At 68.3% G+C, this 43245-nt stretch carries 27 protein-coding genes and 4 pseudogenes; 12 read left to right on the top strand and 19 right to left on the bottom strand.

The window, feature by feature from the left end; translation table 11 throughout:
- A partial coding sequence (locus AC067M_RS42425; RefSeq protein ID WP_478702342.1) for a DNA-directed RNA polymerase subunit alpha C-terminal domain-containing protein occupies positions 1–486 on the top strand: 486 nt, incomplete at its 5' end.
- 129 nt (positions 487–615) lie between these two features.
- Here the strand turns inward: AC067M_RS42425 and AC067M_RS42420 are convergent.
- The 3 genes and pseudogenes from AC067M_RS42420 to AC067M_RS42410 form a co-directional block, all read right to left on the bottom strand.
- Positions 616–812, bottom strand: a pseudogene (locus AC067M_RS42420) (cation transporter); the annotation flags it as partial.
- Positions 757–984 (bottom strand): annotated as a pseudogene (locus AC067M_RS42415) (hypothetical protein); the annotation flags it as partial. The pseudogenes AC067M_RS42415 and AC067M_RS42420, both read right to left, overlap by 56 nt.
- Positions 985–1222: 238 nt before the next feature.
- Positions 1223–2449, bottom strand: a complete 1227-nt coding sequence (locus AC067M_RS42410) for a PucR family transcriptional regulator (protein ID WP_478702341.1) — start codon at positions 2447–2449, stop codon at positions 1223–1225.
- Between the two features lie 596 nt (positions 2450–3045).
- Between AC067M_RS42410 and AC067M_RS42405 the strand changes: the two genes are divergently transcribed.
- Positions 3046–3711, top strand: coding sequence for a haloacid dehalogenase type II (locus tag AC067M_RS42405; RefSeq protein WP_478702340.1), 666 nt, complete (start codon positions 3046–3048; stop codon positions 3709–3711).
- 40 nt (positions 3712–3751) lie between these two features.
- Positions 3752–5035 (top strand): NAD(P)/FAD-dependent oxidoreductase, encoded by a 1284-nt coding sequence (locus AC067M_RS42400; protein WP_478702339.1) that lies wholly within the window; start codon positions 3752–3754, stop codon positions 5033–5035.
- A 536-nt stretch (positions 5036–5571) separates the two neighbouring features.
- Here the strand turns inward: AC067M_RS42400 and AC067M_RS42395 are convergent.
- Positions 5572–6351, bottom strand: coding sequence for an NAD(P)H-dependent oxidoreductase (locus AC067M_RS42395; protein WP_478702338.1), 780 nt, complete (start codon positions 6349–6351; stop codon positions 5572–5574).
- A 139-nt stretch (positions 6352–6490) separates the two neighbouring features.
- Between AC067M_RS42395 and AC067M_RS42390 the strand changes: the two genes are divergently transcribed.
- Entirely contained in the window at positions 6491–7339 is an 849-nt protein-coding gene (locus tag AC067M_RS42390) for a helix-turn-helix transcriptional regulator (protein WP_478702337.1), read from the top strand.
- A gap of 955 nt (positions 7340–8294) precedes the next feature.
- Here the strand turns inward: AC067M_RS42390 and AC067M_RS42385 are convergent.
- The 3 genes from AC067M_RS42385 to AC067M_RS42375 form a co-directional block, all read right to left on the bottom strand.
- Entirely contained in the window at positions 8295–11288 is a 2994-nt protein-coding gene (locus AC067M_RS42385; protein WP_478702336.1) for an aminotransferase class III-fold pyridoxal phosphate-dependent enzyme, read from the bottom strand.
- 222 nt (positions 11289–11510) lie between these two features.
- On the bottom strand, positions 11511–12470 hold the full coding sequence (locus AC067M_RS42380) for an alcohol dehydrogenase catalytic domain-containing protein (protein ID WP_478702335.1): 960 nt from the start codon (positions 12468–12470) through the stop codon (positions 11511–11513).
- 100 nt (positions 12471–12570) lie between these two features.
- On the bottom strand, positions 12571–12855 hold the full coding sequence (locus AC067M_RS42375; RefSeq protein ID WP_478702334.1) for a hypothetical protein: 285 nt from the start codon (positions 12853–12855) through the stop codon (positions 12571–12573).
- On the opposite strand from AC067M_RS42375, the gene AC067M_RS42370 reads away from it, so the two are divergent.
- On the top strand, positions 12830–13087 hold the full coding sequence (locus AC067M_RS42370; RefSeq protein ID WP_478702333.1) for a hypothetical protein: 258 nt from the start codon (positions 12830–12832) through the stop codon (positions 13085–13087). The two genes, AC067M_RS42375 and AC067M_RS42370, sit on opposite strands and share 26 nt — an antisense overlap.
- A 182-nt stretch (positions 13088–13269) precedes the next feature.
- Here AC067M_RS42370 and AC067M_RS42365 read toward each other — a convergent pair whose 3' ends face one another.
- Positions 13270–13587 (bottom strand): hypothetical protein, encoded by a 318-nt coding sequence (locus AC067M_RS42365; RefSeq protein ID WP_478702332.1) that lies wholly within the window; start codon positions 13585–13587, stop codon positions 13270–13272.
- Between the two features lie 143 nt (positions 13588–13730).
- Here AC067M_RS42365 and AC067M_RS42360 point away from each other — a divergent pair, with 143 nt between their 5' ends.
- The 3 genes from AC067M_RS42360 to AC067M_RS42350 are packed head-to-tail and all read left to right on the top strand — an operon-like array spanning position 13731 to position 17286.
- Entirely contained in the window at positions 13731–14255 is a 525-nt protein-coding gene (locus tag AC067M_RS42360; RefSeq protein ID WP_478702331.1) for a PadR family transcriptional regulator, read from the top strand.
- Positions 14252–14944 carry an ABC transporter ATP-binding protein gene (locus AC067M_RS42355; RefSeq protein ID WP_478702330.1) on the top strand — a complete coding sequence of 231 codons (693 nt, stop codon included), beginning with the start codon at positions 14252–14254 and terminating at the stop codon, positions 14942–14944. The genes AC067M_RS42360 and AC067M_RS42355 overlap by 4 nt, the downstream gene beginning before the upstream one ends.
- The gene (locus tag AC067M_RS42350; RefSeq protein ID WP_478702329.1) at positions 14941–17286 is read left to right on the top strand and encodes an ABC transporter permease; all 2346 of its coding nucleotides are present in this window, start codon (positions 14941–14943) and stop codon (positions 17284–17286) included. The genes AC067M_RS42355 and AC067M_RS42350 overlap by 4 nt, the downstream gene beginning before the upstream one ends.
- Positions 17287–17414: 128 nt before the next feature.
- Here the strand turns inward: AC067M_RS42350 and AC067M_RS42345 are convergent, their stop codons facing one another.
- The 6 genes from AC067M_RS42345 to AC067M_RS42320 all read right to left on the bottom strand — a co-directional run bounded on the left by AC067M_RS42345 (position 17415) and on the right by AC067M_RS42320 (position 27275).
- Entirely contained in the window at positions 17415–20315 is a 2901-nt protein-coding gene (locus AC067M_RS42345; RefSeq protein WP_478702328.1) for a glycosyl hydrolase family 95 catalytic domain-containing protein, read from the bottom strand.
- A 654-nt stretch (positions 20316–20969) separates the two neighbouring features.
- Positions 20970–22472: an RICIN domain-containing protein gene (locus AC067M_RS42340; protein WP_478702327.1), complete on the bottom strand. Its 1503-nt coding sequence runs from the start codon at positions 22470–22472 to the stop codon at positions 20970–20972.
- Positions 22473–22543: 71 nt separating this feature from the next.
- Positions 22544–24079, bottom strand: coding sequence for an arabinosylfuranosidase ArfA (arfA, locus tag AC067M_RS42335; protein ID WP_478702326.1), 1536 nt, complete (start codon positions 24077–24079; stop codon positions 22544–22546).
- A gap of 65 nt (positions 24080–24144) precedes the next feature.
- On the bottom strand, positions 24145–25017 hold the full coding sequence (locus tag AC067M_RS42330) for a carbohydrate ABC transporter permease (RefSeq protein WP_478702325.1): 873 nt from the start codon (positions 25015–25017) through the stop codon (positions 24145–24147).
- Positions 25017–25985, bottom strand: coding sequence for a carbohydrate ABC transporter permease (locus AC067M_RS42325; RefSeq protein ID WP_478702324.1), 969 nt, complete (start codon positions 25983–25985; stop codon positions 25017–25019). Before AC067M_RS42325 ends, AC067M_RS42330 begins: the two co-directional genes overlap by 1 nt.
- A gap of 15 nt (positions 25986–26000) precedes the next feature.
- On the bottom strand, positions 26001–27275 hold the full coding sequence (locus AC067M_RS42320; protein WP_478702323.1) for an ABC transporter substrate-binding protein: 1275 nt from the start codon (positions 27273–27275) through the stop codon (positions 26001–26003).
- Between the two features lie 269 nt (positions 27276–27544).
- Here AC067M_RS42320 and AC067M_RS42315 point away from each other — a divergent pair, with 269 nt between their 5' ends.
- The 3 genes and pseudogenes from AC067M_RS42315 to AC067M_RS42305 all read left to right on the top strand — a co-directional run.
- The gene (locus tag AC067M_RS42315; RefSeq protein WP_478702322.1) at positions 27545–28777 is read left to right on the top strand and encodes an ROK family transcriptional regulator; all 1233 of its coding nucleotides are present in this window, start codon (positions 27545–27547) and stop codon (positions 28775–28777) included.
- A gap of 133 nt (positions 28778–28910) precedes the next feature.
- On the top strand, positions 28911–30881 hold the full coding sequence (locus tag AC067M_RS42310; protein ID WP_478702321.1) for a glycoside hydrolase family 97 protein: 1971 nt from the start codon (positions 28911–28913) through the stop codon (positions 30879–30881).
- Between the two features lie 221 nt (positions 30882–31102).
- Positions 31103–31651 (top strand): annotated as a pseudogene (locus tag AC067M_RS42305) (glycoside hydrolase family 30 protein); the annotation flags it as partial.
- A gap of 162 nt (positions 31652–31813) precedes the next feature.
- On the opposite strand, the gene AC067M_RS42300 reads toward AC067M_RS42305, so the two are convergent.
- From AC067M_RS42300 to AC067M_RS42280, 5 genes and pseudogenes are all read right to left on the bottom strand, one after another.
- Positions 31814–34135 (bottom strand): beta-L-arabinofuranosidase domain-containing protein, encoded by a 2322-nt coding sequence (locus tag AC067M_RS42300; protein ID WP_478702320.1) that lies wholly within the window; start codon positions 34133–34135, stop codon positions 31814–31816.
- A 498-nt stretch (positions 34136–34633) separates the two neighbouring features.
- Positions 34634–35144: pseudogene (locus AC067M_RS42295) on the bottom strand (glycoside hydrolase family protein); the annotation flags it as partial.
- 483 nt (positions 35145–35627) lie between these two features.
- Entirely contained in the window at positions 35628–37679 is a 2052-nt protein-coding gene (locus AC067M_RS42290) for a family 43 glycosylhydrolase (protein WP_478702319.1), read from the bottom strand.
- A 304-nt stretch (positions 37680–37983) separates the two neighbouring features.
- Positions 37984–40086: an RICIN domain-containing protein gene (locus AC067M_RS42285; RefSeq protein WP_478702318.1), complete on the bottom strand. Its 2103-nt coding sequence runs from the start codon at positions 40084–40086 to the stop codon at positions 37984–37986.
- A 449-nt stretch (positions 40087–40535) separates the two neighbouring features.
- A complete protein-coding gene (locus AC067M_RS42280) occupies positions 40536–41333 on the bottom strand; it encodes a FadR/GntR family transcriptional regulator (protein WP_478702317.1) in 798 nt (265 codons plus the stop codon).
- Between the two features lie 373 nt (positions 41334–41706).
- On the opposite strand from AC067M_RS42280, the gene AC067M_RS42275 reads away from it, so the two are divergent.
- Positions 41707–43068 (top strand): ABC transporter substrate-binding protein, encoded by a 1362-nt coding sequence (locus AC067M_RS42275; protein WP_478702316.1) that lies wholly within the window; start codon positions 41707–41709, stop codon positions 43066–43068.
- Positions 43069–43245: the final 177 nt, after the last annotated feature.

Genomic DNA, 43245 nt, shown 5'->3' with positions numbered 1-43245 from the left:
GTCGAGGCGACTCGTGTCGAGCAGCGCACCGACTTCGACAAGCTGATCGTCGACGTCGAGACCAAGCAGGCGATGCGTCCGCGTGACGCCATGGCCTCCGCCGGTAAGACGCTGGTCGAGCTGTTCGGTCTCGCTCGTGAGCTGAACATCGACGCCGAGGGCATCGACATGGGTCCGTCCCCCACGGACGCCGCCCTCGCCGCTGATCTGGCGCTGCCGATCGAGGAGCTCGAGCTCACCGTCCGTTCGTACAACTGCCTGAAGCGTGAGGGCGTCCACTCCGTGGGCGAGCTCCTGGCACGCTCCGAGGCGGACCTCCTGGACATCCGTAACTTCGGTGCGAAGTCGATCGACGAGGTCAAGGCGAAGCTGGCCGGCATGGGCCTGGGTCTGAAGGACAGCCCGCCCGGATTCGACCCCACCGCCGCCGCTTTCGGTGCGGACGACGACGCGGACGCGGGTTTCGTGGAGACCGAGCAGTACTGAACGCTGCGCTGCGCCGGCCATAGAGACAGCGTGGTGGGCGGGCCTCGGACCGGCTGACACTGCGCCACGCGATGCCCCGGTGCCGGCGGTCGGGCCGGCGCCAGGGGCGGGACCCCGCCCCTGGCCCAGTCATGCTCGCCGAAGCCCTGGGCAGGTGCAGCAGCAGTCACAGCCAGGTCGGGAGCCGCATGCGTCGCCCGCCCCGGCGCCGGCGTCGAAACCGTTGCGGCGGACGGGGCGCAGCATCCCTTGCCCTGCCAGGCGTCGCGGCCTTCTCTTACCGCGAAGGCCGCGATAACGAGGGAGGCGACGGGGTCGGCCCAGGAGTTCGAAGACTCCCTTCCGTACCGTTGTCTCGCTCACCCCTGCGGCACACGCGACGGCCCGGACCCCTCCGTACCCCAGCGGCCGGGGCTCGGCGGCCGGCCCCAGCCGCTGCTGCCGCTCATTCAGATCGTGGCTTCCCGCAGCAGTCGCGGTACTCAGAGTCCGGACGATCGTTGAAGGCTGACTGGCCAGGCATGGCTATCGTCAGGAGCTCCCCGGTACAACACCGATCGGCACCGGATCCCGGCTACTGCGGTGCCGGCGGAGCCGTCGCTCGGGCTCTCCGCTCTGATGAGTTGCACGGGGAGGCGGTACTCCGTCTCCGTCACCGTGACGTTCCCTATGCGGTGACGTTCCCTATGCGCGATCTCCGTTCAGAGACCCCTAAGGCCCGCAGCGGTTCGAGCTGTTATTCCTGTGTTGCGCGCTGGCGGAGGAAAGACTGCCCCGGGGCGGTCCTGATCCATTCCGTGGCCATGGCGAGCAGCGCCGCGTCGCGGGGGACGGACAGCTTCATGCCCGTGGCGTTCTCGACGGCCTGGAGGCGGTTGCGCACCGTGTTGCGGTGTCGGTACGTCCGTTCGGCGACTGCGGCGATGGAGCCGAGCGTGAGGTAGTGACTCAGTGTTTCGATCAGGCTGTCGTGATCGCGCATCTCCATCAGTGGCGCGAGTACGTCTCGGGCCATGACGCCGGTGAGCTCCTCGTTGCCTGACATGATCGCGCCGATCCAGTGGAACCGGATGGGCCGGAGCCCTGGGCCGGCGCTGCTCCGGATCGCCGCGCGAGCCAGCCTTACACCGCGGGGCGTTTCCGCCAGACTGTCGACGTCGACGGTGCCACACCTCCAGGCGCTCAGCGGTTCGAGGTGGTCGTGGACGGCTCCGCTCGACCGGCGGCCCCGGTTGACCACACCGAGGAGTTCGTCGCCGAAGTAGCCGAAGTGATAGGGGAGATTGGCTCGCCGCAGTGCCTCGCGGCAGTCGATGAGGGCGCGGTCGCTGGTGGGGACTCCCTCGGCCACGACGACGACGAGAGGCGCGTCGGCCGGGATGCCGAGCTTGGCCGAGGCGTCGGCCACGACGGCGGTGTCCCGCTCGCCTTCGAGTACCAGGCGCTCGAAGGCGCGGCTGCGGACCTGGTGACGGTGGCTGGTTAGTTCGCGTTCCGCGCGGTGATAGGAGGCGACGACCTCGACGCTGTTGGCATCGGTCGCCTCCCAGATCAGCAGCAGACCATCGAGGAATCCCGGGTCGTCGGCCAGACCCTGCCTTCGGCCTTCCGAGACGATCGCCTCCCACAGAATGCGGAAGTCCAGTTGGAAGGAGTGCACCAGCGCCGGGAGGGGGAAGCCCTGCTCGGCCCGGTCTCGGCCCACGTCGGCGGTTGCTCGCGCCACGCCCGGGGGGATGGGGCCGCCGGAGAGCCGAGTCAGCGCCAGTTCGAGGGTCCTGCGCATACCGGCGAGCTTCACGGCCGGGTCCACCGGCATGTCCGCGTACGCCTGCTCCTGTTGGTCCAGGCGGGCCTGGGCCCTCGTGGCCAGCTCGTCCAGGCGCTCGGCGAGGAGCGTCCTGGCGATCGAACGGACTGCCTCAGCGTGCCGCCCTGGGCCGTGTCCCTCTGAAGTCTGCATGCGTCCTCTGATCGGTGTCACATGGTTGATGGCGCCATGAGCTATCCCTGAACATGCGAGCCATGCGTCACGACAGGAAGCCTGTTCGTACGCAAATGGGCGACATATGTACGCATGCACATTCTAGTGCGGTCAAGGCGTGTCACCAGTCCATTGAGGGGCGCTGCCTGTCGGTGCTTGCTGCACTGTCAGCACTTCACCCCTGGAAAGCCAGGGTGTCCCGTAGCCGCGTCCATTCCGGCCCCACCGATGCCTTCCGGACCGGGGCTGGCCGATCAGCTTCGGTACCGCGGTCATCGGCGAACGGGATCGGACGGGATCAGACTCGAGAAGCACCCGGAACCGGCTCCGACCGTCCCCTCCCCGATGTGCACCGTGCACAAATCCGCCGTCGGAACCCCGGACTCGTGCCCATGGACTGTGCGCGCTGCCGAGCGTTGGATTCAAGACACTCCCCCACAGTTCACTTCCGGACCTCGTGCCGTCCAGCCGACCCATGAGAGTGAGAAGCCTGGCACGACTCCTGGAGGGCCACTACGGCATCACCGTGACAGAACGACCCACACAGCGAGACCCACGAATCGAGGCTGAACAGCATGCGAGAGATCGTCACCTTCGACGCTTACGGCACCCTGGTCGACTTCCAGCTCGGCCCCACCACTCTCAAGGTCCTGGCCGACCGGCTGGACCTGGACAACCTGGACGTCGACGAGTTCCTCGACGACTTCCGCGTCATGCGCTTCCAGGCCGTCCTGGAGGCGTACCGCCCCTTTCACGAGGTCCTGCGCTCCAGCCTTCGGATGGCCATGCGTCTGCACGGTCTGGAGTACCGCAGGTCGGACGGTGACGCGCTCGTCGAGGCCGTCCCCACTTTCGGCCCGCACCCGGAGGTTCCGGATGCCCTGCGCGCGCTGAAGAGCAAGTATGAGATTGCCATCATCTCCAACAGCGACGACAACCTGATCGCCCGGAACGTCGAGAACATGGGCGTGGAGTGGGATTACGTCATCACGGCCCAGCAGGCGGGTGCGTACAAGCCGGATCTGCAGGCGTTCGAGTACGCGTTCAAGATCATGGGCGTCGAGCCGTCCCAGGTCACCCACACCGCCCAGGGCTGGGAGTACGACCACATTCCGACCCGCGACCTCGGCCTGAAGCGCCGGGTGTGGATCAACCGCAGCGGCCGCCTCGGCAGCGCCGACTACCAGCCCTACGACGAGCTGCCCGACCTGTCGGGCCTGCCGCAGCTGCTCGGCTGCTGACAACACGGCGACACAGGACAGAACACAGAGGACGCACGTCATGAAGCAGATCCCCTACTGGCTCGACACCGCTCCCGCCCTGCCCGACCGGTCCGGAAAGGACCTGCCGGACGAGGCGGACGTGGTGGTCATCGGCGGCGGCCTCACCGGTCTGTCCACCGCCTACCACGCCGCCCGCAAGGGCGCCCGGGTCGTCCTCGTCGAGAAGGACAAGGTCGGCTCAGGCGCCTCCGGGCGCAACGGCAGCCACTGCAACCCCGGCATCACCATCAGCCCGGCCGAGGCCCGCAAGCGCTACGGGCAGGAGCGTGCCCGCGAGATCTACGACGCGTTCCGCGACGCTGTGGACCTCGTCGAGGAGCTTGCGGTCAGGGAGAAGATCGACTGCGACTTCCACCGTGCCGGGCGCCTCGGTGTCGCCTTCAAGCCCCAGCACTTCGACGCCATGCGGGCCAAACAGCGCGACCTGGCCGAGAACTTCGGCCACGACACCGTGTTGCTGAGCAAGAGCGAGCTGCGCGCCGAGCTCGGCTCGGACTACTACCACGGCGCCCTGCTGGACCCGCTCGGCGCAGCCCTGCACGTGGGCAAATTCGTGCACGGCATGGCGGAGGCCGCCGAACGGGCCGGCGCGGAGATCCACGAGCGGAACGCCGCCACCGGCCTCAGCCGTCTGCCCGGCGGCGGTTTCCAGGTCGAGACCCTCAATGGCAGCATCCGTGCCAAGCAGGTCATGGCGGCCACCGACGCCTACACGGACAAGGCGCTGCCGTGGTTCCGCAAGCGGCTGATCAACGTCGGCAGCTTCATCATCGTCACCGAGCCGCTGGGTGAGGCGCGCGCCAAGGAGCTCATCGCCAACGGCCGTCTGGTGGTCGACTCGAAGAACATCGGCCACTACATCCGCCTCACTCCCGACAACCGTCTGGCCTTCGGCGGCCGGGCCCGCTTCGCGCCCTCCGACCCGGCCTCCGACGTCAAGAGCGGAGACATCCTCAAGCGGGAGATGGCAGAGATCTTCCCGCAAGTGGCGGGCGTCCGCGTCGACTACGTGTGGGGCGGCATGGTCGGCTTCTCCTGGGACCGTCTGCCCCACGCGGGCGAGGCCAACGGCCTGTACTACTCCATGGGTTACTGCGGCCACGGCGTCCAGATGGCCACCTACATGGGCCGCGCCGTCGCGGAGATGATGGACGGCAAGCCGGAGGCCAACCCGCTGCGCGGCCTCGGCTTCCCCAAGGTCCCCGTCCCCTTCTACAACGGCACCGCCTGGTTCCTGCCGTTCGGCGGTGCCTACTACAAGGCCAAGGACCGCCTGCGCTGAGACCACGGTGACGTGGCACCGCCGGGGCCTTCTGCGGAGCGTTCGCAGAAGGCCCCGGGCCGTTCCAGGCCAAGGGGACGCCGTGTCGGCCTTCGCCCTACCGAGCGGTGAGGCGAACTGGTCGCCGCTCATCCGAATGCGCCGACCTGGCTTTGTCCACGAGAATGGACAGCAGATGTACACCGCTTCCGGAGGCACCTCGATCGGCGACTGTTCGATGTTCACGAGAATGAGCAGCACGCTGTCTGCACCCGACGGGCCCGCCCGTAAGCGCGCTTGTGTCCAGGGACGGGAGCCGTCACGCCGGTCTCCGAACTGAAGGCGCAGGGGTGCACCGTCCCGAAGGAGGGCGGCGCAGCCCGATTTGCGGTGACGGACGTGACTGCCTGTCGGGTGCGGCTCGAGGCCGGCTCCGGTTCAGCTGTGGAGCGGGGGTGGCCCGTGGCCGAGAGCAGGTAGCTGGCCGCCACTGCCACCACGGCCCTCGGACTGCTCTCGGGTCCGCGCCTCAGCTCGTCCTGTTCCATCGCTGGCGGTCAGCCGCGCACGTGCAGCCCGAAACCCGTGCGGCCCGCCGGTTCCAGTCCCTCCTTCAGGTGCAGCGAGGGGATCTCGTAGTCGCCGAAGTTCTGCCGCCGGAATGTGATCGGCTCGGTCGACTCCAGGGTGAGCAGGCGCTGTTCCCAGGCCTTGGCGACGTCCGAATAGTCCTCGCCGGTCATCCGGTCAGCGCCGTACACCACGAACGGCGGCAGCACCTCAATGCCCGGGTAGTAGAGGATGCCGTGCTGGATCGGGAACAGCAGATCGTCGATGGGGCCGTTGATCCCGCGAGCGGCGTAATGCGACTCCGGCCCGCCGGCGGTCACCGACAGCAGAGCCCTCCTGCCCGCGAGGGTGCCTTCGCCGAAGCGCTCGCCGTACTTGGTGTCGCTGTGCTCGCCGACGCCGTAAGCGAAGCGGTAGGTGAACACCCGGTCCACCCAGCCCTTGAGGATCGCGGGCATCGTGTACCACCACAGCGGGAACTGGAAGATGATCGTGTCGGCCCACAGCAGCTTCTCCTGCTCGGCGAGGACGTCCGCGGTGAGCGTCCCGGAGTCGAAGGCCCGGCCCGAGTCCAGGGCGACCTTCAGCGGACGTGAGGCCTCGGGGCCGTAGTCCGCGGCGTCCACGACCGCCTTCCAGTTCATCGCGTACAGATCGCTCACCCGTACCTCGTGCCCGGCGTTCAACAGCGTGGACACCGCGAGATCCTTCAGCGAGCCGTTGAGCGACTTCGGCTCCGGGTGGGCGTAGACGATCAGCGTCTTCATGGGAACTCCTTCGGATCGGATGCCTCCGATCCTGGGCGCCGCGCCGCCCGGTGTTCAGGGGCTCCTCATCCATCGGACGGGACTTCCTGGTAATGGCAGGACCACCCTCACGGGCCCCCGCCGAGGCCATACTGGGCACATGGACGATCTTGCGGGCTTCCTGCGGACCCGGCGTTCCCGGGTCGACCCGGCGGCCGCCGGCATCCCCACCGACAGCCGCCGCCGGGTCGAAGGGTTGCGCCGCGAAGAGGTCGCGCACCTGTCCGGAGTCAGCGTCGACTACTACGTACGCCTGGAGCAGGGCCGCGCGACCCAGCCCTCCGAGCAGGTCCTCGACGCCCTCGCCCGCGTCCTCGGCCTCGACGAGACCGAACGCGGGCACCTCTACCGGCTCGCCCGGCAGCGCCGCCACCGCGCGAAGGCACCGAGCGGGCGGGTCCGACCGGAGCTGCTGCGCGTCCTGGACCTGGTAGCCGACGCACCCGCGCTGATCATGAACCACCGGCTGGACGTACTCGCCGGGAACCGCCTCGCCGGACTCCTCTACGGCCGCCCGATGCCGGGCCTGAACACCGCCCGGCACATCTTCCTTGAGGAAGCCGAGCGCGGCCTGTACGCGGACTGGGAGAACTGCACCCTCGACGTGGTCGGGCACCTGCGCCTGGCCGCAGGCAAATACCCCGAGGATCCCCGCCTGGCCTCACTCATCGGCGAGCTGGCGATGGGCAGTGAACGCTTCCGCCGCCTCTGGGCCCGCGCGGACGTGCGCGCCCGCACACATGGACGCAAGGCGTACCGGCACCCCCTGGTCGGACTGCTGGAACTGCACCAGGAGAACTTCGCGCTGCCGGACGAATCAGGCATCGAGCTACTGGTGCTGTCCGCGGCCCCCGGCAGCCCAGCCGAGGACGGACTGCGCCTGCTCGTCGGCCTGGGCGCTGACAACGGCAATGCACATCCCCCAGTGAACGCCCAGATCCGCGAGTAATTCAACGACGCCCCCACCGCCGGGAACCCCCCAACACACAAGAAGCCGGGATGGTGCTGGCCGCTGTCGTGTCTGCTGGACAGTTCGATTTCTGTGTGCGGCGGGGTGCCTCCCAAAGTGCCGTACATCTGCTGCCCATTCTCGTGGACAAAGCCACCGACCGAAGCCGTCTGTCGGGACGATGCGGAGGAAGGGGCGCCTGGGTTGACTCAACAGCTGGGGGCGACCGCAGTGGCAGTTCCCGTCCAGTTCCTGCAGAACGTGGCCACGGGCTCAAGTGCCCTCAAGTCGGTCGTGCTCGCGGCGAGGCTGGCGCGCGGCTGGTGGGGGACCTGATGGGCCGTATACCGGTCACTTGGGCCGAAGATCTCACACCCCTTGGCCCTCGCCGGAGGTCAGCGTCCGGCACCTGACCCGCCTGTTCACCGCGCGCCTCGGCATGCTCCGGCACGGGCCGGAATGCACGGGCCCTGCGCCTGTTCGCGGCATCACAGGTGTAGGCGACACGACATGAGAGCCCGCGCCAGGGCAGCCATTCGGGGGCAGCGGACGGCCGATGGCTGGGAGGGACACAGGCGTGATCGGACTGGGAACAGGGTTCCGGCGCTGGCCGCTCTCGGGGAAGACGTAAGGGGCGAGTTCGGCAAGCTGAGCCGTGAGCCGGCGGTCTGCTCGCTCGACGCGAGGGCGCCGGGGGATCTTCCGTTTGCCATGACCAGCGGGAAGTTCCACCATTTAGGTTGCCCAGGACGCCCAGGGTTCGCGACGGATGAAGCGGGTGTGGATGGGCGAGCGAGTCCTCGTCGGCCGCCATGCCCAGTGCCGCGACAGGCAACGTTCGCCCTGTCACGACGCCCGGCGCGCCCTCTCGGCGCACCAGGCACAAGCCCAAGTACATCCAGTACGAGGGCTTGTACCCGGCACTCCCCCAGCTGGGAACGTGGTGCCAGGCGTGCTACGGACGGGAGAGTTCGGGCAGGGACAGGACCTCCCCGAGCGCCTCGACGTAGAGGTCGGCGTGGTCGCGCCGGAAGGTCATGGGCGGCTTGATCTTGAGGACGTTGTCGTGCACGCCGTTCGGGAAGACGACGACGCCCCGCTCTTTCATCAGCTCGGTGACCCGGAATGCCTCCGAGGTCGCCGGCTCCTTGGTGTCGCCGTCCCGGACGAGTTCCACACCGAGGTACAGCCCCTTGGCACGGACGTCACCGATGAGCGGCTGTTGTTCCTGGAGCTGTCGCAGACTTCGTGCGAAGTAGTCCCCGACCTCCGTGGCGTGCGCCCGCAACCCGTCGCCCTCGACGATGTCCAGTACCGCTTCGCCGATGGCACAGGACACCGGGTTGCCGCCGAAGGTGTTGAAGTACTTCATGCCGGTGTCGAAGGCGTCGGCGATCTCCCGGGTGGTCACCACGGCGGCCAGTGGATGGCCGTTGCCCAGCGGCTTGCCCATCGTCACGATGTCCGGGACGACCCCCTGCAGTTCGAAGCCCCACCAGGGCCCCAGACGTCCCACGCCGACCTGCACCTCGTCGGAGATGCACAAGGCCCCTGCCCGCCTGGCGGCGGCGAACGCCCCGGCCAGGTAGCCGTCGGGGAACACGATGTTGCCCGCCGACCCCATCAGCGACTCGGCGATGAACGCGGCGGGGCGCCGCCCGTCGGCGTCGATACGTTCGATCACTCGGGCCGCGTCGCGCGCGTATTTCGTTCCGGCGTCACGGTCGTCGTACCCGTAGGCGCCGCGGTAGCGGTCGGGGATGGCCACCTCGTGCGTGGTGGGCGGGGCTCCCTGGCCGCCAGGTCCCTTGTACCGGTTGGGGCTGATGCCGGTGACGACACCGGTGTTGCCGTGGTAGGCGCCGTCGATGTTGACCACGTGCCGGCGGCCTGTCACCTGGCGGGCGATGCGCAGGGCGAGGTCGTTCGCCTCACTGCCCGAACAGACCAGGAAGACGACCTCCAGGGAGTCGGGCAGAGTGGCGGTCAGCTTCTCCGCGTAGGTGGCGATCTGTGGATAGACGAACCGGCTGTTGGTATTGAGCCTGCGCATCTGGCGCAGCGCCGCCGCGGTGACCCGGGGCTCGGCGTGGCCCACGTGCGTGACGTTGTTCAGCGAGTCGAGGTAGCCCAGGCCGTCCTCGTCGTAGAACCACACATCGCGTCCGCGGACGAGGTTCATCGGTCGCGTGTAGTAGTTGCGCTGCGAGCGGGCGATGCGGCGGGACCGGATGGCGAGCACGTCGTCGACCCTCAGTTCCGTCTGCGGTGTCCGGCCGAGGCCGGGCGTGGGGTCCGGCGCGAGCCGGCGCCAGGCGGCCCGCTGGGACGGGGCGATGCGGCGGGGCGGGGGCCAGGCGGCGAGTTGTGCCGAGTTCAGCACCTGGATCTGCACGCCGGCTCCCAGACCGGGCTCGACGTCACCGTGGCGCACGGTGCCGACGGTCTCTCCCGCCTTGACGGTGTCACCGCGGCGGTGGGTGCTGTCGATGTGCCACCAGACGGTGTACATCGTGGAGTCCTCGACGTCGTGGCGCATCACCAGCGGCCGTTCGTCCGTGCACACCGCTTCGACGACACCATGGCTCGGGGCAGGGACCTCGGCACCCGCTGCCAGCAGTACGGTCGTGCCGACGCGGACGGTAGCGGGCTCGTGGCGGCCCGGAGCGCGTTGCGCCGCCCACAACAGCGAGGGTTCAAGGTGGCCCAGGATGCCCGGCCGGCCGTCCCGCCGGGCGTCCACGACGGCCCGTACGGCGTCACGGTCGTGCCAGTCGAGTTCGTCGAAGAGGTCGCCGGCCGGTCCTGCGTCGATGTGCACGGCGTCGGCGAAGAGCCCGGCGAAGGCGTCCCCGAGTGCTTCGGCGCAGGGGGACGCCTCGGCCGCCGGCAGGGAGCAGGCGGCACGGAACACCGCTTCGGCGAGCTCGGGCGGTATCTGCGCGAGTTGGCGGATGGTCGGCCACGTGTGCCTCATGCGGGTACGCCCGTAGTCGGATCCAGACTCGGCGACACGCCGGTTCCAGGTGACCGCGTTCATGCACAGGCGAGCTGCGGCCAGCGGATAGACGACCGCTATTTCCTCCGCTGTCAGCGGCAGTACGGTCTGGAAACCGGCCACCACCTCCGCGGCCGCCGCGAGCGGGTCGTCCTTGCGCACCATCGCGTACCCGGCGGCGATCGCCAGCTCAGTGGCCCGCACACTGTGCATGGCATCCCCGACGTCGACGATGCCACTGATGTGCGGCGTGCCGGTCTCATCGGTGTCGGCGAGGATGTTGGCGTCGTTGAGATCCTGATGGACCACGCTGTGCGGCAGCGTGGCGAGAGCGGGCCTGATGCGGTGGTACCAGGACATGATCCGCCGCACATGGGCGGCGTCGTCACCGTCTTCGACGAAGGGCAGTGCGCTGTCGACTATTTCGGACGCGCGGCGCATGTCCCAGTCGTGTGCGGTCAGGCCGTCCTGCCCTTCCATGCCGGACAGTCCCAGGCTCAGCCGGCCGGCCATCACGCCGAGTTCCCGCAGCAGGCCGGCCGGGTGGTGGTCGATGTCCGCCATCACGCGGCCGGGCATCCAGGTCATCACCCGGATCACGTACGACTGTCCCTCGTGCTCGACGTCGGTCTGGAGCCGGCCCGACTTCGTCGGCACGAGCCGCGGGACCGGAAGTGCGGGCGCCGTCTCAGCGAGGTGCAGCAACAGGGCGTTCTGCCACCGGAGATCGGCCGAGTCGGGTTCGGTGCGGGTGACGCGCACGAAGTGCGGACGACCGGACCCGTCCACGACTTTGTGGTTCTGGTCCACCTCCCCGCCGAGCCACTGCTGTTCGGTCATCGTGATGCCGTAGTGGTCCGCCAGGAGCCGGGCCAGAGCTGGTACCGGCAGGAGGGGGACGGACGGTGAGTGGGTGTGGCCGTCGGCGTGGGACGTGGCGGGCCGGGTCATCGCAGGCTTCTCACTCTCGTGGGCCGGCCGGACGGGACGAGGTCCGGAAGCGAACTGGTGGGAGTGTCTTGAATCCAACGCCCGACAGCGCGAAGACTCCATGGGCACGAGTCCGGGGTTCCGATGGCGGATTTGTGCGTGGTGCACATCGACGAGGCGACGGCCGGGCTCCGGTGCCGGGTGCCGGCCGAGTCTGAGCCTCGTTCGCCGATGCCCGGGGTGTCAGGGCAGGAGGAGTACTTTGCCGGTCTGTCGTTGGCTTTGCAGGTATGTGTGGGCTTCGGCCGCCTGTGCCAGGGGGTAGGCGCGGCCGATGACCGGGGTGATCTTTTTGTCTGCCAGCAGTTCCAGGCACAGCTGCTGGTCGCGCAGGGTCGCGCCGCGCACGCTGGCGATCCTCACCTGTTGGCCGATGAGGGCGAGTGCGTCCAGCTCGAGGCGGGATCCCTGGCCGGTCGGTGTGCCCAGGACGATGACCGTGCCGCCGAGCCGTATGCAGGAGAGGGAGAGCTGGAAGAAGTCGTTGCCGCCGACACAGTCCCAGACGGCGTCGGCGCCCAGACCGTGCCTCAGGTCCCTGACCTGTGCCGGCAGTCGGGGATCGGTGGAGCGCACGATGTGGTCGTAGCCGAGCTTGCTGAGTGCTTCGTCGCGGTCCGGCTTGGTGGTGGTGCCGATGACGGTGGCTCCGCTCAGCTTCGCCAGTTGTGCGCAGGCGATCGCCATCCCGCCGCTGGCGCCGGTGATGACCACCGTGTCGCCGGGGCCGACGGGTGCTTGGCGCGCACAGTTGAGCGGGGTGGTGCAGGTCCACATGGTGGCTGCGGCTGTCTCGAAGTCGACGCCGTCGGGGATGGGCAGGATGGCGTCCTGGCGGCGCACGACGTACTGGGCGTATCCGCCGAAGACCTGGTGTCCGGGGTAGGCGGTGTCGACGCACAGGTTTTCGAGGCCGCGTACGCACAGGGCGCACATGCGGCACGGCGGGTGCGGGAGCTGCACCGCCCTGTCGCCGGGGCGCCACCTGGTGACGTTCTCGCCGGTGGCGACGATTTCACCGGCCGCGTCCCGGCCGAGCTGGAACGGCAGGGGCCACGGCGGCCGTCCCGGGAGGGGCTGCGGCAGGTCGCCCGCGCGGTAGCGCAGGTCCCACACGTGCCACTCAGCGCATGAAGCTTCCATGAAGCCAACCGCCGGGCTGGCGCCCGCACCTTCGAAAGCTTCGTACCAGTGGCTTCGTACCGGTGCAGGGCCTCGCTCAACGAGTCCGCTCTTTCGGTGACTACTCCCGGGAGTCCCGCGGTACGTCGGCACGCTGCAGCATGGTGAGCCACTGGGCCACGACGGCGTCGATGAAGTCGTCGGTGACCTGGCCGCGGTCGAGGAAGAGCCGGGCGAGGACGGGCCCGTACAGCAGGGTGAACTCGTCTTCGCTGATCCGGACGCCCGCAGGCTCCAGCAGCCTGTTGAAGCCGGCGTAGCGGTCTTCGCCGATGCGGACGAGTGCCCGGGCGCTGTCGGGGTCGTGGTCGGCCTGGGCGGTGACGGCCAGAGCCGCGGTTCGCACGGCCGGCACGCTGACGCCGGCACGCAGGCTCTTCAGCGGCGCAGCTGTACGGGGCATAGGCGGCAGCCGGCTCTTCACCAACGTCGCGGTCTGGAAATCCACCGAGCACCTTCGTGCAGCGCTCGGCACACCGGAGTTCGCCTCGCACCTGGAGCGCTACCCTGCCGGCACCGTCGCCTACCCGCACCTGTACCAGAAGTTCGCTGTCGAGGGCGTCTGCGAAGGGGAATGACGACAGCTCCCCGATCCCGCCCTGTCGATCGCCGCGCACACGACCGTGGCGAACGGCAATCCCTGGGCGGCGGACGACTCGCGCCGGGCGAGGCCACCCGGTCTCCGAGCAGCAGCCGTACGCTCGGCGTGGCTTGGGCGACCTCCCGCCCCAGTGCCTGGTGGTCGAAGTCGCCGAGTCGGTCAGGTACGGCGATCGACCTCCTTGATCCCGGGGGCCACGCAGGAGCAGTACGACGTCGAGCGCGACGACGTCCCCGTCGGGCAGGAGACAAGGGGATTGATCTCGCACTCGGACACGGCGTTGTCGGCGGCGAGGGAGGCGAGGGCGAGCAGCACGTGGGCGCCGGGCCCGACGGAGAAGTGCGCGGTGTGCGCCGCTTCGCCCAGCAGCACCCGCTTGTCATGCCGCCCCGAACGGGCCCTGCGGGCGGCGAAGTTGGCCCAGCGGGAGTTGTTGCCGACCAGCGGGTGCCGGTCGGTCTGCTCGCGCCCTGCCATGGCCGGGCGGTTCGGGATCGGCCCGTTCCAGAATCGTGACAGGCGGAGGCTTCCCCTCCCTCACCTGCACGGCCGTACGCCCCGCCATGAGCTACACACTCAGCGTATACATGCGGTGTATACACAGCGTGTAGAGTGTGCTCATGTCCATCGGTCACACCCTTTTGGGGCTCCTGGAGTCCGGCCCGCGACACGGTTACGACCTGAAGCGGGCCTTCGACGAGAAGTTCGGTCACGACCGGCCGCTGCACTACGGCCAGGTCTACTCGACGATGTCCCGGCTGCTGAAGAACGGCCTCGTCGAGGTCGACGGGGTCGAGACCGGCGGCGGCCCGGAGCGCAAGCGCTACGCGATCACCGACGCCGGCATCACCGACGTAGAGCAGTGGCTCGCGACCCCGCAGAAGCCGGAGGAGTACCTCCAGTCGGCCCTCTACACCAAAGTCGTCCTCGCGCTGCTCACCCACCGGGACGCCGCCGACATCCTGGACACCCAACGCTCCGAGCACCTGCGCAGCATGCGCATCCTGACCGACCGCAAGCGCAAGGGCGATCTGGCGGACCAGCTGATCTGCGACCACGCCCTCTTTCACCTGGAGGCGGACCTGCGCTGGCTGGAGCTGACCGCCGCCCGACTCGACAAACTCCGTGAGGCTGTGGCCCGATGACGACTTCTCCCCCCGGTTCCCTGCTCACCGCGCAGGACCTGCGCAAGACCTACGGGCACACCCACGCCCTCGACGGCGCCGAGTTCTCCATCCACCCCGGCGAGGTCGTCGCCGTCATGGGCCCCTCCGGCTCCGGCAAGTCGACGCTGCTGCACTGCCTCGCGGGCATCCTGCCGCCCGACTCCGGGTCGATCACCTACACCGGGCGTGAAGTGACGACGATGAGCGACGCCCAGCGCAGCGCGCTGCGCCGCTCCGAGTTCGGCTTCGTGTTCCAGTTCGGGCAGCTCGTGCCGGAACTGACCTGCGTGGAGAACGTCGCCCTGCCGCTCAGGCTGAACGGCACCTCCCGCAAGGAAGCCGAGCGGGCGGCGCTCGGCTGGATGGAACGCCTGGAGGTCGACGACCTGAAGGGCAAGCGGCCCGGCGAGGTCTCCGGCGGCCAGGGCCAGCGCGTCGCCGTGGCACGCGCGCTGGTCACCGGCCCCCGGGTGCTGTTCGCCGACGAACCGACCGGCGCGCTCGACTCCTACAACGGCGAGCGTGTGATGGAACTGCTCACCGACGCGGCCCGCTCCACCAACGCCGCCGTCGTCCTCGTCACCCACGAGACACGGGTGGCCGCCTACTCCGACCGCGAGATCGTCGTACGCGACGGCAAGTCCCGGGACATGGAGCGCGCCATATGAGTCCGCGCCACTGGTCCAGAGACCTGGCCATGGGAGCCCGGTTCGCCGTCACCGGCGGCCGCGAGGGCTGGGTCCGAATGACGCTGACAGCGGTCGGCGTCGGCCTCGGCGTGGCCCTGCTCCTGTTGTGCACCGCGATGCCCAACGTGTTCGCCTCCCGCAGCAAGGTGGAGGACGCCCGCTACGCCAACGTGTACTCCCAAAAGGTCCCGCCCAAGGCCGACAACACTCTCCTGATCGCCGACGCCGACACCACCTGGCACGACGACGACATCCAGGGCCGGCTCGTCGAACCCGAGGGCAGGCGGGCTCCGCTGCCCCCGGGGGTCGACCGCTTCCCGGGCAAGGGCGAGATGGTGGTCTCCCCCGCGCTCAAGGACCTGCTGGACTCGGACGACGCGAAACTGCTGCGGGAGCGCCTGCCGTACAAGATCACCGGAACGATCGGCGAGAGCGGGCTGATCGGCTCGCACGAACTGGCTTACTACGCGGGCGCCTCGGGGTTGAAGCTCTCGGTGACCTCCCTGGTGACGCGGCTGACCGAGTTCGGCAAACCGGACACGCCGCCCGAGAAGACCGACCCGGTGCTGGTGCTCATGGTCCTGGTCGTGTTCGTGGCACTGCTGACGCCGGTCGCCGTGTTCATCGCCGCCGCCGTCCGCTTCGGCGGCGAACGCCGCGACCGCCGCTTGGCCGCGCTGCGCCTGGTCGGCTCCGACCGGGGGATGACGCGGCGGATCGCGGCGGGCGAGGCGCTGGCCGGAGCTCTGCTCGGCCTGGCCGTGGGCACCGGCTTCTTCTTGCTCGGCCGCCAGAAGCTGGGTACCGGCGAGTTGATGGGCGTGAGCGTCTGGCCCAGCTACCTCGACCCCACTCCCGCGCTTGCCGCGCTGGTCGCGGTGGCGGTGCCGGTCGCCGCGGTACTGGTCACGCTGCTCGCGATGCGCGGCGTGGTCGTCGAACCCCTCGGTGTCGTGCGCGCGGCCAAGCAGCGCCGCCGCCGGCTGTGGTGGCGGCTGCTGCCGACTGTGGCCGGCCTCGGGATGCTCTACCCGATGATCGGCCAAGGCCGCAAGAACGGCGACTTCAACCAGTATCTCGTCATCGGCGGCGTCCTGATGTTGCTGATCGGCATCACCGCCCTGCTGCCCTGGGTCGTGGAGACGGTCGTCGTCCGGCTCGGCAAGGGCCCGCTGTCCTGGCAGCTGGCCGTGCGACGGCTGCAGCTGAGCAGCGGCACTGCTGCCCGCATGGTCAACGGCATCGCCGTGGCGGTGGCCGGGGCCATCGCGCTGCAGATGCTCTTCACGGGAACGCAGAGCCAGTACACCGAGAACACCGGCAAGGACCCCAGCCGGGTCCAGATGCAGGTCGCCTTCAGCGGCCCCAAGCCGCTGTCCGGCATCGAGCGCGAATTCACCGGCACCAAGGGTGTCCGGGCCGCGGTGGCCCTGGCCCGCTCCCAGTACGGGGACTCACGTCGCGACCCGGAGAACACCAACGGCCTGACCGTGGGTAACTGTGCCGCCCTGCGCGAACTCGCCACCTTGCCCTCCTGCAACGACGGTGACGTGTTCATCACGCGAACGCGGAGCGGCTACTCGGACCCCAGCAACGCAGCCGAAATCGCCCTGGTGAAGCCCGGTCGGCAGCTCTACATCGACCCGTCGTACGACGGCGCCGAACGCGGCCTCGAGGTGCCCTGGACCGTTCCGGCGAACGTTCGGGAGGTGAACGCGCGCAAGGACTCACTGCAGGACGACACCAGTCTGCTGGTCACCCCCGCCGCCCTGCCCCACAAGGCCGCGCCGGCGGTGTTCTCAGACGGGGTCTACCTGCGTCTGGACCCGTCGGTGCCGGACTCACGGGAGTACGTACGCAACGTCGTCGCCGGCATCGACCCCCTGGCACAAACCTACAGCTGGTCGGCCACCCAGGAGGACGTCAAGTACACCTCCATCCGCACCGGCCTGTTCGTCGGCTCCGCCTTCGTGCTGGCACTGATCGGAGCGAGCCTGCTGGTCTCCCAGCTGGAACAGCTGCGCGAACGCAAGAAGCTGCTCTCCGCGCTCGTCGCCTTCGGCACCCGGCGCCGCACACTCAGCCTGTCCGTCCTGTGGCAGACAGCCCTCCCGGTCGGACTCGGTCTCGTACTGGCCACGACGGTGGGCGTCACCCTCGGCGCAGCACTGCTGAAGATGACCCGTACACCGGTGACCATGGACTGGGCGAGCGTGCTCACCATGACCGGCGTGGGCGCGGCCGTGGTCGGCATGGTCACGCTGCTCAGCCTGCCGCCGCTCCTGCGCATGATGCGCCCAGCGGGCCTGCGCACGGAATAACGCCTCACCACATCCCATGAAGTGGGCTCCTCCTACAAGGAGGAGCCCACCCCTGCACGCAGCAAGCCCGGTCGGCGTCAGCACAGTCACCGTCAGGGCGCCCCCGGCGCGTGCCATGCCTGCGGTCGTCAGACCCAGACGGGCTGCCATTCCTGGTTGGCGCCGCCGTTGGAGGGCCACTGGATGACCTTGGCGCTGTCGGCGGTGGATCCGTTCTCCACGTCCGCGCACAGGCCGCTCTTGACGTTCACGAGGCGGTAGTAGCCGCTCGTGGCTGCTGGGACGAGCTTCCACCACTGATTGTTGCTGTTGGTGTCCGACCACTGGTCGAGGGCCGTGCCGGAGCTGCTGGAGCCGCCGGGGTTGTCGAGCACCTTGCCGCTGTTGACGTTGGACAGGCGGAAGGAGCCGTCGTAGTCGGGCAGCAGCTTCCACTGCTGGTTGGCGCCACTCGACGAGGTGTACTGGACGACCGCGCCGCCGTTGGCAGTGGAGTTGCCGGAAACGTCCATGACCTTGCCGCTCTTGCGGTTGACCAGCCTGAAGGGGCCGGTCAGCAGGCCGATGGTGATCGTGGTGCTCGTTCCGGCGGTCAGCGACACGACCCGGGCGTGGTTGCCGAGAGGGGAAGTGGTGACGGTTGCGCTGGTGCCGATGGACGTGATGCCGCGCCGGCAGATGAAGGTGACGTCCTGGTTGACGTCCGAGACGACGGTGGCGGTGGCGGTACGGGCCGCGGTGTCCCAGACCAGGGACTTGACGGTGACACGGCCCCGGCCGCGGACCCCCTTGATGGTGCCCTTCGTCAACTGGTCCGGCAGGGCGGGGAGGATCTCCAGGACTCCGGGACGGGTGTAGACGAGCGCTTCGGCGAGCACGGCCGGGATCGCGTTGGCGGCATCGGCGTTGTAGATGTCCAGGTTCGGGTTGTGCGAGGTCATCAGCGACCGGAACGTCATGTTCCTGCCCATGATCTTCAGCAGGTTGCTGTAGACACCGGGGGCGTCCTTGAGCCGGGCGCGGGCAAGAGCCCGGTGCAGGCTGCCGTGGGCCGAGTAGTTCTGGTCGCCGCGCAGGTCCAGGGCCCGGCTGCCGTAGCGGACGAGGTCGGGCTCGTCCTCGGGGTTGATCTCGTGCAGTGGCCAGGCGCCGTACAGGTGCTGCGCGTGGCGGTGGTTGTAGCGGTCGGTCAGGCCCGGCCACGACCACTCGGCCAGGGCGCCGCCGGCGTTGATCGTGTAGTCGGGCAGCTTGTCCAGCAGGGTGGTCCAGCGTTCCACGCCCTGGCCGCTGCCCTGCTCGAGGCCGAGCTTGTCGGCCGCGTCGATGGCGGCCTGCAGGGCGTGCTTGCCCGCCATGATGTCGCCGGTTGCGTTGATGGAGAAGCTCTGGCCGGTGCTGGTCGGCGTGTTCTCCATGGAGAAGGAGGGGACGAAGACGGCCTTGCCGTTCTGGTCCGTCCTGGTGAGGAAGTCCTCGTAGAACAGGGCCAGTTCCATCAGTGCCGGACCGAGCTTGTTCTTCAGGAAGTCGGCATCGCCGGTGATCTCGTAGTGCTCCAGTAGTGGGTAGAGCATCCAGTCGGCGCCGCCGGTCCAGGCCTGGCCCGGGAAGCTGCCGCTGTCGAAGTGCAGCATGTGCCCGTACTCACCGTCGGTGCGCGAAGGAGCGAGGAAGCCGCGGGCACCGTAGAGCCTGGTGGCGTTCGTACGCCAGTCCGCCAGCTGGCCGAGAACCAGGTCGAAGTAGCCCTGCATGGCGTCGCCGAGGTCGAGGATGTTGCCGCCGGCGACCTGAAGGTTGATGTTGGCGTCGGTGGTGAAGTCGTCAGCCCAGCTACCGGACCAGGTGCCGGTCCAGATGCCGGTCAGGCGCGGTGGCAGGACGCCGCTGGAGCTGACGAAAAGGTAGCGGCCGGAGTCGTACATCCGTTCCAGCAATGCCAGGTCGAGGGCGGAGGTGTTGCCGTTCTGACGGGTGATCAGCTCGCTGGTGGACAGTTGGCGGTCGGCGGTGGGGACGTTCAGGTCGATGCTGGAGCGGTCGTACATCTTCTGGTGCAGCGCGGCGTGGCGGCCCAGGAGGGTGGCGTAGTCGGCGGTCAGGCCGGCGAGGACGGTCTGCAGTGGCTGGGAGTTCCAGCCGGTGGAGGTCTCGTACCGGCCGAGCTTGGTCAGCAGCAGCACCTTGGTGGCCTTGGCGACGACGAGGGTCTGCCCGCTGGCGGTGACCGAGGCGTTGGTGCCGGAGACGACGACCCGGGTGACGCCCTCGTAGCCGTACGCGCCCTGCCCGGCAGGGTAGGTGCCGCGCAGGTTCAGGTAGCCGTTGCCGCCCGAGACCGTGGCGGTGGTGGAGAAGGAGACGCTGGTCGGGACACCGTCGAGGGCGGTGTTGACGCTGAGGGTGGTGTCGACGGTGCGGCCGGTGGCAGGCAGTAGCTCGTGGACGATGACCTGGTCGGCGCGTGAGACGAAGACGTGGCGTTTCCAGGTGCCGTAGGTGTCGGTCCAGGTGTGGGTGACTTCGCCGGTGCGGAAGTCCGTGATCCGGGCGAAGTCGTTGACCGTCGTCATGCCCGGCGTGCTCAACTGCAGCTCGTAGCCGGGGTGGAAGGTCTGCGTCCACCGGAGGCTCCAGCCGTTGGCGAACGTCGAGGCCGCCCCGGCGTAGTCACCGGCCAGTGCCTTGTCCCGGGATGCTTCGAGCCGGCCCGTGAGGTCCGGGGGCATGACGCTCCGGGTGCCGTTGGGGAGGACGAACCGGTGGTGGTTGAAGATCACCTTTTCGAGGGTCGGTGCCCCGTAGTACGTGGCGCCGTACTCGCCGTTGCCGCTCAGGAACCCGTGGGTCCATGTCGAGGCGGTGGCGTTGTCCCATATGCCACGGTCGGGAAGGGTGACCTGGGGTGGGGCGGCCGCGGCGGCCGACTTGGCGAACATGAGACCGGGCAGTGCCGTGGCGCCGACGGCCAGGGCGGCGGCGGTGAGCAGGTGGCGACGGTTCAGGGGGGATTGCGGCAGGTCCATGTATCCCTACTCCGTTGTCTGATGGCTGGCGCGCTGGGCTTGACGGCGGGTCGCGCTGGTTTGGTGCGGCAGCGTCGATCGGCGATGTGCAGATGACCAGGGAGGGCCCGCAGGACCGGGACACTGGCGGCGGAGCGCTTGCAGTCGAGGGATGACGGGTGCCGTGCCTCCGTTACCGTCGGCCATGGGAACGGCTTGTATGTTGGCACTGGGGTCACCGGTTGCCGCACTGGTGAGCACCTGCTGCCTCGTTGGGTCGTCACACGCACCATTCCTCGGTTCCCTCCCATGCCCCTGCTGCGACAGCCAACGAAGACATGGGATGGATTAACAAGGATCGCCGAGGTGATGTCCAGAGCCGGGGCAGAAAAATCTTCTTATTGTCTTACGCATGGGATGTATTGGCCAGGCTGCGTAGGGAACGCTGCCCCGGAACATGGTCGTGGGGGCCGCGAAGACCTGCGGACCGTGGCCGAGATGCCGATGTTCGGGCTGTCCGACGTCGGCTGTCCACACCTTCCGCGAGCAGGCACCTGCGGTCCTCGAGCGGTGCCCGCGGCGGAAAGACTGCCGCTGGTGCGGATGGACGCCGTGCCCATGGCGGCGACCAGTGCCCCGGCGGCCCGCTCGGTGGCGGGCCGCCGGGGCACGCGGTCAGGAAAAGGTCCAGGTCTCGCTGTTGGTGCTCGCGCTTCCGCCGAGTTCCTGGTCCACCGCCGCTCCCTGGGCGGTCGAGCCCGCGACGCCGATGTGCAGGCCGCTGCCGACGCCGACCAGCATGTAATTGCTGCCGGTGTAGCTGCCGACCAGGTCGAGGAACCACTGCTGGTTCGTCCCGCCGTTGCAGGTCCACTGGTGCAACTGAACGCCGGCGGTGGTCGACTTGCTCGGGACGTCCAGGCACAACCCGCTCTTCACGCTCTTGAGTGTGTAGATGTTGTCCGCCACCCGCGTGAGGGTCCACTGCTGGTTCGTACTGCCGTTGGACGGCCACTGGATGATCTTGGCGCCGGTCGCGGTGGAGCCGCTGGAGACGTCCATCAGCATCGAGCTGCCGACGTTCTTCAGCGTGTGGACCCCCTCCGACGGGATCCCGCTGCCGGCCGTCCACGTGCCCGCGTCCACGTCGAGGGACCAGGTCGGGTACTGGCCCAGGTTGACCGTCGTGCCCCTGATGGTCAGCGGCAGCCAGATCAGCTTCGAGGCGCCCAGGTTGGAGGTGTCCCAGCGGTCACCGGCGTAGATGTAGGTGGTGCCGGAGGTGCCCTGGACGGTGATGACGTTCGCCGTCTGGCTGCCGTAGGTGCGGGTGCCGGGGGCGGCGAAGTTGCGGAACGCCGACCAGGGGCCGCTCAGCGAGGTGGCGGTGGCGTAGATGTTGTCGTTCAGGCTCCAGCCGGTCAGGTGGGAGCCGAAGACGTAGTACATGCCGTTGATCTTCACCATGGCGGGCGACTCGACGCTGTTGCTGCCGCTGCTGCCCAGCACCGCCACCGCGCTGTCGACGGAGAGGTAGTCGGCGGAGAGCTTGTAGATGCGCAGGCCGTTGTTGCGGTCCTCGCTCAGCAGATAGCCGGTGCCGTCGGTGTCCTGGAACAGGCCGATGTCACGGCTGAGGTTGCCCATCGGCCGGAAGCTGCCCCGATAGGTGTACGGGCCGCACGGGGTGCTGCTGGTGGCCACACCGACCCTGGCCTCGGCGTAGTTGGTGCTGTCGATGTGCATGTACATCACGTACGTGCTGGTCGACGCGTTGTAGATGACCTTCGGCCGCTCCACGATGCGGCTGGGTCCCAGGTCACCGCTGGCCTGCAGGGACAGGGCCTGACGCTGGTAGGTCCAGTTCGCCAGGTCGGTCGAGGTGTAGCACGGAATGTCCTGGAAGGACGTGTCCCCCGATGCCCTGCCGGTCTTGTCCTCGCCGAAGCCGTACCAGGTGTTGCCCACCTTGATGATGCCCAGGCCGTGCAGCTGGAGCGCGTTGCCGTTCTGGTCGGTCCGGTCGGCGCCCGTCGTGAACGTCACCGAGGCCGCGTGTGCCTGCGTGGCGGGGACAAGCAGGGCGGCGAGGCCGCCGAGCAGGGTCAGGAGCGTGACGAGGGTGGTCCGCCATCGGGTGCGCGGTGGCGGTGTGCGGTGCCATGTGGTGTCGGGCATGGTGTCGCCTCTCCGTTGAGGTCCGGGGATGGTGCGGGGGTGCGGGTCGAGCGGTGGGATCCTGGGGCCGCTCAGGGGGCGAGCGGGATGGTGATGGTGTTCCAGGACATCGGCGGCAGCAGGGCGCTCAGCCGTCCGCCGCCCGTGACGGTGCCGGTCACCGGCTTCGGCGTCACGCGGTCCTGATGCTGGAGCGTGTTGGCCGCGTGGCGGTCGGGGTCGGCCAGGGCGGTGTGCGTCACCTGCCCGGCCACCGGGTTGAACGCCCGTAGGTCGGCGGTGAGTTCGAGCGGCCTCGTGGTGTCCCGGTTGACGGCGAAGACGGTGAGCGTCCCGTCCTCCTGCTGGACGGCGGTCGCGTGCAGCAGGGGCACCTCGCCGTAGCGGGCGGTGTCGTGGACGGGACTGTCCAGGGCGAGCCGGAGCACCTGGCCGCCACCGTGTCGGGCCGCGTCGGCGAAGGGGTGGAAGATGGTCTGCCGCCAGGCCGGACCCCCGGGCTCGGTCATGATGGGGGCGATGACGTTCACCAGCTGGGCCAGGCAGGCCGCGGTGACGCGGTCGCAGTGGCGCAGCAGGGTGATCAGCAGGCTGCCGACCACGACGGCGTCGGTGACGGTGTAGACGTCCTCGAGCTGGCGCGGGGCCACGCTCCAGTCCGGGGTGTCGGTGTTGTTGACCGGCCGGCTCTGGTACCAGACGTTCCACTCGTCGAAGGAGAGGTTGATCCGCTTGCCGGAGTGGCGCTTGGCCCCGATGTGGTCGGCGGTGGCGACCACCCCGTCGATGAAGGCCTCCATGTCGGCGGCCGAGGCGAGGAAGCTGTCGACGTCGCCGTCGCTCTCCTCGTAGTAGGCGTGGCAGGAGATGAAGTCGACGAGGTCGTAGGTGTGCTCCAGGACCGTCGCCTCCCAGCTGCCGAAGGTCGGCATGGAGCGGTTGGAGCTTCCGCAGGCGACCAGTTCCAGACCGGGGTCGACATCGCGCATGGCCTTGGCGGTGACGGCGGCGAGGCGGCCGTATTCGTCGGCGCTCTTGTGGCCGAGCTGCCAGGGGCCGTCCATCTCGTTGCCCAGGCACCACAACCGGATGCCGTGCGGCTTGTCCACGCCGTGCGTGCGGCGCAGCTCGGAGAAGGCTGTGCCGGCGGGGTGGTTGGTGTACTCCAGGAGGTCGAGTGCCTCCTGCAGGCCGCGGGTGCCGAGGTTCACGGCCTGCATCGGCTCGACGTCGGCCTTGGCCGCGAAGCGCATGAACTCGTTCAGCCCGAACCGGTTCGTCTCGACGGTCCGCCACGCGCCGTCGAGCCGGCGGGGCCGCTGCTCCACCGGGCCGACTCCGTCTTCCCAGCGGTAACCGGAGACGAAGTTGCCCCCCGGGTAGCGGACCATGGTGACGCCCAGTTCCCGGATCAGGGCCAGGACGTCCGTGCGCAGCCCGTCCTCGTCGGCACTGGGGTGGTCCGGCTCGAAGACGCCGGTGTAGACGCAGCGGCCCAGGTGCTCGACGAAGGATCCGAACAGCCGCGGGTTCACCTCGCCGACGGTGAAGTTGGGGTCCAGATGTATGGCCCCTGCGAGCGGCGGACGGCTGGCGGGGTTGGGCATGGGTCACTCCGGGATGGATCGGTGCGAAGAGTGGGGTTCTGTACGGTTGCCGGGGTGCTCTGCGGTCAGCCCTTGATGCCGGTGTGCGCGACGCCTTCGACCAGGTATCGCTGCAGGAAGAGGAAGACGAGCACCAGCGGCAGGATGGACACGGTGGCGGCGAGGAACAGCTCGTGGATGTTGACGGTCTGCGCGGTGGTGAAGGTCGACAGGGCCACCTGCACCGTCCAGCTGGACTGGTCCTGGCCGATGACCAGCGGCCACAGGAAGGCGTTCCAGTTGGTGATGAAGGTGATCACCGCGATCGCCGAGAAGAAACCAGTCGAGTTGGGGACGACGATCCGCCAGTACGTGCCCCAGCTGCCGAGACCGTCGATCCTGGCGGCCTCCTCCAGTTCCTTGGGGAAACCGAGGAAGTACTGCCGGAAGAGGAAGGCGGTGAAGCCGCTGAACAGCCCGGGCACGATCAGACCTTGCAGGCTGGAGACCCAGCCCAGTGACGACACGAGGACGAAGCTGGGCACGAAGGTGACCGCGCTGGGGATCATGAGGGTGGCCAGCACCGCATAGAAGATCTTGTTGGCGTGCCGGTACGGGACGCGGGCCAGCGCGTAGCCGGCCAGGGAGCAGACCAGCAGTTGCCCGGCGGTGCCGAGCACCCCGACGACGAGGGAGTTCCACATGCTGCGCGCCATGGGAACCGCGGGGTCGTTGAACAGCTCGGAGATGTTCTCCCAGTGCAGCGTGGTCGGGAAGAACGTCCAGTTCACCCCGGTGAGGTCGGCGTCGGTGGCCAGGCTGTTGCGGATCAGCAGGTAGAACGGGACCAGGAACAGCAGCGCCGCGACGACGGCGACGGTGTAGAGGGCGACGCTGCCGGCCCGTCCGCTCACTGCGCGTGGACGGCCGCGGACAGGGGTGGTGGAGGAGGTGGCCATCAGCTGTCCGCCTTTCCGAAGCCGAAGATCCTGCCCTGCAGCAGCGTCACCATCGTGATGAGTGCCGAAAGCACCAGCGCCCCGGCGCTGCCGTGGCCGAAGTCCTGACCCTGCCCGAGGGCCGTGTAGTAGAGGTAGACCAACGGCGGCCGTGCGTAGGGGGTGTTGGGGAACAGGTTGTAGAACTCGTCGAACGCCTGGTAGGCCGCGATCAGCAGGAGGAGCACCACGGCGACCGAGGTGGTGCGCAGCTGCGGCAGGGTGATGTGCCGGAAGGTCTGCCAGCCGGGTCGGGCGCCGTCCGTCCAGGCCGCTTCGTACAGTTCCTTGGGGATCTGCTGGAGGGCGGCCAGGAAGAGGATCATGTAGAAGCCCAGCTGGAGCCAGAGCCGTACGGTGACCAGCACCAGCCAGTACCAGGGCGGGGAGACGGTGCCGATCCAGGCGATGGGTTCGATCCCGAACCAGCCCAGGACGGTGTTGGCGAGACCGAAGCGCACCCCGTTGAAGATCGACAGCTTCCACACCATCGAGGCCACGACGTAGGAGCACGCGGTGGGTATGAAGAACACCGAACGGAAGAAGGCACGGGCGACGCGGATGCGGTGGACGAGCAGCGCGAGCGCCAGAGCCAGGACGTAGGTGAGAGGGACGACGATCAGCGCGAAGAGCGTGAAGGTCCACAGGCTGTCGGTGAACGGCCCCTCGGTGAGGATGTCCGCGTAGTTGTCCAGGCCGACGAACTTCGTCGGGGTGACCGTGTTCTGGGCCTGGAAGAGGCTCAGGTAGAAGCTCCAGCCGACCGGCACGTAGACGAACAGCAGGAGACCGGCCAGGAAGGGACCCGCGAAGAGCCAGAAGGTGCGGGTGCTGCCTCGCACCGCGTGCCCGTCACGTCTCGCCTTCGCCGCGGGGCCGGGTGGCGCGGTGGCGCCCGGACGGGCGGGACCGGTGGTGGTGACTGTCATGCCTGTCAGGGCCCCTCAGGCGATCTTCTTGAGTTCGGCCTCGACCCGGGTGCGGGCCTTGGCCACCTCGGACTCGGGGTTCTTTCCGCTGACCACGGCGTTGTTCACCATGTCCTGGGAAATCGTCATCATGGCCTGGGTCCAGTACGGGTCGTCGTAGTGCCCGTTGGTGTCGAAGAGCTTCACCGCCTCGGCGGCGGTGCCGCTCTGCAGCTTGGTGGCCTTCGCCGCCAGGCTCTTGCGCGGGGGGATGTGGAAGCCGTAGGAGGTGCACCAGTCCTCCTGGAGCTTCGTCTGCTCGATCCACAGCCACTTCACGAACGCCTTGGCCGCGTCGACGTCCTTGGCCTTGGCGCTTACGTAGGTGGACCAGCCGCCGTTGTAGACCACCTGGCGGCCGGCGCTGCCGATGCCAGGCAGGGGGACGATGCCGAAGTCGTCGCCCAGTGCCTTCTGGATGCCGGGCATCGCCCACAAGCCGCACCACTGCATCGCCGTCAGGCCCTGGATGAACGCCGACGGGTCCCACCAGTCGGTGGGGGCGCCGAGCAGCAGCGTCTTGCTGGTGTAGAGCTCGCGCATCTTCTTCAGGCCCTCGACGGTCGCCGGGGTGTCGAAGGCGACCTTGTGGTCGGCGGTCAGCAGTTCACTGCCGGTGGCCCAGATCAGGGGACTGGCCAGGATGTCGCTGCCGCCCTTCAGGCCGAGGTACAGGCCCTTGACCCCGCCCTTGTCGAGCTTGCGGGAGACCTCTGTCAGCTCGTCGAAGGTGGTCGGGGGCTGGACGCCCGCCTTCTCCAGCATGCTCTTGCGGTAGTACAGGAACTGCGGGTCGTCGATCATGCGGATGCCGTAGACCTTGCCGTCGACCGAGTTGGCGGCCAGGTCCTTGTCCGTGAAGTCGGACTTCACGTCCGCGATGATGTCGTCGAGGGGCACGATCTGTCCGGACTTGGCCATCTGGACGTCGGGGTGGAACTCGAAGACGTCGGGGCCGCTGCTGGAGACCAGGCCGCTGGAGAGCTTGGAGGCGTAGTCACCGGGGATCCACTGCACCGACACGTCCGCCTTGCTGTACGCCTTCGCGTACCGCAGCGCCGCCTGCTGGGTGCCCGCCTCGCCGTACTGGTGGTACCACTGGCTGATCGCCGCCTTACCGCCGGTGGAGCCGCCACCGCGACCGGTGTTCCCGCCGCACGCGGCGAGGAATCCCGCCGCCGCCACGGTGCCGGAGGCGCGCAGGAAGGACCTGCGGCCGAACGATCTGCTGGGGTTCTGGTCAGGGGACATGGCCACCTCTGCTGTGAAGAACGGGTGTGGGGCCGGGCCTTGGGGACGAGGCCGCGACGGCGGGCGATGACGCTGTGGACGGCCGCGGAGTACGGCCGGTATGAGCGCGACGCGAAGCCCGCGGGTTGGGGGCGCGCAATCGGAGGGGGGAATTCCTGCCGCTGACGGGGTTGCAGCGAGCGGAGCGAGACGCAGGTTATGCGCGCTACACCCCTTCGTCAACAAGTCAGAAAAAGTCTGTGCACGGCAGTTCCAACGACGCACACCCCGTGGATACGATCAGGCGCCCCAGCCGCATCGAGCACAGGACGACGTCGTTGAAGCGGACGTACCAGGACATACGCCGGACCAACCGTTTCGCGGTGATGCGGCATCTCATCGCCTCGGCGCCCGTCGTCAGACGTGACATCGCGGCGGCCACGGGCCTGTCGGTGGCCACCGCCTCCGACATCGTCAACGAGTTGCACGAGCTGGGGCTTCTGGCCGAGATCGGACAGCAGGCTTCGGGAGGCGGACGTCCGCGGAACCTTCTCGCGCCCGCCCTCGAGGGCCCCCGGCTCATCGGCGTCGACATCGCCGAGACCTACGTCCACGTCGAGGTCTTCGACCCCGCTCTGCGGGTTCTGGCCAGAGCCGAGTACGAACTGCACCCGCACGCCAACTCGCCGGACTACGTCGTGGACCGAATCGTCCGCGGCATCGACGACGCGATCGCGCAGGCCCAGGTGGAGCGCGGCAGGATTCTCGGGATCGGCGTCAGCATTCCCGGCCAGGTACGGCCGGACGGCACGGCCTCCGTCTTCGCCCCGAACTGGAACTGGAACAACGTACCGCTGCAGGCCCTGCTCACCGACCGGGTCCCTGATGTGCCGGTCCTCCTCGACAACCCGCTGCGTGCGAGCACCGTCGCCGAACTGTGGTTCGGTGCCGCCCGCGGCCACGACAACGTCGCCGTCCTCACCCTGGGAACCGGCGTCGGCGCGGGCCTGGCCGTCCAGGGAGCGCTCTACCGCGGGGCCACGAACACAGCCGGCGAATGGGGCCACACCAACCTCGTCATCGACGGCCGCAAGTGCCGCCGCGGATGCGTCGGATGCGTGGAGACCTACGTGGGCGCACCCGGCATCATGCAACACCTCGCCGAGACCGACCCGGACAGCCCGCTCCTGCACCCCGACGACCAGACGGCGACCATCCACGCCCTGGCCACCGCCCACGCGGCCGGCGACCCCGCCGCACAACGGGTGATCGCCACGACCGGTAAGTACCTCGGCATCGCCATCGCCGACCTGATCAACCTGTGCAACCCGCAGATCATCGTGCTCACCGGCTGGGTCGCCGACCTACTGGGGGCGGCCGTGCTACCGCACGTACGCGACACCGCCGCCCGCTACGCACTCGCCGAACCCTGGGAAGGCACCGAGATCAGTCTCTGCCCCATCGACCGCAACCCGGTCAGCCTCGGCGCGGCAACCCTCGTCCTGGAAGGGTTCCTGTCCTGACACTCCTGCTGTGAGCGGCTCCAGCTTGAGGACGGGACCCCCGCGCGTGCCCAACCGCCCTGCGGCCAGGGCCGTTTGACCTTGTTTGTCTGTGTTCAAATCGAAATGCATGCAACGGAGAGGTGCACGAGTCATGGCAGATTCAGCGAGCCACGCCCTACCTGAACAGCCGTCGGCCGGCGCCCCGGGACGGCTCTCGCGGCGTCGACTCCTCAAGGGCGCCGCCGTCACCGTGGGAGCCGCGGCGCTGGGTGCCGGCGCCGCCGGGACGGCCGCGGCGGCCGACGCCTCGGTCACCGCGACGGCCCCCGACGGCAGCAACACCATCACGATGTCGCTGACTTCGGGCGCGCTCAGCTGGTCGGCGAAGCGAAGAGGCGTGACGGTGGTCGGCACTTCGGCTCTCGGCCTCGAGCTGAGCGACGGGACGGTGCTCGGCGCCGCCGGCACGGTGATCACCAACTACCAGCACTGGACCATCGACAACACCTGGACTCCGGTGTACGGCCGCAACGCGACCGTCCGCGACCGGTACCAGGAGATGCGCTGGAACCTCCAGGACACCGCCACGCTGATCAACTTCAGCGTCCAGATCCGCGCCTACCCGACTGGCGTCGCCTTCCGGTACGTGCTGCTCGACAAGGGCACCGCCACCATCGCCGACGAGCTGAGCACGTTCGTCTTCCCCGACAGCACCCTGGTCTACAGCGCGCGTGACGAGGACCCCTACAACCCGGTCGCGCCCGGTTCGATCCCCTCCACGGGCACCTCGACCACGGACACCGGCCCGCTGACCGACCTGCCGCTGACCGCCACCTACGCCGGCAACAGCCTGATCGCCTGCATCTGCGAATCCTCCCGTGTCAACTTCCCGCGGCTGATGCTCAGCTCCGTGTCCGGGCAGCCGGGCACCCTCGCCGCCTACCTGATGGAGCACACCGCCCGCGGTTCGGACAAGGTCCAGACGACCTCGACGGTCACCACACCGTTCGCCACGCCCTGGCGGGCGGTGGTGACCGGCTCCACCCACGCCGAACTGGTCGACAACTCCGAGCTGGTGCTCAACCTGGCCCCCGCGAACGCGTTGGCCGACACCTCGTGGATCAAGCCCGGCAAGGCCTTCCGGGTACAGCTCACCACCGCCGCCGGGATGGCGGGCGTCGACTTCGCCGTGGCTCGCGGCCTGCAGTACATCGAGTACGACGGTGGCTGGTACGGCGACGTCAGCAGCACCGACGCGACGAAGCCGATAGCGGACATCGACCTGCCCTCGGTCATCTCCTACGCCACGAGCAAGGGCATCGGCGTCATCCTCTACGTCGACCGCAGAGCGGCGGGCAACCCCGACAGCCTGTTCGGCCTCTATAAGAGCTGGGGCGCCGCGGGCGTCAAGCTCGGGTTCATCAACGACGGCACCCAGGCGATGACGAACCAGATCACGAACTGGGTCAGGACGGCGGCCAAGTACAAGCTGCTGATCGACATGCACGACGACGTGCGGCCGTTCGGCTACGAGCGCACCTACCCGAACTGGATCAGCATGGAGGGTGTGCGCGGCAACGAGCGCTTCCCGACCGCGAGCCACAACGTGACCCTGCCGTTCGCCCGCAACATCGGCGGGCCGCTGGACTACACCATCTGCTACGGCCAGTCGCGGGACCAGACCACCAACGTCCACCAGATGGCCATGGCGGCGGTCTTCTACCAGCCGCTGAACTTCCTGTACTGGTACGACTCGCCGGCCAGGTTCGCCAACACGGCCAACTGGCCGGGGCTGCCATGGTTCGACGCCATCCCCACCACCTGGGACGAGAGCCGCGCCCTCGCCGGATCGATCGGCCAGTACGCCGCCGTCGCCCGCCGCCGCGGCGACACCTGGTACCTCGGGGCGATGACCAACGAGACGTCCCGGACCCTGTCGCTCCCGCTGACGTTCCTGGGCGGCGGAACATACACGGCGACCGTCTACGCCGACGGCACCCCGGGCACCAGCCCCTACCAGACGCCGGTCGTGGTCAGCACCCGGACGGTCACCTCGACCACCACGCTGAACGTGGCGATGGCTCCCGCGGGCGGCCAGGCGATCATCCTCAAGCCGAGCTGACGCGACGGACGTGCCGCCGATCCCATGCACGCGCCGCTCCTGACAGCACTGCGAACGCGCACCACCAACGCCCGGATCAGGGGCATCCGTGTTCTCGGTGAACCCGCACTCGTGCCGTAAGGGCGTATCCACCGCTGTTCCTTGGGACACGCCAGGCCTTCCGCGGCCTCGATCCGTTCGTACCCGTTCTCAATTGATGAACCAGCGCCCTCGAAGGCGACATGAACCTCAGATCATCGACCCACCGGAGACACCCAAGACGGACCTCACTCCTGGCCGCCCTCTCCCTCACCACCGCCGCGCTGGTGAGCTGGTCGGCGCCGACGGCGCAGGCGGCCACCGCGACCACGATCACCGTCGACGGCTCCGGCACGGGCCGGACCTTCGACGGTGTGGGCGCGATCTCCGGCGGCGGTGGCAACAGCCGGCTGCTGATCGACTATCCAGAGCCGCAGCGCAGCCAGATCCTCGACTACCTGTTCAAGCCCGGCTACGGCGCCTCGCTCCAGTCCCTCAAGATCGAAATAGGCGGCGACACCAACACCACCGACGGCGCCGAGGCCAGCCACGAGCACACCCAGGGCGCGGTCGACTGCAACCAGGGCTACGAGTGGTGGCTCGCGGAGCAAGCCAAGACCCGCAACCCCAACATCAAACTCTACGGGCTCGCCTGGGGCGCGCCCGGCTGGGTCGGCGGCGGCAGCAACACCTTCCTCACCTCCAACGCGATCAGCTACCTGACGGACTGGATGGGCTGCGCCGCCCAGCACCTAGGGCCTTTCGTTTGGATCATGCCGGGCTCGCGGGCCCCGGCACCGCGCCTCGCCGCGTTGTCGTCGGTCGGCAGGGCTCCGCCCTGCCGCCCTCCTCCGCCTTGCGACGCACGGCACCGGACCCCGCTCCCTGATCCGGCCTGATCCAAACGAAAGACCCTAGTTCCCCAAGATGCGCCACCGGTTGTCGGCAGTGCCGTTGTCCGAGTCCTGGACTGCGAACGCGCCGACAGCGGTGGAGTTGTTCGCGATGGCGAGCAACTTGCCGCTGTTCATGTTGCGGATCTTGTAGGTCCCGTCCCCCTGGTCGAGCAGCGTCCATATGTGGTCGGCGGTGCCGTTGTCCGACCACTGCAGGATGGTCGCGCCGTCTGTCGTAGACATGTTCAGGACGCCGAGCACCTTGCCGCTGTTGGCATTGCGGAAGCGGAACCCGTTTCCGTCGGGGATCATTTGCCAGTTGTGGTCGGCGGTGCCCGAGTCGTTCCACTGCAGAGCGCGGCCACCGTCGGCCGTGGACATGTTCTGGATGCCCAGCACGAGACCGCTTCCCACGTTGGCGAGACGGACGGTGCCGCTGGTGTTCCCGCTGGTGTTCCAGTAGACGGTGTAGTTGTGGCCATGCGCGTCGTGGAACGGGCCCAGGTTGACGGTGGAGCCGTTGGCGGTGGCGGTGAAGGCGAGCGAACTGCTGCTGGTCCGTGTGATCGAGGACGTGTTCAGCGACGGGAGGGAGCTGAGCGAGGAGTCACCGTAGTTGCCGGACAGGACCACCGGGCCGTAGGTGATCGCGGCGACGTTCGCGTTGTCGTTGGCCGCTCGCATGACGATCCGCATGGGCAGGCGGACGGTGACCGTGTCACCGGAGGTCCAGGAGCGGGTCAAGGTGGCGTAGCTGCCGGGCGTGGTGGTGATGTTCTGCGCCGTGCCGTTGACGCTGATGGTGGCCCCGGTGGTCCAGCTCGGGATGCGGACGCGCATCGACCAGGTTCCGCTGACGTTGCCGGTGACCTGCAGGGTCGTGGTGTCGCTGACGGGGTACGACGTGGTCTGGGTGACCGTGATTCCGCGCTCCGACCAGTTGAGCACCGAGGGCACGAACATGTTCACGATCAGTGTGTTGTCACTGCGGAAGTAGATGGAGTCCATCAGCCTGGTGTGCATCTCCAGGCCCGTGCCCTGACAGCACCAGAAGGTGCCGTAGTCGGTGCTCCAGGTGCCGCCGCCCCACGCCGGGCCCACACCGCGTCGGCCTCCCGGCTTGAGCGGGGTGAAGTAGGTGACGTGGCCGTGGTCGTCGGCCGGGTTCTGCTGGCCGATCATCTGGTTCAGCCACGCCCGCTCGTAGTAGTCGAACAGCGCGACCCGGTTCGGGTCCAGCGCGAACAGTTCCCGGGTGAGGGTGAGCATGTTGAAGGTGTTGCAGCTTTCGCACGTGTCATTGTTCAGGTAGCCGGAGATGGCGTTCGGGGCGCGGAAATGCTCCGCCTGGCTGTTGCCGCCGATGGCATAGGTGTGGTTGTTGACGCAGTAGTTCCAGGCGTTGGTGGCGATGTCCCGGTAGCGGGTGGTGCCGGTGGCCTTGTACTCCCGGGCGGCCCCGATCCACTTGGGTACCTGGGTGTTGGCGTGCAGTCCGTTGAGCTGGTCCTGGTTGGACGCCAGCGGGTCGAACACCGCGGCGTGGTCGAACCGCCGGGCGACGGTGAGCCACCGCGCGTCGTTGGTCTGCTGGTAGAGATCGGTCAGCACGGTGTTCATACCGCCGAACTCGGTTCCCAGCATGGTCTGCATCTGCTGGCTGCTCAGTCGGCCGGTGCGCCAGTCGACCCATCCCGCCAGGGCAAGCAGCACGTCACGGGCTTGTGTGCTGCCCATGTGGCGCCATACGTCCAGCAGGCCGGCGAGGGTCTTGTGGATGGTGTAGTACGGCACGTTGCCGTTGGTCAGTTTCCCCTGCTCGAGAGCGGTGAAGTCGGACTCGGGGTAGCCGGAGAGGTACCCGGCGCTGAAACCGGCAGCGCTGTTGTTGGCCTGGCATTTGGCCAGCTCCGCAACCATGGTGGTTGCCTTGTCCCGGCACGTGGTGTCCCCGGTCACGGCGTACAGCTGTGCCCATGCCGTGAGGAAGTGCCCTTGGACGTGGGTGCGGAAGGGGAACGTCGGCCCGTCCCAGCCGCCGTTGGCAGCCGCGCCGTTGGTGGACAGCCGGTGGTTGGCGCGGAAGTTGTACAGCAGCCGGTCGACATCGACGAACCGCAGGTAGTTCCGCGTACGGTTCTGGTTGTCCAGCCACCGGCTCGCGGTGAGCTGGACCTGGCCGAGTTCGAAGGGGTACGCGGAGACCCCGATGTCGGCCCTCGCGGGGGGGATGGTGGCCGCTTGGGCGGGAGAACTGCCGATGAGGGATCCGGTGGCCGAGGCGGCGACGGTTGCCCCGGCTACTTGCAGGAGGCGCCGTCTGCTGAGGGAGGAAGACATCTTGCACCCTTTCCGTGAGGGGAGAGCGATTGCTTGGTCGTTGCGCGGTGCCTTGCGGAGACCGGGCAGCTCTTCCGGGAGCCCGGCCAGTTCCGCACTGTGGTTCGTCCTGTCCATTCGTCGGGACGCCGCCCGGGGTCGGCGACTGTGGGCAAGGCGGCAGCGCGGCTCGGCCAGTAGGTCCGGGGCCCGTAGGTGCCCTCGGACCCATCAGCTCCCTCCACTGAGACATGGGATGCATTAAGGGACATGAGCGTTGCTCCTGTCTAGCCTCGCGAAGTAACTTCCCTGCCGTCTGCCGGATTTACATCGATCAGCGCCCTGGCTGCCGAGCCAAACATTGGATGTGTCGAGTTCCCCCGTCACCACCGAATGTGAGACAGGGCCGGATTCGTGATGGTCCCCGGCTGACACCAACCAACAGCGTCCTTCTCGCGTGGGCCCCGGTGGTGTGCCTCAGTACCAGATGAGAACGTGGCGTCGGCCCTGCCGACGGCAGTTGACGGACGAGTAGATGATGGCGTACTGGCCGCGGGAGGCGTCCCAGAAGGCTTCGGGCGCCCAAGTGTGGGTGGCCATCGAGTGCAGTTTCAGCAGGCGGTAGTTGTCGAAGGAGCGCAGGTCGGCGGAGTCCCAGACGTGGATGACCTGGCTCTGCTTGGTCCAGTCGGTTCCCTTCAGGTCGGTCGCCATGATGACGAAGGTGCCGTCCTGCTTGGGCAGGAAGAAGGGGTCGCGCAGACCACCCGACCCCCCCGGTCGGGGTCACGACGGGGTTGTTCTGATTCAGCGGCATCCACTGCAGCCCGTCGGTGCTGACCGCAAGGTGCAGGCCGTAGTCCGTACCTAGGCCGTTCCGCGACTCGGTGAAGTAGCCCATGACAAACGGGGAGCCCGTCGCGGCGCCCGCGGACTGACTACCGATGGTCAGCGCGCCGGTCATGGACAGCGGCACGACCGCGGCCATGCCGAGGAACAGCCGGCGCGACGGGAGAGGGGGTGCGCTCATCTGGTGTCTCCAGGGGGTGTGCAAAGCCGGGGAAGTGGTCGCAACGGAAGACCGCCCTGATCGATATGTCGAACGTCGTTCGGCAAGACGGTCAGAGGTTAGAAGTGTGCATACGCGGCGTCAATCGTCCTGTCAGCATTGTCGGCGCGGGTTGCGTTGACGCCCCCCGGGTCCGGTGCGGACTCGGCCGTCTTCGGCGCCGGACTCGGGGGCGGGCTGCTCGTCTGCTCCAGGGGGCGGAGGCGAGCCAGGGTGAAGGTCACTGCGGATGCGGGCGCCTTCTGACGCTGGGCGGCGAGGACGTCAGGGTGGCGGGCGTCGGCATTGCGTCAGCGCAGGTAGCGGCGCAAGGCCTGGGTCTGCACCGTGTGGTTCGCTCCCCGGAACCACCCCGCCTGACTCCAGCCAATCGCCGAACAGGCGACTTGTCAGCACCCCCTCGCGAGATCGCCAACAGAGTCGCGGCATTGCCGTCAAGCGTCCCTAGCCGGTGACGCGCTGAAAGGTCCATCGCTGGTTGGAGCTGCCGACGTCGCGGTACTGGATCAGCGCGGCACCGTCGGCCGTGCTGCCTCCGCTGACGTCGAGCACCTTGCCGCTGTTGCGGTTGACTACGGCGAACGTGCCATCGGTCTGCGGGCGCAGCTGCCACTGCTGGCTTGTCCGGCCGTCGGGGGTCGACTGCACGATCCGTGCGCCGTCGGCCGTAGAGGAGCCTGCCACGTCGAGGACCTTGCCGCTGCGGACGCACATGATGGTGTGGTAGCCGTCCGGTGTGGACTGGAAGGCCCACTGCTGGTTCGATCCGCCGGAGTAGGGCCACTGGATCACGGCGGCGCCGTCCGCGTTCGAGGCGTTGGAGACGTCGGCGACCTTGCCGCTGCGCACGCTGACGCACTTGTAGGCCCTGGCGGGTGCGAGGGTGTACTCCACCGAGTCGACGTCGACGTAGCCGGTGCCGTTCGGGTTGTAGGTGTAGAGGCCGACCCGGTCACCGCGGTAACCGCCCCACGTGAGCTGGTAGGTGCCGCCGAACGAGGTGAACGTGTTCCCGTCGAGGCTGTAGGAGAACTGGCTGACTCCGTTGACGTTCCAGGAGGTGCGCAGCCACACGGCGTTCTGGGTGATCACCGGACCGTAGGTGAGGGTGCCGCCGGCGTTGTGGGCGATCGTGGTGGTGGTTCCGGAGCGCCGGACACCCAAGCCGGCGTAGGTCGCCGCGTAGTGGCACAGCCCGGCGTACTGGCCGTCGTCGAGGCCGGCCAGTTCGAGGCGGACGGTCACCGTCGCGCTGCCCGCCGTGCGCAGCACCCGTTGGGTGAGGGTGTTGCCGACCTTGGTCAGGTTGTTGGCCGCCAGCGGTGCGAACGCCTTCAATCGCAGGTAGCCGGGGCGTTCGGTCAACGACCACCGGTCCGCGCGCGGCTGGTAGTACCACTCCCACTGCGGCTTGAGACGGGTCTCGGTGAACAGGTCGCCGGTCACCACGGAGGGCAGTGCGTCGACCGGCAGACCGGGCGTGCCGTCGGCGGGCACCTGGCCCGTCCACACCATGTTGCCGATGCCGTCCGCGCCCACCGATCCCAGGATCGGCCAGCCGTCCACCCAGGTCACCGGCAGCAGGGACAGCACGCGCCCCTCCCAGTCGCCGTGGCCGTGATGGGTCACGAAGTACCACTTGCCGTCCGGGGCCTGCACCAGGCCGCCCTGGTTGGGTTCGCGGTCCACCGAGGCGTTGACGTGCTCCAGCTGCCGGGTCTCGAACGGGCCGTAGAGGCTGGTGCCGCGGTTCATCATGAGCACCCGGCCCTCGGACTTCACCTCGCTGAAGAGGTGGTAGTAGAGACCGTTGATCTTGTACAGCTTGTTGGCCTCGCTGCCCGGCGACTGGTGGATGACCGTGGGCGAACCGACCAGCGACTTCCCGTCCTCGGACAGCTTGAACAGGTTCACCTTGTAGCTGTCCGAGTAGTGCGTGGTGACCAGGTAGCCCTGGCCGTCGTCGTCCCAGAACGGGCACGGGTCGTCCCAGCCGGTGGTCCGCCACACCGCCGTCAGCGGGTCCCAGGGCCCACTCGGCGACGGGGCCGACGTCATGAAGAAGCCTTCGTCGGGCGTGTTGAAGTAAATCCAGTACCGGCCCGCGTGGTAGCGGATGGCCCCGGCCCACACGCCGCGGCCGAAGCGGTTCATCCGGTCCCAGTTCAGCTCTGGCCCGATACTGGTGAGATTGTCGACCGCGCCGCCGAGCGTGCGCCAGTTGACCAGGTCCTTCGAGTGCAGGACGGCCACGCCGGGCGAGTACCCGAACGTGCTGGTGATGCCGTAGTAGTCGGTGCCGACCCGGATGCAGTCCCAGTCGCTGAAGTCTCCCGGGATGATGGGGTTGACGTAGGTGCCGTCGCCCTGATCGCCCCACGTGCCGGCCGGAGGGGTGGCTGCCGCCGCCGTGCTCGGTGGCAGCAGGCCCGGCAGCAGGAGCACCCCGGTGCCGACCGCGGCGAGCCGGCCGAGCTGTCGTCTGGTGATGTCCACGATTCGTCCTTGGGACTGGGGTGGTTGGGGTTGGTGACAGGCCGCCGTCGAAAGTGATGCCGAAGGCGTTCAGTGCGGTCTTCCCGCGCATGGTCCAGCGAGCCTGGCCCTTGCCGGTGGGGTCCAAGCGACATGATCGCCATGTCGCTTGGACCCGGCCCGCCGACTCGTCACATCAACTGGTCGTCCACGGCCTTCGTGGACTCGCCAGGCTCGAACTCGGACACGTTCTCACTGGTCGATGCATCCTCCATGATCGGGAGTTACACCGAACGCCTTACAGCCCCTCGCACTGCCGTGCGGACTACGACAGGGTCCACTTCTGGTTGGTGCCGCCGTTGCAGGTCCACAGGACCAGCTTGGTGCCGTTGGCGGTTCCCCCGCCGTTGGCGTCCAGGCAGAGGCCGGCGTACACGTTGGTGATGGTGCCGTCCGCGTTGACGTTCCACTGCTGGTTGTCCTGGCCGTTGCAGTCCCAGATGACGACCCTGGTGCCGTTGGTCGTGCCCCGGTTGTAGGCGTCCAGGCACTTGTTGCCGTAGACCACGAGCTGCTTGCGGGAGGTGTTGTTCCACGACTGGTTCTCACCGCCGTTGCAGGTCCACAGCTGCGCGTCGGTGCCGTTGGTGATGGTGTTGTTGTTGATGTCGAGGCAGCGGTTCGACTGCGCTCCGACCACCTGGGCGCCGTTCGCGCCGGGCAGCGGGCGGACCTCGATGGCGTCGAAGTCCGGTGTCCAGGCGGAGGAGTTGGAGAACGTCAGCGTGTTCGACGAGCCCTTGGCCAGGGAGACCTCGACCGAGACGGTGCCGGGCGTGGTCCAGGAGCCGGTCGGCGGGAAGGACACCGTGGTGGCCTGCTGTCCGTTGACCTGGAGGACGGCCGTACGGGCGGCGTTGGCGCCGTTGGTGTAGGCGATGTCGACGACCTTGGTGCCCGTGGCGTCGGCCGTGACGTTGTTGAAGCGGAGGGTGTTGGCGGCGCCGTTGCCGACGTTGCCCACCTTGGTGCCGCCGGAGCAGTTGGCGCAGGTGGCGTTGGCCGCGGAGCCGCTCTTGGTGTTGGCGGTGGCCTCTGCCTCGTACGTGGAGCTCGCCGCCTCGGTGCCGCCGGTGACCGTGAGCATCACGGAGTCCCTGGCGGGGACGGAGACGGTGTAGCTGGTGCCGAAGCTGCCCACGTTGGAGCGCGTCCAGAGGTTGCGGACCGTGGCGGAGGCGCCTGTCAGGCCGAGGTCGGACCAGCGGACGGTCATGTTCTGCGCGCTGCCCGTGCGGTTGAGCAGGACGACGGCCCGCTTGCCGGTGCCGGACAGGACCCTGCTGTAGACCTGCAGTCCGGTGGTGTCCTCGGCGACCTTGACGCCCTGGAGGCCGCGCGGGTCCTGGTCGACCGCGACGACCTCGGGGTTGGTGAGGATGTCACGCGTCTGCGTGCTCATCGTGGCTATGTTGTTGCCGGCCAGGAGCGGGGCGCCGGAGACGGCCCACAGGTTCATGTGGCTGCGGTTCTGGGCGGCGGTGAAGCCGTCCAGGCCGACCATGAGCATGTCCGGGTCGTTGTAGTAGCCGGTGTGCTGGGCCGAGGGGTGCACGTTCGTGTCGAAGTTGGCGAGCATGCTGTCCCACGACGGCGACTGGCCGTGGAAGATGATGTCGGTGTTGGTACGCCACAGGGACGACATGCCGGCGCCCCAGTTCCAGGGGTTCTGCCTGCCCCAGTTGCAGATGGACAGTTTCAGCTCGCGGCCGGTGGTGGCGGTCGCCTTGGCGGCGGCGTCGCTCATGGCCTGGTACGTCGTCTTCGCGTCGAGGCCCTCGACGTCGCCGCCGCACCAGTCGATCTTGACGTAGTCGAAGCCCCACTTCGAGAACTGGAGCATGTCCTGCTCGTAGTGGCCCTCGCTGCCACTGCCGGGCGCGGCGGGGCGGCCGGTCGGGTAGTAGTAGCCGCAGCCGTCCTTGCCCGCGTCGGTGTAGATGCCCGCCTTGAGGCCCTTGCTGTGGATGTAGTCGGCGATGGCGCTCATACCGCCGGGCCACTCGGACTCGTCGATGGTGATGTTGCCCTGGCTGTCGCGGGTGCCCTGCCACCAGCCCTCGTCGAGGTTGATGTACTTGTACCCGGCCGCCGGCAGTCCGGCCGCGACAAACGCGTCGACCTGCGTCTTGATCACGTTGTAGTCGATATTCGCGGCGAAGGTGTTCCACGAGGCCCAGCCCATCGGCGCCGGGGGCACCGCGATCTGGTTGGACGTCACCGCGACCGGTTCCGCCCGGCCCAGTTCGGTGGCCTGCTGGTGCTGGAGGCCGACCAGGGCACCGGCGGCCATCGCGAACACCGCGGTACGGACGAGGACGGCTCTGCACAGGCGTCTTGTTCCGGGGGCGAAACGCTCAAGGGGCATACGAATTCCTTCCAAGGCACGACAACCGAACACACAAGTTTCGTCGATATGTCGAACAGCGCACGATTCGCCGAACGGGCCGACGCTGAAGCTAGGGTTCCGGCCGCGCAGAAGTCAACGGATCGTCCTTGCTTTTCCGATGCGTCTTGACCGTGGGAACACCTGCCCCCAGCCCGGCAAGGCAGGAAAGCCCGACGTCCTCGACCCACCGCACCGCCACCTGACCGTGGTCCACGGGGGAAGAGGCAGCGCGACCCGAAGCCGTCGACGGCCGGGTCACTCCACAGGTCGCGCCACGCCTCCTCTGTAGGCGGGTCAGCACAGCATCAGCACGGGACGAACAAGTCGGTCCCGGAAATACCAGCGCTTATGCGGCGTGCGTACGCGAATGCCGGTCGTTCTCGAGGGTGGGCGAACCCTGGGCGCGTAGGGCGCGCTGATGCGCAGCGCTATCCGAACAGGCGCCGCTGGATCTCCCGCCGGTAGTCCTCCAGGGTTCTGTCGAGGTGCGCCGCGGTGGCCTGCGCCGCCTCCTCGGGGCGGCCGTCACGGATGGCCCGGTAGATCGCCTCGTGTTCCTCGACGGCAGCCCCGGTGTTCTCGCCGAACGTGTCGTGGATACCGATGGCGCTGGACTGGCGCTGCAGACGTCGTGCGTCCCGCACGGCGCTGACGAGGAAGGTGTTGTGCGAGGCCGCGGACACGGCCGCGTGGAAGTCGTCGTCCGCCTGGTTGAACACGTCGACCTGGCCGTGGACGAACCCGTGTCGGCACTGCTCCACGGCCACCTCGATGGTGCGCAGTTCCGAAGGAGTGGCGCGGGTGGCCGCCAGACTGCTGGCGGACATCTCCTGGACCCTGCGGAACTCGAACAGCATCAGCACGTGGTCGATGTCGACGGGACGGAAGAAACCTCCCCAACGGCTGGTGATGAGCATGCCCTCGTCGTCCGCGACGAACAGGCCCCTCCCCTTGTGGGCCCGTACGCGGCCCAGTGCCGAAAGGATCTTCACGGCTTCCCGCACCACCGCCCTGCTGGTGTTCAGCCTCTGGGCCAGGTCGATCTCCGTGGGCAGCCGGTCACCCGCCACCAGTCGCTCATCGGCGATGTACTCGAGGATCCGCTCCGCCACGATTTCGTACCCGGGACGGTAGTCACGCCGCTCGTCCGGGCTGTTCACCGCCGTGGGCGCAGCGGAAAGGACCTGAGCCGGCAAGGCCGCTTCCATCGCTGGCGTGTCGTCCATCTGTGCTGCCTCCCGGGTAACTGCGGCGAACGCGACTAATCGCTGTGGAGCCGACAGCATCGTAGCTTGAATGAACTATAAGTCGTACTCATTTTGACCAAGATCTACGACGTAAGCTCTGGACTTCCAAGCATGCAAATGCCCTTTATCGGTCATAACCGTGTGCGAACACTACGTCCTCGCCCCCAAGTCCGCCAAACGAACGCCGTACACACTCTTGACGAACCCCTTGATAAGGCGGCTAATTTCTTCCACGTCGGCAGCAGCACAGCCGCCTTCAGTGCCCGACACCCGCCCGGGACGGCCCGTGTCGGGCATCCATGCGCCACCCCCCGACCTGCTCGGGGCGCCCACAAACCCAGTGGAGTGACTCATGACCGTCAACAAGCCTTCGTCCAGCCCCAAGAGAGCGCTCAGCAAGAAGCGTGCGGTGTTGCTGGCCGGGTGCGCGGCCACGGTGTTGCTGACCGTGACGGCCTGTGGCGGCGGCACCGCCGGTACGACCACCAAGGACGGCTTCGCCCAGGCGCCGCAGAAGGACGGCGCGTTGACCGTCTGGGTGGACGCGACCCGCATGGACGCCGCGAAGCTGTACCAGCAGCAGCACCCGGACGTGAAGCTGGACATCGTCAGCTACGACGGCGACGCCAACGGCTCGAACTACCTCCAGACCAAGGTCCAGCTGTTCAACCGCACCGGCAAGGGCTGGCCGGACGTCGTGTTCAGCTCTCAGAACAACGAAGCCTCCTGGGCGGTCGAGGCCGGCTTCGCCGCTCCGCTCAACAAGGGCCTGATCCCCGAATCGACCCTGGGGCAGTTCGCGAAGGGCGCCAACGACGTCTGCACGGTCAACGGCACGGTCTACTGCCTGCGCAACGACCTCTCCCAGGCCGTGCTCTGGTACAACGCTCCGCTGTTGAAGAAGTTCGGCTACCAGGTTCCGACGACCTGGGAGGAGTACCAGAAGCTCGGCGAGAACGTGGCAAAGGAGCACCCGGGTTATCTCGTGGGCGACGCCGGCGACTCCTTCACCCCCGAGATCTACCTGTGGGCGAGCAAGTGCGGCGCCAACCACATCACCGGGCCCAAGTCCGTCTCGGTGAACACCACCAGCGAGGCCTGCACCAGGATGGCCAAGCTCCTGGACGTGCTGATCAAGAACAAGTCCATGTCCATCAGCGGCGTCTTCAGCACCGACTTCGGCAAGAACCAGGCCGACAAGGTCCTGCTCATGCCGGGCCCGGCCTGGTTCGGCGGCGCGGTCTTCAAGGACACCCTCAAGGTCCCCGCCAAGCAGATCGCGGCGGCTCCCATCCCGCAGTGGCAGGGAGACAACGCGCCGTCCACCGGCAACGTCGGCGGCGGCACCTGGCTGCTGTCCCAGCACTCCACCCACCTCAAGGCGGCCACCGACTTCCTGAAGTGGGTCACCACCGACAACGCCTACCAGGGAGAGAAGGCGCCCGGCTTCCCGGCCTACGCGCCCGCGGCCGAGGCCTGGCTGAAGGGGCAGGCCGCCTCCGGCTACTTCGCCAGCGACCTGAGCGCACTCGCGGCCGCCTCGTCCCAGGTCTGGCCGGAGTGGGGCTCGGGCCAGTTCAGCCAGGAGGCGATCTGGGCGGCCACCGTCAAGCCCGGGCTGACCCAGGGCAAGTCCATCGTCTCGATGCTGCCGGCCTGGCAGGACTCCATCGTCAAGTACGCCAAGTCCAACGGATACAAGGTCTCGCAGTGACCCTCAGCCACTCCCCGACCGGCTCTGGGGGGGGGGGGGGGGGGGGGGGGGGGGGGGGGGGGGGGGGGGGGGGGGGTGGTGGGGGGGGGGGGAGGGGGGGGGGGGGGTGGTGGGGGGGGGGGGGGGGGGTGTAAGGAGTGTGATCAACGATGGTGGCGTAGAGGAAGCGGGTCAAGA

It is taken from the genome of Streptomyces sp. NPDC043427 (assembly GCF_056436655.1).
Note: the sequence above shows the minus strand (reverse complement) of the source record. Positions and strands in the feature narration are given on the sequence as shown.

Bases quoted from the DNA above. Each gene is read 5' to 3' on its own strand.
- AC067M_RS42410 (WP_478702341.1), bottom strand. From the start codon at position 2,449: ATGCAGACTTCAGAGGGACACGGCCCAGGGCGGCACGCTGAGGCAGTC.
- AC067M_RS42405 (WP_478702340.1), top strand. From the start codon at position 3,046: ATGCGAGAGATCGTCACCTTCGACGCTTACGGCACCCTGGTCGACTTC.
- AC067M_RS42400 (WP_478702339.1), top strand. From the start codon at position 3,752: ATGAAGCAGATCCCCTACTGGCTCGACACCGCTCCCGCCCTGCCCGAC.
- AC067M_RS42395 (WP_478702338.1), bottom strand. From the start codon at position 6,351: ATGAAGACGCTGATCGTCTACGCCCACCCGGAGCCGAAGTCGCTCAAC.
- AC067M_RS42390 (WP_478702337.1), top strand. From the start codon at position 6,491: ATGGACGATCTTGCGGGCTTCCTGCGGACCCGGCGTTCCCGGGTCGAC.
- AC067M_RS42385 (WP_478702336.1), bottom strand. From the start codon at position 11,288: ATGACCCGGCCCGCCACGTCCCACGCCGACGGCCACACCCACTCACCG.
- AC067M_RS42380 (WP_478702335.1), bottom strand. From the start codon at position 12,470: ATGGAAGCTTCATGCGCTGAGTGGCACGTGTGGGACCTGCGCTACCGC.
- AC067M_RS42365 (WP_478702332.1), bottom strand. From the start codon at position 13,587: ATGGCAGGGCGCGAGCAGACCGACCGGCACCCGCTGGTCGGCAACAAC.
- AC067M_RS42360 (WP_478702331.1), top strand. From the start codon at position 13,731: ATGTCCATCGGTCACACCCTTTTGGGGCTCCTGGAGTCCGGCCCGCGA.
- AC067M_RS42355 (WP_478702330.1), top strand. From the start codon at position 14,252: ATGACGACTTCTCCCCCCGGTTCCCTGCTCACCGCGCAGGACCTGCGC.
- AC067M_RS42350 (WP_478702329.1), top strand. From the start codon at position 14,941: ATGAGTCCGCGCCACTGGTCCAGAGACCTGGCCATGGGAGCCCGGTTC.
- AC067M_RS42345 (WP_478702328.1), bottom strand. From the start codon at position 20,315: ATGGACCTGCCGCAATCCCCCCTGAACCGTCGCCACCTGCTCACCGCC.
- AC067M_RS42340 (WP_478702327.1), bottom strand. From the start codon at position 22,472: ATGCCCGACACCACATGGCACCGCACACCGCCACCGCGCACCCGATGG.
- arfA (WP_478702326.1), bottom strand. From the start codon at position 24,079: ATGCCCAACCCCGCCAGCCGTCCGCCGCTCGCAGGGGCCATACATCTG.
- AC067M_RS42330 (WP_478702325.1), bottom strand. From the start codon at position 25,017: ATGGCCACCTCCTCCACCACCCCTGTCCGCGGCCGTCCACGCGCAGTG.
- AC067M_RS42325 (WP_478702324.1), bottom strand. From the start codon at position 25,985: ATGACAGTCACCACCACCGGTCCCGCCCGTCCGGGCGCCACCGCGCCA.
- AC067M_RS42320 (WP_478702323.1), bottom strand. From the start codon at position 27,275: ATGTCCCCTGACCAGAACCCCAGCAGATCGTTCGGCCGCAGGTCCTTC.
- AC067M_RS42310 (WP_478702321.1), top strand. From the start codon at position 28,911: ATGGCAGATTCAGCGAGCCACGCCCTACCTGAACAGCCGTCGGCCGGC.
- AC067M_RS42300 (WP_478702320.1), bottom strand. From the start codon at position 34,135: ATGTCTTCCTCCCTCAGCAGACGGCGCCTCCTGCAAGTAGCCGGGGCA.
- AC067M_RS42285 (WP_478702318.1), bottom strand. From the start codon at position 40,086: ATGCCCCTTGAGCGTTTCGCCCCCGGAACAAGACGCCTGTGCAGAGCC.
- AC067M_RS42280 (WP_478702317.1), bottom strand. From the start codon at position 41,333: ATGGACGACACGCCAGCGATGGAAGCGGCCTTGCCGGCTCAGGTCCTT.
- AC067M_RS42275 (WP_478702316.1), top strand. From the start codon at position 41,707: ATGACCGTCAACAAGCCTTCGTCCAGCCCCAAGAGAGCGCTCAGCAAG.